Below are 56,500 nucleotides of genomic sequence, written 5' to 3'. Positions count from 1 at the left end.
CTTGTCCACCTTGAGCAAGGCGATTGGCAGGCTGTTGAGGTGCACGAACGACGAGAAGCCGGTGCCGAAGTCGTCCAGGGAAAAACGCACGCCCAGGCGCCCCAGGGCATCCATGGTCTGCTTGACCAGATCGCTGCGGCGCATCACCGCCGTCTCGGTGAGTTCGAATTCCAGCCACTGCGCCTCGACGCCCCGCTCGGCAATCAGCCGGCTCAGGGTCGACAGCAGTTGGCTGTCCTGGAACTGCCGGAACGACAGGTTGACCGCCATGTGCAATGGTCCCAGCCCGCGTCCGCGCAGATCCTGCATATCGCGCAGGGCACGGGAAATCACCCAGTAGCCCAGCGGCACGATCAGCCCGCTCTGCTCGGCCAGCGGCACGAACTCGCTCGGCGGCAGCAGCCCGCGCTCGCCGTGGCGCCAGCGCACCAGGGCTTCGAGACCGACGATCTGCCCGCTGCCCAGGTCCAGGCGCGGCTGGTAGTGCAGCTCCAGCTCGTCGCGACGCAACGCCCGGCGCAGTTCGCTTTCAAGGTCGGCGAGGCTGCGGGCATTGCGGTTGATGCGTTCGTTGAAGATATTGAAGGTGCAGCCCTGGGTGCTCTTGGCCTGCTGCATGGCAATGTGCGCATGCCACATCAGCGGGTCGGCGCCGGCATTGGCACGGGCGTGGGCGATGCCCAGGCTGCAGCCGATCAGGAGGCTTTCGCCATCGACCCAGTAGGGTTCGGCCATGACCTCGACGATCCGCTCGGCCATCCACTCGGCGCGCTGCGGCGCCCGGCGCGTGTCGATCAGCAGGGCGAACTCGTCGCTGCCCAGACGGGCCAACTGGTCGCCGGCCTCGAGCTGGCTCTTGAGCCGCGCCACCACCTGCAGGATCAGCCGGTCGCCGGCCTGGTGGCCAAGCGCATCGTTGGCATGACGAAAATTGTCCAGGTCGAGATGACCGAGGGCCAGGCCACGCCCCTCGTTCTCGGCCAGGCGCGCGGTGAGCAGGGTCTGGAAACCCTGGCGGTTGGCGATGCCGGTCAGTGGATCCTGCTCGGCCAGGCGTTGCAGGGTATTTTCCAGTACGCCGCGCTCGCGCACATGGCGCAGGCAGCGGCGCAGGGTCGCAGTGTCCAGGGTGTCGCGCACCAGCCAGTCGCTGGCGCCGAGCGGCGCGACATCGGGTTCGTCGTCGAGCAGCAACACGGTCGGCAGGCTGCAACGCCCCGGCGCCGGCTGCAATGACGGCACACTCAACAAGATCGCCGAGCGCTCATTATCGAAGAGGCCGCGGACCAACTCCCACGAAGTCGCACTGACCAGCATGGCCGTGCCTCCCAGCGGAGCGAGACACTCGCGCAACAACGCCGCCCAGGCTGGATCTTCGGCCAGCAGCAGCAAACGCAAGGGTTCGACAGGCGTAGACAAGCTAGCTCCCTAGACTCTGCAAAGAACATTGGCGAAAGGCATTATGACTCGCCATACAGCGATTACAATGCGAATGTTTCTCAAACGCTACCGTGCACCGCACAAGGTTCAACAATAGCCTGAAATCCGTCGCGCATCCTGCTGGAAAGTAACAAAACCGGCAAATTTAGATCGCATATTGCGTCACAATGTCGGAGAGTCGCGGCAGAATCCGTCCAGCCTGTTAAAATGCCCGCCCTTTTTTCGTAACAGACCTCTTACTTCGTCATGTCCCGACTCAATCCCCGGCAGCAAGAAGCCGTGAACTACGTCGGCGGCCCGCTTTTGGTGCTCGCCGGTGCAGGCTCCGGCAAGACCAGCGTGATCACCCGCAAGATCGCGCACCTGATCCAGAATTGCGGCATCCGCGCCCAGTACATCGTCGCCATGACCTTTACCAACAAGGCCGCGCGCGAGATGAAGGAGCGGGTCGGTACCCTGCTGCGCGCAGGTGAAGGTCGCGGCCTGACGGTGTCGACGTTCCACAACCTGGGCCTGAACATCATCCGCAAGGAACATGTGCGGCTGGGCTACAAGCCGGGCTTCTCGATCTTCGACGAGACCGACGTCAAGGCCCTGATGACCGACATCATGCAGAAGGAATACTCGGGCGACGACGGCGTCGACGAGATCAAGAACATGATCGGCAGCTGGAAGAATGATCTGATCCTGCCGGCCCAGGCCCTGGAAAACGCGCGCAATCCCAAGGAACAGACCGCGGCCATCGTCTACACCCACTACCAGCGCACGCTCAAGGCATTCAACGCGGTGGACTTCGACGACCTGATCCTGCTGCCGGTGAAGCTGTTCGAAGACAACGCCGACATCCTCGAAAAGTGGCAGAACCGCGTGCGCTACCTGCTGGTGGACGAGTATCAGGACACCAACGCCAGCCAGTACCTGCTGGTGAAGATGCTGATCGGCAAGCGCAACCAGTTCACCGTGGTCGGCGACGACGACCAGTCGATCTACGCCTGGCGCGGCGCGCGGCCGGAAAACCTGATGCTGCTCAAGGAAGACTACCCATCCCTGAAGGTGGTCATGCTGGAGCAGAACTACCGCTCCACCAGCCGTATCCTGCGCTGCGCCAACGTGCTGATCTCGAACAACCCCCACGAGTTCGAGAAGCAGTTGTGGAGTGAAATGGGCCACGGCGACGAGATCCGCGTGATCCGCTGCCGCAACGAGGACGCCGAGGCCGAGCGGGTGGCCATGGAAATCCTCACCCTGCACCTGCGCACCAATCGTCCCTACAGCGATTTCGCCATCCTCTACCGGGGCAACTACCAGGCCAAGCTGATCGAGCTGAAGCTGCAGCATCATCAGGTTCCCTATCGACTGTCGGGCGGCAACAGCTTTTTCGGGCGCCAGGAAGTGAAGGACCTGATGGCCTACTTCCGCCTGATCGTGAACCCCGATGACGACAACGCCTTCCTGCGGGTGATCAACGTGCCGCGTCGCGAGATCGGTTCGACCACCCTGGAAAAACTCGGCAACTACGCCACCGAGCGCAAGATATCGATGTACGCCGCCACCGACGAGATCGGCCTGGGCGAACACCTCGACAGCCGCTTCACCGATCGCCTGTCGCGCTTCAAGCGCTTCATGGACCGGGTTCGCGAACAGTGCGCCGGCGAAGACCCGATCTCGGCGCTGCGCAGCATGGTCATGGACATCGACTACGAGAACTGGCTGCGCACCAACAGTTCCAGCGACAAGGCCGCCGACTACCGGATGAGCAACGTCTGGTTCCTGATCGAGGCGCTGAAGAACACCCTGGAAAAAGACGAAGACGGCGACATGACCGTCGAGGACGCCATCGGCAAGCTGGTCCTGCGCGACATGCTCGAACGCCAGCAGGAAGAGGAAGACGGCGCCGAAGGTGTGCAGATGATGACCCTGCACGCGTCCAAGGGGCTGGAGTTCCCCTATGTGTTCATCATGGGCATGGAGGAGGAGATTCTCCCCCACCGTTCCAGCATCGAGGCCGACACCATCGAGGAAGAGCGGCGCCTGGCGTATGTCGGCATCACCCGCGCCCGCCAGACCCTGGCCTTCACCTTCGCGGCCAAGCGCAAGCAGTACGGTGAGGTCATCGACTGTGCACCGAGCCGCTTCCTTGACGAGCTGCCACCGGACGACCTGGCCTGGGAAGGCAACGATGACACGCCGACCGAGGTAAAGGCCGTGCGTGGCAACTCGGCGCTGGCGGATATACGAGCGATGCTAAAGCGCTAGAATTGCCTATTTTCAAACCCGCACCCCCTGTGGGAGCGGCGAGATATAAACACCATTATTTTTCAGCGCCAGAAAGCGCTATTCGAGGACGTTACGTGGAAGCACTGCACAAGAAAATTCGCGAAGAAGGCATCGTGCTTTCCGATCAGGTTCTGAAGGTCGACGCCTTCCTCAACCACCAGATCGACCCGCTGCTGATGAAGCAGATCGGTGACGAATTCGCCCGGCTGTTCGCCGACTCGGGCATCACCAAGATCGTCACCATCGAAGCCTCGGGCATCGCGCCGGCGGTCATGACCGGCCTGAACCTGGGCGTTCCGGTGATTTTCGCGCGCAAGCACCAGTCCCTGACCCTCACCGAAAACCTGCTGTCGGCGACCGTCTACTCGTTCACCAAGCAGGTCGAGAACACCGTGGCGATTTCCCCACGCCACCTGACCAGCAGCGACCGGGTACTGGTCATCGATGACTTCCTGGCCAACGGCAAGGCGTCCCAGGCGCTGATCTCGATCATCAAGCAGGCCGGCGCGACTGTCGCCGGGCTGGGTATCGTCATCGAGAAATCGTTCCAGGGCGGCCGCGCCGAACTGGACGCCCAGGGCTATCGCGTGGAATCGCTGGCCCGGGTCAAATCCCTCGCCGGTGGCGTGGTGACGTTCCTCTGATAACGACGACCGTGGGCCCTGCATCAGAAGCCCACGGCGTTCGGATCCCGTAGCGAACTGGACAACTTGAACAGTTCGCTGTCGGTCTTGATCCCCAGCTTGCGATAGGCCGACTGTTTCTGCGTGCTGATGGTGTTGGCGCTGCGCGAGAATTTTTCCGCAATGCCGTTCACCGACATGCCATCGAGGAAACAACGCAGCACTTCCCGCTCCCTCGGCGACAGAATGTCATGGGCACACGCATGTGTCGGCTCGTTGGCGCTCGCCGCCTCATACACTTCCGTTTCCGTCACCGCTGCCACCTCCCGGGCCATGATCGGGTGCAGGTAGATCTTGCCGCGTGCCACGGTGCGAATCGCGGCCGCCAGCCCGTCCAGGCGTTGGCTCTTGCCAAAGAAGCCCCAACTGCCAGCCCGTAGCGCCATCGACACGGTCGCCGGGGTGTAGTGGGCCGAGAGCACCAGCGGCCGGCAGTCGGGATAACGCACGCGCAGCGCGCGGATCAGGTTGATCCCGTCGATCTCCGTCGGGCCCAGCATGAAATCGATCACCAGGATATCCGGCTGCCTGATGGCCAGGGCGGCGAGCAGTTCCTTGCCCGTGGAAAAGGAGCCCACCACTTCGAGGTCGGGCTCCTTCGACAGCCACAGGGACGTGCCCACCCTTATCAGCTCATGGTCGTCCAGCAACATGACTGTGTAGGAACCAGGGATTGCACTAGTCATCTTTGTTTAGACCTCCCGAGAAAAGAGCCGAGCCAGCAGGTCAGAGGCGCGGCGAATACCTACAGAACTTTCAGGCTTATAGCACCCAGCGCCCAGAGCGCAAACGGAAAGCCTTTCGAGAAATCTCGAAACTGCCGTGTTTCGAGTTATCTCGATGTTCCAGTGACGCCCGCTGCGCGAGAGTAGCCCTTCATCCGACAGGCTAGCACCCTCCTCCCAGAGGGCTGTTGGAAGAGCAACCAACTGAAACCATTCAAGGTAATTCCATGAAAATCTCGCAAGTTTCTGCCGCAGTCTCCCTCGCCCTGGCCGCGTTTATCTCCCTGCCGGCTGCTGCCGCCAATGACGGGATCATCAACTTCAACGGCCTGGTGTCCGACGTGACCTGCACCATCGAAGGCGAAGCGCCGGGTGGCGGTACCGTGGTCAAGGACGTCGACCTGGGCGGCGTGCCCGCCTCGCTGCTGACCAACGCCGGTGATCGCCGCAACCTCACCGGTTTCTCGATTCGCGTCGGCGCGCCAGGTGAGTCGGCTTGCACCAACGGCCGTACCGCCATGGTCGCATTCGACCCGACCAGCCCGGCGATCGATGTCGCCACCGGCCGCCTGAACATCGACGACACCGCGGACGCCGCGACCAACGTCCAGATCGAAGTGACCAAGCGCGACGGCACGCCGATCCACGTCTACACCGAAAAATCCGAAGGCGTGGTCATCGCCGACAACCAGGCGATCATTCCCCTGGCTGCCCAGTACTACGCCACTGCGGCCGCTGGCGAAGGCATGGTCAAGACTCGTGTCGGCTTCATGGTCGAGTACGCCGACTAAGCGTCGCCCAGCGGACCCGCGCCGGGCGCGGGTCCAGCCTTCAACACGAGAGCTTCGCTAATGAACAACCTGGCTCGTTCGAGCATGGCCGCCTGCGTCCTCCTGGCGGCATCGCTGCACGCTACGTCCTCGTTTGCCGCCGTGGTCATCCATGGCGCCCGCGTCATCTATCCGGCCGACCAACAGGAGGTCGTGGTTCGGCTGGAGAACAAGGGCGAGCGACCCGCCCTGATCCAGCTCTGGCTCGACGACGGTGACAAACGGGCAACACCCGCGACCGCGCAGGCGCCCTTCACCGCAATCCCGCCGATCCTGCGCATCGAACCGAAAAAACAGCAGGCCCCACGCCTGCGCTACACCGGCGCACCGCTACCCACCGACCGTGAAAGCCTGTTCTGGCTGAACGTACTGGAAGTGCAGCCGACCCTGGCCGGCGCCACGGACAGGAACCTGCTGGAGCTGTCGTTTCGCTCCCGGCTGCGGGTGTTCTTCCGCCCGCAGGGGCTGCCCTACCCCAAAGGTGCGGCGGCCCCCAAGCTGAGCTGGAAACTGGTGCGCCACGAGGGCGGCCATGCATTGGAGGTGGTCAACCCGACGCCGTACCACGTCTCGCTGGGCTCGGTCGAACTGGTGGGCAAGGGGCGCGACGAGCGTTATCCGAAGGCTCCGAACAAGGAGGTCAACGACAGCCTGCTGCTGCCATCCGGCGATATCAAGCGCTTCCCGCTGCCGGCCCTGCGCACTCCGCCCGGTGGCGCCCTGAAAGTCGAGTTCACCGCCATCAGCGACTTTGGCGCGCGCGTGCGCCACAGCGCCGATATCCCCTCTTGAACCGGACCGATCATCGCTCATGAACACCCGCAAATTGCCATGTACCCTCACGTTCGCTCGTTTCATCGGCTTGTCCATGCTGGCGGCCGTGGCACTGGGCAGCAGCTTCATGACGCAGGCCAGCGTCATCATCACCGGTACCCGGGTGGTCTACCCGGCGAACCAGAAGGAAGTGACGATACGCTTCGAAAACAAGAACCAGAAACCGGCCCTGGTGCAGGTCTGGCTGGACACCGGCGACGAGGGTGTACTGCCGGAAAAAGCACATGTGCCCTTCCTTGCCACGCCGCCGATCTTCCGCATGGAACCGGGCCGGCAACAGGTGGTACGGCTGGCCTACACCGGCGAACCGCTGCCCAAGGACAAGGAAAGCCTGTTCTGGCTCAACATGCTGGAAGTCCCGCCCAAGGCCCAGGACGCCCCTGAGAGCAACCAGTTGCAGCTCGCCTTCCGTACGCGCATCAAGGTGTTCTTCCGCCCGGACGACTTGCCCTACCAGCCTTCGCAGGCGGCACAAAAGCTGCGCTGGAGCCTGGTACCCAGCGAGCACGGGCAAGCCCTGGAGGTCCATAACCCGACGCCCTACCACCTGAATTTCGACGCGGTGGAGCTGGTCGCGGCAGGCCAGCACCACGCCAAGCCCATCGGCCAGACCGGGGCACAGAACATGGTCAACCCCAAGACCGACAACCGCTTTCCCCTGCCCAGCCTGAAGGCGGCGCCCAAGGGTGACGCCTGGGTCGAATTCCAGACCATCGACGACTACGGCGCGCGGCACACGCACAAGACCCAGGTCAGCCCATGACCCGTTGAACCAACACCTGGCGCGCCTGGAACGCCAGCCCGCAAAGAGACTCCCGCCCTGTCCGCGTTCGCGTGACGGTCGGGCCCGGCTTGCCCGAATCCGGCAGCACACAAGGTTTGGAATGATTAGTGATGAGAGCGAAGACCCAGTCTGTACCCAGCAGCTTGCGTACCCCGCGCAGCCGGCTGGCCAGCGCCATCCATAGCCTCCTGTTGCTGGCGGCGGGCAACGCCCTGGCGGCGAACGAAGTCGAGCGGGTGGAGTTCAACCCGGCGTTCTTTCCCGGCGGCGGCGGCCAGATCGACATCTCGCGCTTCAACGAAGGCAACGTCGTGCTGCCGGGACAATACCGCGCGGACATCTCCGTCAACGGCAACTGGATCGGCCGGGAAGAATTGACCTTCGCCAGCGTCGAGGGCCTCAACAACGCCCAACTCTGCCTGGAGCGGTCGCTGCTGACCCGGCTCGGCGTCGATCTCGATGGCATTGCACAGAAGGCCACCGACGCCGGTGAACACGTGCCTCCAGCGTTGCCGCCCCTGGCAACCTGTGGCGACATCGGCACCTACATTCCCGGCGCCAGCGTCAGCTTCGATCCCGGCGAAGGGCAACTGGACCTGCAGGTGCCCCAGCTCTACCTGGCCCGCACCGCACGCGGCTACGTCAGTCCCGAGCATTGGGACAAGGGTGTGAATGCGGCGTTCGTGCGCTACAACGCCAACGCCTTCGTCAACAGCAACCGGGGCAGTTCCTCATACTCCAACTACCTGGGGCTGAACACCGGCGTCAATATCAATGGTTGGCACCTGCGGCACAACGGCGCCTACAGCAGCAGCCAGTCCAGCAGTACCTACCAGAGCAGCGCCACCTACGTGCAACGGGAGCTGCCCGGACTGCAATCGCAACTCATGGCCGGCCAGATCTACACCACCGGCGACCTGTTCGACAGCATCCGCCTGCGCGGCACCACCTTGTCCACCGATGATCGCATGCTGCCCGACTCGCTGACAGGCTACGCGCCGATTGTCCGCGGCGTGGCCGAGACCAATGCACGGGTCAGCGTGCGCCAGCGCGGCGTGCTGTTGGACGAGGTCACGGTGCCGCCCGGTCCGTTCGTGCTCAATGACCTGTTTCCCACCGGTTACGGCGGCGACCTGGAGGTCACCGTCACCGAAGCCGATGGCCGCCAACGGCAGTTCATCGTGCCGTTCGCCTCCAGCGTGAACCTGCTCAGACCAGGCTACAGCCGCTACTCGCTGAGCTTCGGTGAAATGGACGAACTCGGTGTCGACAGCCAGCCGTGGCTGGCCCAAGGCACCTTCCAGTACGGCCTCAACAACTTCGCCACCGGCTATGTCGGCGGCCTGGCCTCGCAAGGTTATTACTCGCAGTTGCTCGGCGCGGCCTTCAACACCCCGGTGGGGGCGATTTCCCTCGACCTTACCGCCTCCCAGGCCGAACTGCCGGGAACCGCCAAGCGCCGTGGGCACAGCCTGCAGGCCCGCTACAACAAGAACTTCGCCGACACCGGGACCAACTTCGCCCTCGGCGCCTTTCGCTACTCCACCGATGGTTTCCTCAGCGCCCGCGACACCGCACAACTGCGCGACATCGCCCGTCAAGGTGGCGATCTGGAAAACGTCAGCCGGGTACGCGAGCGCCTCGATATCAGCCTCAACCAGAGCCTGGACAAGGGCTCGGTGTTCCTCACCGGCTCGTCGCAGAACTACTGGAACCGCAAAAGCGGCAGCCTGAGTTTCACCGCCGGCTACAGCAGCTCCTGGGAGCGCATCAATTACACCATCAGCGCCCAACGCAGCCGCGACCTGCTGACCGAGCGCAGCACCAACCAGGTCGACCTGACCATCAGCATGCCGCTGGGCCACTCGAGCCGCGCTCCGAACCTGTCGAGTTCACTCTCCCATGGTGACCAGCAAAGCGCCGTCCGCGCCGGTCTCAGCGGCACCTGGGGCGAACGCAACGAACTCAACTACGGCGTCTCGGCCAGCCATTCCGACCGCGGCGTCGGCAGCAGCTTCAACGCCGACCTGCAATACCGCAGCCGCTATGCCGTGACCTCCACCAGTTTCAGCCAGGGCAACGGCTACAACTCGCAATCCCTCGGAGTGACGGGAGGCCTGGTCGCCCACGCCGACGGCCTGACCCTGACCCCGGAACTGGGCGACACCATCGGCCTGGTCCACGCACCCGACGCCAAGGGCGCCTGGGTCGGCAGCAACAACAATGCCCAGGTCGACGACAACGGCTACGCCGTGGTGCCGCACCTTACACCGTACCGCCAGAACGTCGTCGAGCTGGATCCCAGGGACATGTCCCACGACGTCGAACTCAAGTCCGCCTCGCAGAACGTCGCCCCCCGCGCCGGCTCCGTGGTGGTGATGAAGTACGAAACCAGCAGCGGCCGGGCCGTGATCATCAGTGCCAGCCGCGAAGACGGCAGCCCGTTGCCGTTCGGTGCCGATGTGTTCGATGAAAGCGAGGCCAACGTCGGCGTGGTCGGGCAGAACAGCAAGGCGTTCGTGCGGGTGCAGCAGGACAGCGGCCAGTTGCGGGTCAAGTGGGGGCCGGCAGCCGACGACACCTGCCGGATCGACTACGACCTGGGGGCGCAGGCCGAGGCCGAAGGGCTGCGGCAGATCGAGGCTCAGTGTCGAGCAGACGGGGAGCGACCGACACCCAACAACATGGGGACTGGAGATACGAGCCCAGGCCAGGCAATCCAGTGAAACGAAAACCCACCAAGGCAGTGGAGACAGACATGAAAACAATACTCTCTAAAGCACTCGCCCTGACCTCGCTGACACTCCTGTCGGCCGAACTCTGGGCCGCCTGCAGCGTGGTCGTTCCCCAGCGTTTTGTCCGCGACGTGCTACCCGGCCCTGTCATCCTCGATACCAACGTGCCAGTTGGAACGCCTCTTTCCAGTATCCGCAGCTCCGGGGCTGAACTGCTGATTCGGTGCAACACCGCCAACCCGGGCTACTTCGTCTCCTGGGGCGCTGGTGGTGCCGTGGGCACCTATCAGAACCCAAACGGACTGGTACAAAGCATCTATCCCACGGGGATCACCGGCGTGGGCGTGGTCATGAGCGTAGCCGACATCGTCGGGTCGACCTATACCGGGGTGGGCTTTCACCAAGGCAGCGAGTTTCGCTATACCAGCGGGCAGGACGCGCCACAGACCACCACACAGTTCCGCTTCCGGTTCATCAAGACGGGTGGAACAATTCCCGCCGGCACCCACACGATTGGCAATCGGCGAATCGGCTCCGTTTTACTCAAGCATGTAAGCACCAACGCCACCCTGGCCAGCAGTGAGATCTGGCTGGGTACCTTGCAGGTTCGCACGGCAGCTGTCCCCACCTGCGACCTCGCCGCCGGCGACACCAATCGCACCATCACCCTGGACCCGGTGCGGATCGCGAATTTCACCGGCATCTCGACCGGCCTCAAATACTTCGACCTGACCGCCACCTGCAGCAACGCCTCGAACGTCACCTTCAGGTTCACCGGCACACCGGCCAGCGCCAACCCCGCACTCTTTGCCAACACCGGCGGTACGGCGGGCGGCGTGGCGCTCTGGCTGCATACGCCGAACCAGACGATCAGCCACAACAGCACCCGCACCGTGGCGGTCTCCGGCAACCGCGCCGTGCTGCGCGTGGGCGCCGAGTACCACAAGACCAGCGGCGCCCTGACCAAGGGCACGCTAGTGAGCACCGTCACTGTCAACATTTCCTACAACTAAAAAGGCCTCTGACCAATGACGTCTTTCGCCAACCCCTATGAACTGACCGATGTTCCAACCCCAAGGACCCGATGATGAAAGCACCTCTTCTCGTACTCTCCCTATGGATCGGCGCCGCCACCGGCAGTGCCCACGCCGCCACCACCGGCAACCTGACCTTTCGCGGGACGATCGAGGGCGGCACCTGCAACCTGGCCACCGGCGACGTCAATCGCACGATCACCTTGCCCCCCGTCAAGGTCAGCGATTTCGACAGCGCCGGCTGGGCCGGTCTCCTGGAGTTCAACCTGACCGCCAACTGCGACACGGATGTGCAGAATGTCACGTTCACCTTTGCCGGAACCCCATCGACCGTCAACCCAATCTACTTCCACAACACCGGTAATGCAGCGGGGATTGCCACCGTGATTCAGTCACGTATTGGCGGCACCGCCTACAACTTCCCCGCCAACGGCAGCGCCACCGCCCGCTCGCGAACCATTGCCGCCACGTCCGGTCGCGCGGTGCTGCCCATGGGCGCCCACTACATAAGAGTCGGCACCGTCTCCAAGGGCGCACTGCTTACCACCGCCTCCGTGACCATTACCTACAACTGACGTGCCCAGGCCCTACTTCGCCGCCACCTTGAAGTCGGCCAGCCAGAACGGACAACACATCATGAAAACGTACCTGATACCCCTGGCCCTGACGGTGGCGTCCCTCACCCATGCCTCGGCCGGCGAGGTCCTGAACCCGGGCAACCTGCAGTTCGAAGGTACTGTCGAGGGAGGGACCTGCAACCTGGTCGCCGATGACCTCGAACGTCCCGTCACCCTGCCGGAGGTCAAGACCAGTGACTTCGCCCATGCCGATTCAGCGGGGCACAAGCCCTTCGAACTGAGCGCCCGCTGCGACTCGGATATCAACAGCGTCACCTTCACCTTCCACGGTACCCCGCTGCCCTCCGATGGCGCCCGCTTCGCCAATACCGGCGATGCGACCGGCCTGGGGTTGTGGCTGTACTCGCGAATCGGCGGCGTGCAACAGACCATCCGCGCCGACGGCAATGACAATGCCCGCACCCTGACGCCGAACGACGGCCTGGCCGTGTTGCCGCTGGGGGCGGCCTACTGGAAGTCCGGTGCGGTCGGCGAGGGAACGCTGCAAAGCCAGGCGACGGTGGACGTCACCTACAACTGAAACAGGGATCGGAAGGCGACGGATGCCGGCCCCGGGAACCCTGGAACGAGACAGGGTGGAGAAAAATGATCGGCCCTTACCAGATAGTATTCACCGCAACGCTGCTCCTGTTCACCTGCGGACAGGCCCATGCCGCGTGCTCGTCTTCCGTCTACCACCCCGGTGGCTACCACGGCGATATCGGCACGGTCACGATCACCGACATCAACGCGCCGGTGGGCAGTGCGCTGACCGGCTGGAGAGACTTTCCCAGCATCAGCCAGGGCACCAAGCGTGTCAGTTGGTACTGCGATAGCCGCACCGAGGTGAAATTCACCGCCCAGGGCACGGCCGGTGCGGTATCGAGCTACAACGATGGCGCGCGTACCTACAGCGTCTACCCGACCGGGATGCCGGGCATCGGCATCGTCGTCAGGACCAACGGCAACACGCAAGTGGGGGCCTACAACATTTTCACCGGGATCCAGAGCAACATCACCCAGCGCACCTACAGCCAGACCAACCCGGCGGCGAGCAACAAAACCTATGCCTATGAAGTCGACTACCGGCTGATCAAGACCGGGGCCATCGCCTCCGGCGCTGTCGTACCTCGTGTCCTCGCCAGGACCTGGTGGGAGCCGGTCCCCACGCACTTCGACCCGCGCGAGTACAACATCCTGCTCGGCCGCGGCACCATCATCGCCCCGGTACCGACCTGCGACCTGAACGTGGGCGACACCAACCGCACGATCACGCTGGATACCGTGCGGCTGTCGAACTTCACCGGCACCTGGCTGGCGAAGAAAACCTTCGAGATCAGCGCCAACTGTCGCAACGCCAGCAACGTGATCTTCCGATTCACCGGCACACCCGCCACCGGCAACGCGACGGTTTTCCACAATACCGGCGGCACCGCCGCAGGGGTCGGCCTGTGGCTCTACTCGCGGATCGGTGGTACCGAGGCAACCCTGAGTAACAACGGCACGCGGACCGTGACGGTATCGAACGACCGGGCCGTACTGCCACTGGGGGCGGCCTATCACAAGACTACCGGCACGCTCACCAAGGGCACACTGGTCAGCACCATCACCGTCAATATCAGCTACAACTGAAGCCAGCGGCCTTGCCTGAAAGCCCGGTTCCTAGCTTGCCGTAGCCTGCAGCCCGGCCAGCAGCAGGCGCTGATAGAGCTCCTCGCGCAAGCCTTGCGGTTGTGTCAGGCCCATGCGTTGCAAGTGCTGGGGGAATACCGACGGGTCGGGCGCGTCCAGGGTCGCCTTGCCCAGTTCGAAGATCTCACTGAGCTTGAACTTGCTCTTCAGCCAATTCAGTGCCCGCAGCAGGTCGCGCTCCTCGGAGCTGAAGTTGCTGCCCAGCGGATACTCGGCAAACAGCCGCGAATGCCGGGCCTGGATCGCCTGCAGGTGCTGCGGGCTGTTATTGGCGAAACGTGGGTCGAGGCGGAAGTCCCTTGGCAGCTTGCCGACCCGTTGCGCCTGCTCGATCAGCCCGGCCTGGAAGCGCGAGTCGCTGATATTGAGCAGGGCCTCTATCACTGCGGCATCGCGCTTGCCGCGCAGGTCGGCAATGCCGTACTCGGTGATGACGATATCGCGCAGGTGCCGGGGAATGGTGCAATGCCCGTACTCCCAGACGATGTTCGAGCTGACCTCGCCCGCCGATTCACGCCAACTGCGCAAAATCAGCACCGAACGCGCACCGTGCAGCGCATGTCCCTGGGTGACGAAGTTGTACTGCCCGCCCACGCCGCTGAGCACACGGCCGTCTTCCAGTTGGTCGGCGACACCGGCCCCGAGCAGCGTCATGGTGAAAGCGCTGTTGATGAAGCGCGCATCCCGTCGTTGCAGGCGCTTGAGTTCTTCCTGGCCATACAACTCGTTGATGTAGCTGATGGCGGTCATGTTGAACTCGGCGAGCCGTTCCTTGGGCAGTTCCCGCAGGCGCTGGTAAAAGCTGTCGGGCCCGAGAAAGAAGCCGCCATGCACGACGATGCCGCCCGCCGTGTTCTCGTCGAGTAGCCCGGCGTTGGCCTGGCGCTGCGTTTCGATGTCGGCATAGACCTTGCGCCGCACGATCCCCGCGTCGGCCAGCACCAGCAGGCCGTTGACGAACATCTCGCTGCAGCCGTAGAGGCCCGTGGCAAAGGGTTCGATACCACCTTCACGGTCGATCAGCGTTTGCCACGGCCGTATGTCGAGATCGGCCAGCAGGGCGCGATAGCCGTCACTGTCGGCATGGCGGGACAGCAGCGCGGCGGTCAAGGCGTCGCCCATGGAACCGATGCCGATCTGCAGGGTGCCGCCATCACGCACCAGGGTGCTGGCATACAGGCCGATGAAGTGATCCTGGTAGCCAACCGGCATGTTCGGGGTGGAAAACAGCGTGCGCTGTTCCGGCTCGTCGAGCAGCAGGTCGAAGGTCTCGCGGTCGACCTCCGCATCGCCGGGCATGTACGGCAGGTCGGCGTGGACCTGGCCCAGCATGAGGATGGTTTCACCGGCAGCTCGGCGCTCGGCGATCATCGGCAACAGGTCGAGGGTGATATCCGGATTGCAGCACAGGCTCAGCCGGTCGGGCTGCAGCGGATCGCCTGCGACCAGCTGGGCCACCAGGTTCAGGCCGGCGGCGTTGATATCGCGGGCGGCATGGCTGTAGTTGCTGCTGACGTAGTCCTGCTGCGCCGTGGCGCTGTGGAGCAGGCTGCCGGGCTGCATGAAGAACTGCTCGATGCGGATATTGGCCGGCAGGCTGTCGCGCCGCAGGTCGGCGAGAAAATCCAGCTCGGGATAATCGCCGAATACGCGCTCGATGAACGGTTCGAGAAAGCGCCGCTGCAAGCCATCGCCAAGGGGCGGCCGGCCCAGGCTCAGCGCCGTGTAGACAGTCAACCGCCGCTGCGGCAACTGGCTGATCCGCTGATACAGCGCATTGACGAAACGGTTGGGCTTGCCCAGGCCCAGCGGCAGTCCCATGTGGATATGCGCCGGCAACCGCGCCAGCACTTCGTCGACCGCCTGGTCGATGGAACAGCTCAGTGTCATCCGCCCGTCCTCACTGGTTCGTGAATGGAGGTTGGACCGAGCCTGCCGGCGGTTTGCTGCACATGACCTGCGAAAAATCTGCAAAACAGACACGAAAAAGCCGCTCGAAAGCGGCTTTTCCTGTAAAGACTCGTGTACTTACAAGCCAGACATCTTCTTGATCGCACCCTTGAGCTCGTCGTCCGAGCAATCGGCACAAGTACCTTTTGGCGGCATCGAGTTGATACCGGTGATGGCCTTGGCAAGGATGCCATCGAGACCGCCCTGGTGATCGGCACGTTCCTTCCAGGCCGCGGTGTCGCCGATTTTCGGCGCACCCAGCAGACCGGAGCCGTGGCAAGCGTTGCAATGCTTGGCGATCACTTCGTCCGGAGTCTTGGCGCCGCCGCCGCCACCTGCCGATGCCGCGACTTCCATCCCCTTGCACTCCTGCCCCTGGACACACACCTGGCCGACCGGCTCCAGGCGCTTGGCGATGTCGTCGTTGGTCGCCGCTTGAGCGCTGACAGCCCATAGGGCCAATACGGTTGCTGGTGCAGCCAGCATTTTCATAATTAGGTTCACGCGTACACCCTCAATGGTGGCTAAATCAGGCCTACAACCACGGTTTCGCAGGCCGGCGTGAGTATAGCGGCAAGACCGTCACTACGAAACAACCCCTGTAGTTACAGGGATATTACTCGGGTTATAGCGCATACCGCCGCATGCGCGCGCTCCCTGGCCTGGAGCCTGCGAACGTCAGAAGTTCGCCGGTGTCGCTGCGCTGATTAGTCGCGCCGGGGTGTCGAAGGGATTACGGAAACGATGCGGCTTGGTGCTCTCGAAATAGTAGCTGTCACCGGCTTCGAGGACGAAGGTTTCCAGGCCGACCACCAGTTCCAACCGGCCTTCGAGCAGGATGCCGGTCTCTTCGCCTTCGTGGGTCAGCATCTCGTCGCCAGTGTCGGCGCCTGGTGGATAGATTTCGTTGAGAAAGGCGATGGCCCGGCTCGGATGGGCGCGGCCGACCAGCTTCATGGTCACGGCGCCGTCGGAGATGTCGATCAGCTCATGGGCCTTGTAGACGATCTGCGTCGGCGTCTCCTGGAGGATCTCTTCGGAAAAGAACTCGACCATCGACATGGGAATGCCGCCAAGCACCTTGCGCAGCGAACTGATCGAGGGGCTGACGCTGTTCTTCTCGATCATCGAAATGGTGCTATTGGTGACGCCCGCACGCTTGGCGAGTTCACGCTGAGACAAACCTTTCATTTTGCGGATGGATTGCAGTCGTTCACCGACGTCCAATGCGGCAGCCCCCCAGGGATTCAGGCGATGTTGTAATTGAGCGATATCATGGCATAGCGTTCAGTATTTACAACACTTGGACCCGAATCCGCCGGGGCAAGCGCCCCAACGGTAGTGCCTGCCGCTCGCTATTCCCCGGTGTAGAGCCTTGGGACTCGGCGCAGGTTGCAGAATATCTGGTACGGGATGGTCTCGGCCCTGGCCGCCACGTCGCTGGCGAGGATATTGCGCCCCCACAACTCGACGGTCGAACCCAGTCCGGCGTGGGGAAGGTCGGTAAGGTCGACGCAGAGCATGTCCATCGACACCCGCCCAAGCAATTGGCTGCGCTGGCCGCCCACCAGCACCGGCGTGCCGGTGGGGGCGTGGCGTGGATAACCGTCGGCATAGCCCATGGCGACCACGCCGAGACGCATCGGCTTGGGCGTGACGAACTTGGCGCCATACCCCACCGGCTCACCGGCCGGCAGCTCGCGCACGCTGATGATCTTCGATTCGAGGGTCATGACCGGTTGCATGCGCGACGCGACCGGGTGTTCGGCATCGAACGGGCTGGCACCGTACAGCAGGATCCCCGGACGTACCCAGTCGCTGGGAATCTTCGGCCAGCCGAGTACCGCCGGCGAATTGCGCAGGCTGACCTCGGCCGCCAGGCCCTGGCGTGCCGCCTCGAACACCGCGACCTGCTCCTCGCTGCGCTTGCAGTCCAGCTCGTCGGCGCGGGCGAAGTGGCTCATCAGGACGATCTTCGCCACCTTGCCGCTGGCCAGCAGGCGCCGATAGGCCGCCTGGTAGTCGTCCGGATGCAGGCCGACGCGATGCATGCCGGTGTCCAGCTTCAGCCAGACGGTGATCGGCGCCGTGATGGCCGCACGCTCGATCGCTTCCAACTGCCATGGCGAGTGCACCACGCACCAGAGATCGTGTTCGACGATCAGCGGCAGCTCATCGGCCTCGAAAAAGCCTTCGAGCAACAGGATCGACCCGCGAATGCCCGCCGCCCGCAGCTCCAGCGCTTCCTCGATGCAGGCCACGGCAAAGCCGTCGGCCTCGGCTTCCAGCGCCTGGGCGCAACGCACCGCGCCATGGCCATAGGCATCGGCCTTGATCACCGCAAGGGCCTTGGCCCCCGCTACTTCGCGGGCCAGCCGATAATTGTGGCGCAGGGCTTGGAGGTCGATCAGGGCACGGGCAGGACGCATGGTGGCTAACTTCTAGACAGTCGGTTGGCAATAAAAAACCGGCAGGGCTAGCGGTAGTACCGCAGGCCATGCCGGGAGAGGGATCTTGCGTTAAGGCAGGGCTGCGACGACAGACAGCTCCACCAGGATTTCCGGCTCGCAGAGCTTGGCCTCGACCGTGGCGCGGGCCGGGGCGACGCCCTTGGGCAGCCACTTGTCCCAGACCGCGTTCATGCCGGCGAAGTCGGCATCGATGTCCTTCAGGTAGATCGTCACCGACAGCAGCCGGGTCTTGTCGGTGCCAGCCAGGTCGAGCAGGCGTTCGATATTGGCGAGGGTCTCGCGGGTCTGCTTCTCGATCCCGCCGCTCAGGTCGTCACCGACTTGCCCGGCCAGATATACCGTACCGCCGTGAACGACGATCTGGCTCATGCGCTCATTGGTGAGCTGGCGCTGGATTGCCATGTCTTGCAGTCTCCTGGTGATTGCCATAACGGGAAATATCGAGGCCTTCGGCGCTGATCTGCGGCGTCTTCCTGGCCATCAGGTCGGCCAGCAGGCGACCGGAACCACAGGCCATGGTCCAGCCGAGCGTACCGTGACCGGTGTTCAGGAACAGGTTGCGCAGCCGCGTGGCGCCCACGATCGGGGTACCGTCGGGGGTGGTCGGACGCAGGCCGGTCCAGAAGCTTGCGGCCTCGAGGTCGCCGCCCTGAGGATAAAGATCGTTGACGATCATCTCCAGTGTTTCGCGTCGACGCGGGTTCAGCGACAGGTCAAAACCGGCAATCTCCGCCATGCCGCCGACGCGGATGCGGTTGTCGAAACGGGTGATCGCGACCTTGTAGGTCTCGTCGAGAATGGTCGAGGTCGGCGCCATCGCCGGGTTGGTGATCGGCACGGTCAGCGAGTAGCCCTTGAGCGGGTAGACCGGTGCCTTGATCCCCAGCGGCTTGAGCAATTGTGGCGAATAGCTGCCCAAGGCCAGCACGTAGCGGTCGGCGGTTTCCAGCTTGCCGTCGATCCAGACGCCGTTGATGCGGTCGCCGGCGTGGTCCAGGCGCTGGATGTCCTGGCCGAAGCGGAACTCCACCCCCAGCTTGATCGCCATTTCGGCCAGGCGGGTGGTGAACATCTGGCAGTCGCCGGTCTGGTCGTTCGGCAGGCGCAGGGCACCGGCGAGAATGTCGGTGACATTGGCCAGGGCCGGTTCGACCCGGGCAATGCCGGCACGATCGAGCAGCTCGAACGGCACGCCGGACTCCTTGAGCACGGCGATGTCCTTCGCCGCGCCATCGAGCTGTGCCTGGGTGCGGAACAGTTGGGTGGTCCCCAGGCTGCGGCCTTCATAGGCAATGCCGGTTTCGGCGCGCAACTCGTCGAGGCAGTCACGGCTGTACTCGGACAGACGCACCATGCGCTCCTTGTTCACCGCATAACGGCTGGCGGTGCAGTTGCGCAGCATCTGTGCCATCCACAGGTACTGGTCGACATCGGCGGTGGCCTTGATCGCCAGCGGCGCATGGCGCTGCAGCAACCACTTGATGGCCTTGAGCGGCACGCCCGGGGCGGCCCACGGCGAGGCATAACCCGGCGAAACCTGGCCGGCATTGGCGAAACTGGTTTCCATCGCGACGGCCGGCTGGCGGTCGACCACCACCACTTCAAAGCCGGCCCGGGCCAGATAATAAGCGCTGGCGGTTCCGATGACGCCACTACCCAAGACCAGAACTCGCATGTTTATGCCCTCAATCGCGGCCAGCCGCCGATGTTTATTGTTCAAAGCGAAGATGCGCGCAGTGTAAGAGACAATAGCCAGTGCTTTTCACTATATAAGCACCTATATTTGGCGAGAATTCTTGGCAAAATGGCTTTTTACGGAGGCGCATCCCCTATGCGGACCAACCACCAGAGCAAGCGCGAACTGGACAAGATCGACCGCAACATCCTGCGGATTCTCCAGGCAGACGCACGCATTTCGTTCACCGAACTGGGCGAGAAAGTCGGCCTGTCCACCACGCCCTGCACGGAGCGGGTGCGCCGCCTGGAGCGCGAAGGGATCATCATGGGCTACAACGCCCGGCTCAACCCGCAACACCTGAAGGGCAGCCTGCTGGTGTTCGTCGAGATCAGCCTCGACTACAAGTCCGGCGACACCTTCGAGGAATTCCGTCGCGCGGTGCTCAAGCTGCCCCATGTGCTGGAGTGCCACTTGGTATCGGGCGACTTCGACTACCTGGTCAAGGCACGGATTTCCGAGATGGCGTCCTATCGCAAGCTGCTGGGCGACATCCTGCTCAAGCTGCCCCATGTGCGCGAGTCGAAGAGCTATATCGTGATGGAAGAAGTGAAGGAGAGCCTGAATCTGCCGATTCCCGACTGATCGTACAGCCCCCTTGTGGGAGATCGCGTGGTTCTGCGCAAGACTTGAAGGCCTATTCGCTGGCAAGCCAGGCTCCTACAGATTTGGGACAAACTCCGGTTTTGCGTTCGACGCGCTCATTGTAGGAGCCGGCTTGCTGGCGATTGCGCCTGGGCAGTCGACATCCTTGTTGAATGACACACCGCTATCGCCAGCAAGCCGGCTCCTACAAGAGCGAGGCGTGCACTCGGGAAGGCCCTAGACCAGCACCTGCCGGGTGCTGGCGATGTACTCGTGCACCTGCTTCTCGATCCGCGGGTGGATCATCTCCACCGGTCGCCGACCATTCGGGCACGGCAGGCTTGGCGTAGTGCCGAACAGCCGGCAGATCAGCGGACGCTCGTCATACACCGTGCAACCGTTGGGCCCCAGGTGCACGCAATTGAGTTCATTCAGGGCCGCTTCCTGCTCGGCGGCAGTCTTGCGCGGCAGGCGGGCCATTTCTTCCGATGACGTGGTCACCGGCCCGCAGCAGTCATGGCAGCCCGGCACGCATTCGAACGACGGGATCTGCTGCCGCAGAAAGCGGATTTTCTGGCTGTTGCAGCTCATCGAAGCGGTTACCAAAGACCTGGAAAGGTTCGAATTCTGCCTGAAAAGCCTCCTGCCAGACAGCACCCGCCGTAGCGCGGTTGCCCGTGCGGTGGGCTGCGGCTTATCCTCCCCCGTCCAGTTTTCCAAACACCACCCTCAGGACCACGCCCATGAACGCCCCTGCCCGGCATACCGCTTCCTACTACGCCGCCAGCAGCCACCCGCAGCCGGAGTATCCGCCACTGCTGGGCGAGGTGCAGGCCGATGTATGCGTGGTGGGCGGCGGTTTCTCCGGGCTGAACACCGCCATCGAACTGGCCGAGCGCGGCCTGAGCGTGGTCCTGCTGGAGGCACGCAAGATCGGCTGGGGCGCCAGCGGGCGCAATGGTGGGCAGTTGATCCGCGGCGTCGGCCACGGCCTGGAGCAGTTCACCGACATCCTCGGCCAGGACGGCGTGCACCAGTTGAAACTGCTGGGACTGGAAGCGGTGGAGATCGTCCGCCGCCGTATCGAGCAGTTCCAGATCGATTGCGACCTGACCTGGGGCTACTGCGACCTGGCGAACAAACCCCGTGACCTGGCAGCTTTCGCCGAGGATGCCGAAGAACTCCAGCAGTTGGGCTATCGCCATGAAACCCGCCTGCTGCAGGCCGATGACATGCACAGCGTGGTCGGTTCCGACCGCTACGTCGGCGGCCTGGTCGACATGGGCTCGGGGCACCTGCATCCGCTGAACCTGGCGCTCGGCGAAGCGGCCGCCGCCGGCCAACTGGGGGTGAAGCTGTTCGAGCAGTCCGCCGTCACCCGCATCGACTACGGCCCGCAGGTGCAGGTCCACACGGCCCGTGGCACGGTCCGGGCCAAGGCCCTGGTGCTGGCCTGCAACGCCTACATCAATGGACTCAACGACGAACTGAGCGGCAAGGTGCTGCCGGCCGGCAGCTACATCATTGCCACCGAGCCGTTGAGCGAGGAACAGGCCCGTTCGGTATTGCCGCAGAACATGGCGGTCTGCGACCAGCGGGTCGCGCTGGACTACTACCGGCTATCGGCCGATCGCCGCCTGCTGTTCGGCGGAGCCTGCCATTATTCCGGTCGCGACCCACAGGACATCGCCGCCTACATGCGCCCGAAGATGCTCCAGGTGTTTCCACAATTGGCCGGGGTGAAGATCGACTACCACTGGGGCGGGATGATCGGCATCGGTGCCAACCGCCTGCCGCAGATCGGCCGCCTGCCAGACCAGCCCAACGTCTATTACGCCCAGGCCTACGCCGGGCACGGTCTCAATGCCACCCACCTGGCGGGCAGGCTGCTGGCCGAAGCGATCAGCGGCCAGCACAGCGGCGACTTCGACCTGTTCGCCCGAGTGCCGCACATCACCTTCCCCGGCGGCAGGTACCTGCGCTCGCCACTGCTGGCACTGGGCATGCTCTGGCATCGGCTCAAGGAGCTGCGTTAATCACGCCAGAAGGGTTTCAACCCTTCGTTCAAGGCCTCGCTGCGGGTCAGGCCGACATCGCGCAACGCCTCGGGAGTGAGTTCGAGCAGCGCCTTGCGGGTACGCAGGCGGTGCCAGAACAGGCCCATCCGACTCAACTCGGGAGCACGCGGCACCGCGGAGGAAACCGCCCCCGCCTGCTCCTGTCCAGTCATCAGTTCCTGGGCACGCAAAACCAGATGTACATCGCTAAAGCCGTTCATTGCCACTGCTCCTTCGTTACTCGGTTGCCATGAGTGACAAGGATGTTCTTTCCGGCAAAACCATTACAGATTCAAACAACCTGTATTATTTCCATACAGATTTAGCGAAATCGTCACTGAATCCTGTATTTTCTGGCAATCTGTACCGGTATCCCGTTCGCTTACTGATCGAGCAACCGCCATGAGCCTCTACGTAAACCTCGCCGAATTGCTGGGAACCCGCATAGAACAAGGCTTCTATCGCCCAGGCGACCGCCTGCCTTCTGTACGGGCGTTGAGCGTGGAGCATGGCGTCAGCCTGAGCACGGTGCAGCAGGCCTATCGGCTGCTGGAAGACAACGGGCTGGCCCTGCCCAAGCCCAAGTCCGGCTATTTCGTCCCGGCCAGCCGGGAATTGCCCGCGCTGCCGGCCGCGGGCCGTCCGGCCCAACGACCAGTGGAGATTTCCCAGTGGGACCAGGTGCTGGAGCTGATTCGTGCGGTACCGCGCAAGGACACCGTACAGCTGGGCCGTGGCATCCCCGACATCGGCAGCCCGACCATGAAGCCGCTGCTGCGCAGCCTGGCGCAGATCAGCCGCCGCCAGGACCTGCCAGGTCTGGCCTACGACAACATCTACGGCAACCTCGGCCTGCGTGAGCAGATTGCCCGGCTGATGCTCGATTCCGGCTGTCACCTCGGTCCCCAGGACCTGGTCGTCACCACCGGCTGCCACGAAGCGCTGTCGGCCAGTATCCGCGCGACCTGCGACCACGGCGACATCGTCGCGGTGGATTCACCCAGCTTCCATGGCGCCATGCAGACCCTCAAGGGCCTGGGCATGAAAGCCCTGGAGATCCCCACCGACCCGCTCACCGGCATCAGCCTCGACGCTCTCGAACTGGCCCTGGAACAGTGGCCGATCAAGGCCATACAGTTGACCCCCAACTGCAACAACCCGCTGGGCTACATCATGCCGGAGTCGCGCAAGCGCGCGCTGCTGCAACTGGCGCAGCGCTTCGACGTGGCGATCATCGAAGATGATGTGTATGGCGAACTGTCCTACACCTACCCCCGGCCACGCACCATCAAGTCCTTCGACGATGATGGCCGCGTGCTGCTCTGCAGTTCGTTCTCCAAGACCATCGCTCCCGGCCTGCGGGTCGGCTGGGTGGCCCCCGGACGCTATCTGGAGCGGGTGCTGCACATGAAGTACATCAGCACCGGGGCCAGCGCCCCGCAGCCACAACTGGCGGTGGCCGACTTCCTGCGCAACGGTCATTTCGAACCCCATCTGCGACGGATGCGCACCCAGTACCAGCGCAATCGCGACCTGATGCTCGACTGGGTCAGCCGCTACTTCCCCGCCGGCACCCGGGCCAGCCGGCCCCAGGGCAGCTTCATGCTCTGGGTCGAGTTGCCGGATGGTTTCGACACCCTGCGGCTCAATCGCGCGCTGGTCGACCAGGGCGTGCAGGTGGCGGTGGGCAGTATCTTCTCGGCCTCGGGCAAGTACCGCAATTGCCTGCGAATGAACTACTCTGCCAAGCCAACGGCGCAGATCGAGGAAGCGGTTCGCAAGGTCGGAGAAACAGCCATCCGCCTGCTGAACGAAGATTCGTGCAGCGACGATTGACCTTTATCCGCCGGCCAGCGTCCATATCCCGACACTGACCAGACTCGACTTGGGGCGACCGCGCTTGAAATCCTGTTTCCTGTTGCTCGCCCTGCTTCTGGGTGGATGCGCCTCACTGGACATCCCGCGGATCCCCAGCCAGGCCCTGCCGGCAGCGGACTCGGCCTTCGGGCGTGACCTGAAGGCCCAGGCGATGGCCTACCAGGGACGCTCGGGCTTCCGCCTGCTGCCCAATGGTGGCGAGGCGTTCCGGGCCCGTGCCGAACTGATCCGCAATGCCCAGGGCAGCCTCGACTTGCAGTACTACATCGTCCATGACGGCCTGAGCACCCGGCTGCTGGTGGATGAATTGCTCAAGGCCGCCGACCGCGGCGTGCGGGTGCGCATCCTGCTGGACGACACCACCAGCGACGGCCTCGACGACATCATCGCCACCCTGGCCGCCCACCCGCATATCCAGATCCGCCTGTTCAACCCGCTGGACCTGGGCCGCAGTACCCTGCCCACGCGCACCCTGGGCCGGCTGTTCAACCTCAACCAGCAACACCGGCGCATGCACAACAAGCTGTGGCTGGCCGACAACAGCGCAGCCATTGTCGGCGGGCGCAACCTCGGCGACGAGTACTTCGGTGCGCAACAGGACTTGAACTTCACCGATATCGACATGCTCGGCGTGGGACCGGTGGCCGAGCAGCTCGGTCACAGCTTCGACCAGTACTGGAACAGCGCCCTGAGCAAACCCATCGGCGAATTCCTCTCGCGCCAGCCGACCGCCGACGACCTGGCCAAGACCCGCGAGCGCCTGGAACGCTCCCTCGCCGACTGGCGCCAGCGCAACCCCGCGCTGTACCAGCGTCTGGCCGACTACCAGCATCACCCCAGGCTGGACACCTGGCGCCGGGAGCTGATCTGGGCCTGGAACCAGGCGCTGTGGGATGCGCCGAGCAAGGTGTTGGCCCGCGGCGAACCCGACCCACGCCTGCTGCTGACCACCCAGCTGTCGCCGGTACTGGCCAGCGTGCACAGTGAACTGATGATGATTTCCGCCTACTTCGTCCCCGGCCAGCCAGGGCTGGTGTACTTGACCGGACGGGCCGACGCCGGGGTCTCGGTGAGCCTGCTGACCAACTCCCTGGAGGCCACCGACGTGCCGGCCGTGCACGGAGGTTATGCGCCCTATCGCAAGGCCTTGCTGGAACACGGGGTGAAACTGTTCGAACTGCGCCGCCAGCCAGGCGACCCTGGCGGCAGCGGCCCGCACCTGTTCCACCCCGGCACCTCCAAGGGGTCGGACTCCAGTTTGCACAGCAAGGCGATGATCTTCGACCGGCAGAAGGCCTTTATCGGCTCGTTCAATTTCGACCCGCGCTCGGTGCTGTGGAACACCGAGGTCGGGGTCCTGGTGGACAGCCCGGAACTGGCCGAGCACGTGCGTATCCTGGCCCTGCAGGGCATGGCTCCGGCGCTGAGCTACGAGCCGCGCCTGGAGGCCGGGCAGCTGGTGTGGGTCACCGAAGACAATGGCCAGATCCATGTCCTGCATCGCGAGCCCGGCAGTTGGTGGCGTCGACTCAATGCCTGGCTGACCAAGCGCGTCGGCCTGGAGCGCATGCTTTAGGCCGAAACGGACACCGGCTCAGCCCGGCCGAACGCGCCCTGGCGGAACACCAGGATCACCAGGCCCAGGGCCCCCACCGCCATGAACAACGGCAAGGCATGCCCGCTGATCCACTGGCTACCCGCCCCCGCCGCCAGCGGCCCGACCAGGCAGCCAATGCCCCACAACTGGGCCACATGAGCGTTTGCCCGGACCAGGGCATCGTCGCGATACCGTTCGCCGATGAGAATCAGCGACAGCGTGAACAAGCCGCCCGCGCTGGCACCGAACAGCACCCACAGCGGCCAGATCAGCAGGGTGTCGATCAGCATCGGCACCGCCAGGCTCGACAGCATCAACGCCACCGCACAGCCGATGAACATCGACCGCCGCGATAGGCGGTCGGCCAGTGCGCCAATCGGCAACTGCAGCAAGGCATCGCCCACCACCACGGTACTGACCATCGCCAGGGCGATATCCGCAGAGAAGCCCTGGCGCAGGCAATACACCGGCAACAGGGTCAGGATCATCGCCTCGAAGGCGGCGAACAACGAAATGGCCCAGGCGATCGCCGGCAGGCCGCGGCAGAACCCCATCAGGTCCGCCAGGGTCACCCGCCCCGACTCGGCCGTCGGCGCCCCGCTACGCCCCAGCAACAGGAACGGCGAGGTCACCAGCAGCACCACACCGACCCAGAAGCCATAGTCGCCATCGGTGCCCACCGCCGCCAGCAGCAATGGCCCGGCCAGCTGGCTCAAGGCGTAGCTGCTGCCGTAGAGTGCCACCAGACGCCCACGCCATTGCTCGACCACCAGTTGGTTGATCCAGCTTTCGCCGAGGATGAACACGATGGTCAGGATCACCCCGATCATCAGGCGCAACACCAACCACACCGGGTAACTGGGCAACAGCGCCAACAGACCGATGGAAAAGGCCCCGGCCCACAAGCACGAGGCCATCAGCCGGGCGGTGCCCAGGCGCGCAGCCAGCCGACTGGACAGACTGGCCCCGACCAGCACGCCAATCGCCGGCATCGCTGCCATGACGCCGATGGCGAACGAGCCATAGCCCCAGCCTTCCAGCCGCAGCGACACCAGCGGCATGCTCACGCCCAGCGCCAGGCCGACACTGAGTACCGCAGCCAGGACGGCGAAATAAGTCGCCCAACGCATTTCCACGCTCCTGTGGATAACTCTGCTAGAGACAACACAACCGGACCTCCTTGCGGAGAGTCCGGCTGTGTCTTCTGATATACCGATGCCCAGTGTGGCAAACAGCTTGTGGTGGCGAGCGGGCTTGCCCGCGCTCGACTGCGAAGCAGTCACTCAACAGGTCAGCCCGATCTGTCTCACACACCGCGAACACTGGTTTTAGGGCCGCTATGCGGCCCAGCACAGGCAAGCCCGCTCGCCACAGGGCCGTTTGCGGCTTAAAGCTTGATCCAGGTCGCCTTCAGTTCGGTGTACTTGTCGAACGCATGCAGCGACTTGTCACGGCCGTTGCCCGACTGCTTGAAGCCACCGAACGGTGCAGTCATGTCGCCGCCATCGTACTGGTTCACCCACACGCTGCCGGCCCGCAGGGCCTTGGCGGTCAGGTGCGCCTTGGAGATGTTCGAGGTCCAGACGGCGGCAGCCAGGCCATACGGCGTGTCGTTGGCGATCTGGATGGCCTGCTCGGCGGTATCGAAGGTGAGTACCGACAGGACCGGGCCGAAGATTTCCTCCTGGGCGATCTTCATCGCGTTGGTCACGCCATCGAAAATCGTCGGCTCGACGTAGGTCCCGCCGGTTTCCTGCAGGGTACGCTTGCCACCGGCCACCAGCTTGGCGCCATCGGCATGCCCGGCATCGATATAGGACAGCACGGTGTTCATCTGCTGGGTATCCACCAGTGCGCCGACGTTGGTCTCCGGGTCCAGCGGGTTGCCCGGTTTCCAGGCCTTGAGGGCCTCGATCACCAGCGGCAGGAAGGTGTCCTTGATCGAACGCTCGACCAGCAGGCGCGAACCGGCGGTGCACACCTCGCCCTGGTTGAAGGCGATGGCACTGGCCGCAGCCTCGGCGGCGGCCTGCAGGTCCGGAGCATCGGCGAACACGATGTTCGGGCTCTTGCCGCCGGCTTCGAGCCAGACGCGCTTCATGTTCGACTCACCGGAGTAGACCAGCAATTGCTTGGCGATCTTGGTCGAACCGGTGAACACCAGGGTATCGACATCCATGTGCAGGGCCAGGGCCTTGCCGACGGTATGGCCATAGCCAGGCAAGACGTTCAGCACGCCAGCCGGGATACCGGCCTCGACCGCCAGGGCGGCGATACGGATGGCGGTCAGTGGGGATTTTTCCGACGGCTTGAGGATGACCGAGTTACCGGTGGACAACGCCGGGCCGAGCTTCCAGCAGGCCATCATCAACGGGAAGTTCCACGGTACGATGGCGCCGACCACACCCACTGGCTCGCGGGTCACCAGGCCCAACTGGTCACTTGGCGTCGCAGCGACCTCGTCGTAGATCTTGTCGATGGCCTCGCCGCTCCAGCTCAGTGCCTGGGCTGCGCCCGGCACGTCGATGAACAGCGAGTCGGTGATGGGTTTGCCCATGTCGAGGGTTTCGAGCAGGGCCAGCTCTTCGGCATTGGTTTTCAACAACGCGGCGAAACGGATCATCGTCGCCTTGCGCTTGGCCGGAGCCAGGCGCGACCAGACGCCGGAGTCGAAGGTGGCACGGGCATTTTCCACGGCGCGCTGGGCATCGGCACTGTCACAGCTGGCGACCTTGGCCAGCAGCCGGCCATCGACCGGGCTGATGCACTCGAATGTTTCGTTCGAAACAGCGGCGGTGTATTCGCCGTTGATGTAGGCGCGGCCTTCGATCTTCAGCTCACGGGCGCGTTGTTCCCAGTCGGCACGAGTCAGGGTGGTCATGCGAGTGTCCTCCTCTTATTGAAATAGAAGCGCCACGCGCTCTCGCGCCAGCACCGTCGAAAATGGCCCATTCTTTGGGCCCATAACACCCACCACCCTAAACCAGCGGCCCCTGAACTTTCAATATATTTGACAGCAGCGCGGAAAACGCCGTTGCCATGTTCGTTTTAATAAACATAGACTCGGAGCTTCCGAGTACCAGCCTTGTCACTGCCGAGGGAAAGCAGCATGAACATCCAGGATGTCGTCGACTTCAGCGAAGCCAGCACCGCGCCCGAACGCTTTCGTCCAGCGCCGGAGAAGGTGCTCAAGGGCGATCCGGAACAGACCGTCTTCAACCACTACGACAGCCCCTGCGGGCAGATGAATGCCGGTGTCTGGGAAGGGGCGGTCGGGCAATGGACGGTGAACTACACCGAGCACGAGTACTGCGAAATCGTCCAGGGCGTCTCGGTGCTGCGCGACACCGACGGCAACGCCAAGACCTTGCGCGCTGGCGACCGATTCGTGATCCCGGCCGGCTTCAAGGGCACCTGGGAGGTGCTGGAACACTGCCGCAAGATCTATGTGGTGTTCGAACAGAAAGCCTGATCAGGCGGCAACGCACCAGCTCCCCGGCTCGTCGACGGAGCGTTGCGGATATGGGATGTCGAGGGTGAGGTCGGCACGCTCGACGCGCAGTCGGCCATCGGCGGTTTTCTCAAGCTCAGCCGGGGCCAACGCCACAATCCAGTAGAAGTCCTCGCGACCACAGGCCGACTTCAGTTGGGTGGCAACCGTGGCCGCACGCAGATCGATCCGGCCATCCGCCAGGACGAAACCGGCGTGCACCCCGACTTCGACCTTCTCCGGCTGCGTGGCCAGCTGGTAGGAATTGCCCAGTTCGAAACTGCCCGACATCGCCCGGTTTGAAACCAGCAAGCGCCCGCCCGCCGGGTCGTTAAAACGCTGCAGGAATGGCTCCAGGGCTTCTGCCGCCTGGAGATTGGCCGCCGCGACGGCCTTGCGGATACGTTGCTCCATGGCCTCGTCGGCAGGCTCGGGGAGCGGTTGCACCGGATCCAGCAGAATCGCCAACGGCGTTTCTCCCAAGGCCGCGCGCGACAACCAGTCCACACCCTCGCGCTCAAGCAGATAACCCGCCAGGTCGCCCAGTACATAACTTTCCAGGTCAGCGGCCAGATAGTCTTGCTGCGCCTGGCGGGCCAGCATCGCGAGCATCCGTCCCGGCCACTCGGCGGAATCCGGGCGCGCGCCCTGGGCCAACAGGCTGGCTATCGACTCGACGCGGCGCGCACTGCCCTCGGAGCGATCCACCTGGCGAAGGCGCCTTGCCTCGTCGGGATGTTCGTCCAGCCAGCGGCGATACCAGTAGCTGGCCCGCGCCAGCGCCTCGGGCTGCCCCTGGGCGGCGGCCAACAACTGGCGAATGATCCGGTTACGATACATCCGCGGCTCGGCGCTGGCGGGATAGACAATGCCGCGCTCCGCACCCGGCGAGCGCAACCAGCCGTCCTCGACATAAAAATGAAAGGCCTCATGGGTCGCCAGGTCGAACAGTTCGGGCACTGCCTGCGGATTCTCCAAGCGCCGCCGTTCCGCCTCCGGCAACGCCTTTCCCAAGCCGACAAAAATGGCCGGACGCCCCTGCCAGTGGACCTTGCGGTAGCGTTGGTATTCGTGACTGGCGCCCAGCTGGCTGACCTTCGCCATGTCCACTTCGCGCCCACCCTGTGCATCCATCACCCAGGCCCGCCGCCCGTCGCTGACCAGCAGCTGGACCTCGGCAAACGCCCGGATACCCGGATGGTGCCCGGCCAATGCTGGCCAGGCCGTGCGCGTCGCCTGGATCAACCGGTGCACATGGGCCTCGGTAGTGATGTCAACGCCAGCCGCCGAAACCGCAACACTCGCTGCCGCCAGGAACACCAGCAGCAACAATGCAAACATCCTTGCAATGACCATGAGCGAACGTCCTCCGTGACTGCGTTTTCTGGCTGTCCAGTCAGTCTAGGAAGCGCATAACGGAAGGAACGCAGGAAATATCGCCACGCCCCATAGGAAATGGCCGGAAAAAAGGCGAAAAAAAACCCCGAGCAAGTCGGGGTTTTTCTCGAAAAACAAAATCAATTACTTGATTTTGCCTTCCTTGTAGATCACGTGCTTACGAACAACCGGATCATATTTCTTGATCTCGATCTTGTCCGGAGTAGTGCGCTTGTTCTTGTCAGTCGTGTAGAAGTGACCAGTACCGGCGCTCGAGATCAAACGAATCAATTCACGCATGATATAGCTCCTTAAACCTTGCCATCGCGGCGCAGTTCGGCCAGCACGACATCAATGCCGCGCTTGTCGATGATACGCATGCCCTTGGCGGAAACGCGCAGACGCACGAAACGCTTCTCCGACTCGACCCAGAAGCGGTGATGCTGCAGGTTCGGCAGGAAACGACGACGGGTTTTGTTGTTTGCGTGGGAAATGTTATTCCCAGTCACCGGACCCTTACCGGTAACTTGACAGACTCTAGACATGCCTCAGCCCTCTAAAACCACATGCCCAACCCGGCATGGGTTGGCCGCTTAATCTCTCAGTCATTTGGCGCCAGGCGCCGCGTTTCTTTAAGGGTCTTACCGGCTACACCTACAAGCGAAGGAACCGGGCCCCTAGAAAAGAGCGCTGCTTTATACCAGAAAGACTCCAGCGCAACAACATTAAGTGTGATTTAAACCGTGCCGGATGCCAGAAAACCTGGGTGCGGGACGCCAATGCCGGGGTCTTGCCGGATAAATGCCGCTCGTCGCCCAGACTCCGTGCTACGCCGTGAAAGCCCGGAAATCTCGTATGGAAAAGAGCGCTCCATTGTACGACACCACCGGCCAGCCAAGTAAAAATGGGATAGTCAATTGCCGCCTGGGGCACTAGGGTAGAGGTTTTTCCAGACTGCACTCGCAGATGGGACAACGACCTGCAAAGGAAACTGAACATGCGCTTCGCTGCCCTACCGCTATTGCTCGTCCCGTTTTTCGCGCCGCAGGCCCATGCCGCGACCTCGCTGAGCGTCTGCACCGAGGCCAGCCCCGAAGGCTTCGACGTCGTGCAGTACAACTCGCTGACCACCACCAACGCCTCTGCGGACGTGCTGATGAACCGCCTGGTGGACTTCGACGCCGCCACAGGCAAGCTGGTACCGAGCCTGGCCGAAAGCTGGACCGTCTCCGATGACGGCCTGACCTACGATTTCAAGCTGCGTCCAGGGGTGAAATTCCACCGTACCGACTACTTCAAGCCGACCCGCGAGCTGAGCGCGGCCGATGTACGCTTCAGTTTCGAGCGCATGCTCGACCCGGCCAACCCCTGGCACAAGATTGCCCAGAGCGGCTTCCCACACGCCCAATCGCTGCAGTTGCCATCGCTGATCAAGCGCATCGAGGTCACCGACCCGCTGACCGTACGCTTCACCCTGGATCACCCGGACTCAACCTTCCTCGCGGCGCTGAGCATGGGCTTCGCTTCCATCTACTCGGCGGAATACGCAGACAAGCTGATGGCCGCCAATACCCCGGAAAAACTCAACAGCCAGCCAATCGGCACCGGCCCGTTCGTGTTCGGCCGGTTCCAGAAGGACGCCGTGATCCGCTACAGCGCCAACCCGGATTACTTCGCCGGCAAGCCGGCGGTGGACACCCTGGTGTTCGCAATCACCCCGGACGCCAATGTGCGCCTGCAGAAACTCAAGCGCAACGAATGCCAGATCGCCCTGTCGCCCAAGCCCCTGGACGTCGGCACGGCGAGCAAGGACCCGGCGCTCAAGGTGGAAAAGACCGCCGCGTTCATGACCGCCTTCCTCGCCATCAACAGCCAGCATCCGCCGCTGGACAAGCCTGAAGTACGCCAGGCGATCAACCTGGCCTTCGACAAGACCAGCTACCTCAAGGCCGTCTTCGAAGACACCGCCGAAGCCGCCAACGGCCCCTACCCGCCGAACACCTGGAGCTACGCCAAGGACCTGCCGGGCTACAGCCACGATCCGCAAAAGGCCAAGGCGCTGCTGGCCAAGGCCGGTCTCAAGGACGGTTTCCAGACCACCATCTGGACTCGCCCGTCCGGCAGCCTGCTCAACCCCAACCCGAGCCTCGGCGCGCAGCTGCTGCAGGCCGATCTCGCCGAAGTGGGCATCCAGGCGGAAATCCGCGTCATCGAGTGGGGCGAGCTGATCCGCCGCGCCAAGGCCGGCGAGCATGACCTGCTGTTCATGGGCTGGGCCGGCGACAACGGTGATCCGGACAACTTCCTGACGCCGCAATTCTCCTGCGCCGCCGTGAAGTCCGGGACCAACTTCGCCCGCTACTGCGACGCCAACCTGGACAAACTGATCAGCGCCGGGAAAACCACCAGCGAACAGGGCGTGCGTAGCAAGCTCTACCAGCAGGCCCAGACGCAGATCCAGCAGCAGGCGCTCTGGCTGCCACTGGCCCACCCGACCGCCTTCGCTCTGGTGCGCAAGGACATCCAGGGTTACCAGGTGAGCCCGTTCGGCCGCCAGGACTTCTCCAAGGTCAGCGTCAAGCCCTGACCGGCAAAGCAGCCCCGGAAACGGGGCTGCATCACCTACATCATCCCGTGCTCCATCATCGAGAACGGCTCGCCATCGCCGATCACGAAATGATCGAGCACCCGTATATCCACCAGTTCCAGTGCATCGCGCAGTCGCCCGGTCAGCAGCCGATCGGACTGACTGGGCTCGGCCACCCCCGAGGGATGGTTGTGGCACAGGATCAGCGCCGCCGCGTTGTGCGCCAGCGCGCGCTTGACCACCTGCCGCGGGTAAACGCTGGCACTGTCGATGGTGCCGCGAAACAACGCCTCGAAGGCCAGCACCCTGTGCTTGGCGTCGAGGAACAGGCAGCCGAACACCTCATGGGGCTCATGGCGCAACATCGCCTTCAGGTAGTCGCGCACCGCCCCTGGACTCTCCAGCACCGAATCGCGCCGCAGGCGCTCAGCCAGATGGCGACGGGCCATTTCCAGCACGGCCTGCAACTGGGCGAACTTCGCCGGCCCCAGGCCCAGCTCGCGACTGAATTCCCGCTGACCAGCCTCCAGCAGACTACGCAAACTACCGAACTGCCCTAGCAGATGCCGCGCCAAATCCACCGCGCTCCTGCCACAGACACCCGTGCGCAGAAAGATCGCCAGCAGCTCGGCATCGGACAAACTGGCCGCTCCCGACTCCAGCAACTTCTCCCGCGGCCGCTCCGCCGCGGGCCAATCCCGAATACTCATGACACCTCCCTGTCCTTTGGGGCCCGCTGTTCCGTGGCGGACGCTGTGTTATCGTAGTCCATCTTTTTTACCCCCGACCCGGCCTGGGGAGGCGTCCTCGGGGGTAGCAATCACTGGACTAAAAGGCAGGCCTATGCAGCGGCTGTATCGGAAACGCATCGTTCTCGGCGTCGGCGGCGGCATCGCCGCCTACAAAAGCGCCGAGCTGGTTCGCCGACTTCTCGATCAGGGCGCCGAAGTACGCGTGGTCATGACCCGCGGCGGTAGCGAGTTCATAACCCCGCTGACCATGCAGGCGCTATCCGGGCACCCGGTACACCTGGATCTGCTCGATCCCGCGGCCGAAGCCGCCATGGGCCATATCGAACTGGCGAAATGGGCCGACCTGGTACTGATCGCGCCAGCTACCGCCGACCTGATCGCCCGCCTGGCCCAGGGCATTGCCGATGACCTGCTGACCACCCTGGTACTCGCCACCGATGCCACCGTCGCCATCGCCCCGGCAATGAACCAGGCCATGTGGCGTGACCCTGCCACCCAGGCCAACACCCAGTTGCTGCAGAGCCGCGGCCTCAAGGTCTTCGGCCCGGCCTCCGGTAGCCAGGCCTGCGGCGATGTCGGCCTGGGCCGCATGCTCGAGGCTACCGACCTGGCCCAACGCGCCGCCGACTGTTTCCAGCACCTGGCCCTGACCGGCAAGCATGTGCTGATCACCGCCGGGCCCACCCAGGAAAACATCGATCCGGTGCGCTATATCACCAACCACAGCTCCGGAAAAATGGGTTTTGCCCTGGCCGAGGCCGCCGTCGAAGCCGGTGCCCGCGTGACCCTGATCACCGGCCCGGTGCACCTGCCGACGCCGGACCGGGTGACCCGCATCGATGTCGTCAGCGCCCGCGACATGCTCGCCGCCTGCGAGGCTGCCATCCCCTGCGACCTGTTCATCGCCTCGGCCGCAGTAGCGGACTACCGCCCTGAAGTCGTTGCCCCGCAAAAACTCAAGAAAGACCCTACCACCGGCGACGGCCTGCTGCTGCAGATGGTGCGCAACCCGGACATCCTCGCTACCATCGCCGGCCGTCCCGACCGCCCCTTTAGCGTCGGCTTCGCTGCGGAGACCGAGCACCTGCTCGACTATGCAGCGCGCAAGCTCAAGGACAAGAACCTCGACCTGATCGTCGCCAATGACGTGGCCAACCCCAGCATCGGCTTCAACAGCGAGGAAAATGCCTGCAGCGTCATCGACCGCGACCTGCAGGCCAGCGTTTTCACCCAGACCAGCAAGGGCAAGATCGCCCGCCAGCTGATCTCTTTCATCGCTTCACGACTGAACCAGGTTTAATTTCCATGCACGCTTTGCAAGCCAAGATCCTCGACCCACGCATCGGCAGCGAATTCCCCCTGCCGCAGTACGCCACCCCCGGCTCCGCCGGCCTCGACCTGCGCGCCATGCTCCAGCAGGACACCGTACTGGAGCCGGGCCAGACCGTGCTCATCCCGACCGGCCTGTCGATCTACATAGGCGATCCCGGCCTGGCCGCGCTGATCCTGCCGCGTTCGGGCCTGGGCCACAAACACGGCATCGTCCTCGGCAACCTGGTGGGCCTGATCGACTCGGACTACCAGGGCGAACTGATGGTCTCCTGCTGGAACCGTGGCCAGAGCGCCTTCACCATCGCCGTCGGCGAGCGCATCGCCCAGTTGGTGCTGGTGCCGGTGGTCCAGGCGCATTTCGAACTGGTACAGGAGTTCGACGAGAGCCAACGTGGTACCGGCGGTTTCGGGCATTCGGGCAGCCATTGACCTACGCTGATCCTGACCGCCCCCATCGGAGCCGGTCAGGACAATTCGCGCTGCATTTAAGGATGAGTTTCGCGGAGGCGGTATTTGAAAGGCATCAAGCGCAGTGCAAAGACCGGCAACGGCGCCGAACACCATGAGCAGCCGTCATCGGGCGAAGCCACCCACCCGCTGCTGCCGGGCCTGAAAATTGCCCTCGGCGGCCTGTTCCTCGCAGCCTTACTGCTCTGGTTCGGGGTGCTTGGCCCCTCGCATCAGTTCTTTCGCTCGCAACTGGGGCAGGCCGCTGGCGCCACAATTTCGGCCAAGCTGGCCCAGGCGAGTGCCGACCTGATCGCCGAGACCGACGCCGCCGCACTCAACCCAGCCCTGCTCAAGGCCCTGCAGAATCCGGACGGCAACGCGGTGAAGAGTGCAGAAAACAGCCTGCGCTACCTGCCCGGCCTGGTGGATGCGCAACTGAACCTGCGCGACACCGCCCAGCCGCTCACCGATCGGGCGGCACCGCTCAACTTCTCGGCCCTGGACCTGATTCGCCGTGCAGAACGCGGCACCAAACCCGCACCGGAAGCCTACAAGGTCGGTCAGCGCTGGCTGGTCTACAGCGTCGCTGCGCTGCACGAGAGCACCGACGCCCCGGCCGCCGGCACCCTGTTGCTGGTCTTCGACCTGCAGCGGCTGCTCCAACCCCTGGACTACGTGCACCCAAGCGTCGGCTCGCTGCAATTGAGCCAGAGCATACTCGGCAGCCCGGAACAGGTACTCGACCAACGCGGTGACGCCGCATCGGCCGAAAGCTACCCATACGATGCTGGCAACAGCAACTGGAAGCTGAAATTCGCGCCGGGGCCGGCCTACCAGTTCGGCTATCCGCTCAGCACCTATGGTTTCCTGCTGCTGGCCATCGCATTGATCCTCGGCAGCGCTGCGCTGGCGATCCGCTTGACACACCAGCGCCTGCAACGCCGCCTCGACGGCGATGCCCGACAGCTGGAACAACTGTTTCAAGAACTCTCCGGTGGAAAAGCCGTCAAAGCCTTCAGTTTGAGCCTGCCGGCCCTGAATGGACTGGCGCAGGAGCTGGCGCGCTTCTCCCAGCGCAACGGCCAGCCTGCCGCCGCCACGCATCACCCCGGCATAGATCCAGGCCCGACGCCCAGCAGTGCCCCGGAGCCGATCCAGCCCGCCACCCACGGTGCCGACTTGATCGATCCGCTATTCCAAGGTGTCGACATCCTTGATGTCGACATTCTCGACGAAAACCAGGACTTCCTGAGAACGGAGCACCCTCAAGCCATGAACAGCACCGTACCGACATTCCCAGACAGCATCTTCCGCGCCTATGACATCCGCGGCACCGTGCCGGAAACCCTGAATGGCGAAACCGCCTACTGGATCGGCCGCGCCATCGGTTCGCAGAGCCTGGCCCAGGGCGAACCCCACGTCTCGGTCGGACGCGACGGCCGCCTGTCCGGCCCGGAACTGGTCCAGCAACTGATCCAGGGCCTGCATGACAGCGGCTGCCATGTCAGCGACGTCGGCCTGGTGCCGACCCCGGCCCTGTACTACGCAGCCAACGTGCTGACGGGCAAGTCCGGCGTCATGCTGACCGGCAGCCACAACCCGTCGAACTACAACGGCTTCAAGATCATCATTGCTGGCGATACCCTGGCCAACGAGCAGATCCAGGCCCTCCACACCCGCCTGAAGACCAACGACCTGAGCAGCGGCAAGGGCAGTATCGAAAAAGTCGAAATCCTCGACCGCTACTTCCAGCAGATCCGCGAGGACATCGTCCTGGCGAAGAAACTCAAGGTGGTGGTCGACTGCGGCAACGGCGCCGCCGGCGTGATCGCACCGCAACTGATCGAAGCATTGGGCTGTGAAGTGATCCCGCTGTTCTGCGAGGTCGACGGCAACTTCCCGAACCACCACCCGGACCCGGGCAAGCCGGAAAACCTCGAGGACCTGATCGCCAAGGTCAAGGAAACCAACGCCGACCTGGGCCTGGCCTTCGACGGCGACGGCGACCGCGTCGGCGTGGTGACCAATACCGGCAGCATCGTGTTCCCCGATCGCCTGCTGATGCTGTTCGCCAAGGACGTGGTATCGCGCAACCCTGGCGCGGATATCATCTTCGACGTCAAGTGCACCCGCCGCCTGACCCCGCTGATCCAGGAATATGGCGGTCGTCCGGTAATGTGGAAGACCGGCCACTCGTTGATCAAGAAGAAAATGAAGCTGAGCGGCGCGCTGCTCGCCGGCGAAATGAGCGGCCATATCTTCTTCAAGGAACGCTGGTTCGGCTTCGACGACGGCATCTACAGCGCGGCACGCCTGCTGGAGATCCTCAGCCAGGAGAAATCCACCGCCGAGGAGCTGTTCGCGACCTTCCCGAACGATATTTCCACGCCGGAAATCAACATTAATGTGACCGACGAGGGCAAATTCAGCATCATTGAAGCCCTGCACGACGCACAATGGGGCGATGCCAACCTGACCACCATCGATGGTGTCCGGGTCGACTACCCCAAAGGCTGGGGCCTGGTTCGCGCGTCCAACACCACGCCGGTGCTGGTACTGCGCTTCGAGGCCGATACCGAGGAAGAGCTGCAGCGTATCAAGGACGTGTTCCACGCCCAGCTCAAACGTGTTGCACCTGATCTCCAACTACCGTTCTGACATCCGGGCGGTGCAGAACACCGCCCGACCACCTGTTTCACCGGAGCCCTGAATGACCCTCGAACGCGAAGCCGCTGCCAACACCGCCAAGGTTCTTTCCGAAGCGTTGCCCTACATCCGCCGATACGTCGGCAAGACGCTGGTGATCAAGTACGGCGGCAACGCTATGGAAAGCGAGGAGCTCAAGACCGGCTTCGCCCGCGACATCGTGCTGATGAAGGCCGTGGGCATCAACCCGGTGGTCGTACACGGCGGCGGCCCGCAGATCGGTGACCTGCTCAAGCGTCTGTCCATCGAGAGCCATTTCGTCGACGGCATGCGCGTCACCGATGCGCAGACCATGGACGTGGTGGAAATGGTCCTCGGCGGCCAGGTGAACAAGAGCATCGTCAACCTGATCAACCGCCACGGCGGCAGTGCCATCGGCCTGACCGGCAAGGATGCGGAGCTGATCCGGGCGAAGAAGCTCACCGTCACCCGCCAGACCCCTGGAATGACCGCGCCGGAAATCATCGACTATGGCCAGGTTGGTGAAGTGGTCGGGATCAACACCGACCTGCTGAACCTGCTGGTCAAGGGCGATTTCATTCCGGTGATCGCGCCGATCGGCGTCGGCGCCAATGGCGAGTCCTACAACATCAACGCCGACCTGGTGGCCGGCAAGATCGCCGAAGCGCTGAAGGCCGAGAAGCTGATGCTGCTGACCAACATCGCCGGCCTGCTGGACAAGGAAGGCAAGGTCCTGACCGGACTGAGCACCGACCAGGTCAACGCACTGATCGCCGACGGCACCATCTACGGCGGCATGCTGCCGAAGATCCAATGCGCGCTGGAAGCGGTCCAGGGCGGCGTGGGCAGCTCGCTCATCATCGATGGCCGGGTACCGAATGCGGTCCTGCTGGAGATCTTCACCGACACCGGCATGGGCACCCTGATCAGCAACCGCAAGCGTCACTGATCCGCCCACGGATTGTAGGAGCAGGGCTTGCCCGCGAAGGCGTCCTGAAAAGCGCCATAAGCTTGGCGGGCAAGCCCTGCGCCTACAGCAGCCAGTTCGCAACGATGTGAGCGCATAAAGACAAGCCCCGCTCCGGGAAACCGGGCGGGGCTTTTTTCTGTCCGTTACGTCAACGCAACAACTGCTCGACCCGCGCCCGGTCCGCAGCGAAATCCTGCTGGGCCTGGGCCCGCGCCGCCTGATACCGGGCAATATCGGCCTTCATCCGCACCTGCTCGTCGCGCAGGCCACCAAGTTGCGCCAGTAGCTCCGGCGCAACCTCCTTGCCGGCGCGCTCCTGCTCCGCCGCCTGGCCTTGCAGGCCGGCCTGCTGGGCCAGCAAGGCCTGCAGGTTGGTCTGCACACTGGCGATCAGCGCGTCCAGCTCGGCCAGCCTGCGCACCTGGGCCTTGTCGACCTCGTCAACACTGGAATAGCGCTGCAGCAGTTGGGCATTGGCATCGGCACGAGCCTTCTCGGCCTGCTTGCGCTGCTGCTCCTCGGGCGTCAGCGCCGGGGCCACGGTCTGCACCACCCGGCCCTGCTGGTTCAGCACCTGGTAGCCCTTGCCGACGTACTCCGGCGGCACGCCCTGGCGGTCCAGCACGGTGATGCCCTTGTTATCGATATAGCGATAGAACAGCACCTCGTCCGCCTGTACGGCGAACGAGGCCCCGAGCGCCAGGGCCAGAAACAGGCAGACCGGGCGCAAGGGCCGTCAGATCCCGTACTGGGCGCGGTACGCTTCGACCGCGGGCAGGTGCTGCTTGAGCTGCTCGTCGCCGGCGAGGAATTCCAGCACCTGGTTCAGCGAGACGATGCTCACCACCGGGATGCCGAAGTCGCGCTCGACTTCCTGGATCGCTGACAACTCACCGTTGCCACGCTCCTGGCGGTTCAGCGCGATCAGTACGCCCGCGGCCTTGGCACCGTCCTGGGACTCGATGATCTGCATCACCTCGCGAATCGCGGTACCGGCAGTGATCACGTCGTCGATAATCAGCACATCGCCGGTCAGCGGCGCGCCGACCAGGCTACCGCCTTCGCCGTGGGCCTTGGCTTCCTTGCGATTGAAGCACCAGGGCAGGTCGCGCTGGTGATGCTCGGCCAGGGCCACGGCGGTAGCAGCCGCCAGCGGAATGCCCTTGTAGGCGGGGCCGAACAGGACGTCGAAGGGAATGCCGCTCTCGACGATCGCCGCGGCATAGAAACGCCCCAACTGGGCCAGCGCGGAACCTGAGTTGAACAGGCCGGCATTGAAGAAATACGGGCTGGTGCGACCCGACTTCAGGGTGAACTCACCGAAGCGCAAAACCCCGCGATCGATGGCAAAACGGATGAAATCGCGCTGATACGCCTGCATGAAAAAACCCCAAATACCACGAATTTAGCTAATTAGGTAGACCTCGGGTATCATACACGCACGTGATTTTTGGGGCCATTTATGCGGATCATCAGTGTGAACGTCAATGGTATTCAGGCTGCAGTCGAGCGTGGTTTGCTCAGTTGGCTGCAAGCCCAGAATGCCGACGTCATCTGCCTGCAGGACACCCGCGCCTCCGCCTTTGAACTGGATGACCCAGCCTTCCAACTGGATGGCTACTTCCTTTATGCCTGCGATGCCGAAGTCCCCGCCCAGGGTGGCGTGGCTCTGTACTCGCGGTTGCAACCGAAGGCTGTCATCAGCGGTCTCGGTTTCGAGACGGCGGACCGCTACGGGCGCTACCTGCAAGCCGATTTCGACAAGGTCAGCATCGCGACCTTGCTGCTTCCCTCCGGGCAGAACGGCGATGAAGACTTGAACCAGAAGTTCAAGCTTATGGACGACTTCGCCCGCTATCTGGACAAGCAGCGGCGCAAGCGTCGCGAGTACATCTACTGCGGCTCGCTCTACGTGGCGCAGCAGAAGCTCGACATCAAGAACTGGCGCGACAGCCAGCAGTCTCCGGGCTTCCTGGCTCCGGAACGGGCCTGGATGGACGAGATTCTCGGCAACATGGGTTATGTCGACGCGCTGCGTGAAGTCAGCCGGGAAGGTGACCAGTACAGCTGGTGGCCCGATAACGAACAGGCGGAGATGCTCAACCTGGGCTGGCGTTTCGACTACCAGATCCTGACGCCAGGCCTGCGCCGCTTCGTGCGCAGCGCCCGCCTGCCACGCCAGCCGCGCTTCTCGCAGCACGCGCCGCTGATCGTGGACTACGACTGGACGCTGACCATCTGAGCCAGCAACAGCCACAAAAAAGCCGACATCATGTCGGCTTTTTTGCATCTGTCGATTGATCAGTCAGCCAGGGCGGCGTTCTGCAGGTCGAAAATCTCGCCCATGCCTTTCTTCGCCAGCTCGAGCATCGCGTTCAACTCTTCAGGCTGGAACGGCGCGCCTTCGGCAGTGCCCTGGACTTCAATGAAGCCGCCGGTGCTGGTCATCACCACGTTGAGGTCGGTTTCGGCAGCGGAGTCTTCCAGGTAGTCGAGGTCCAGTACCGGCTCGCCCTGGTACATGCCCACCGACACCGCGGCGATCATCTGCTTGAGCGGGTTGCCAGCCTTGAGGCCGCCACGCTTCTTGATCACCTTCAGCGCATCGGCCAGTGCCACCATGGAGCCGGTGATCGAGGCGGTACGGGTACCGCCGTCAGCCTGGATCACGTCGCAGTCGACATACAGGGTGATGTCGCCAAGCTTGGACATGTCCAGCGCGGCGCGCAGCGAACGGCCGATCAGGCGCTGGATCTCCAGGGTCCGGCCGCCCTGCTTGCCACGGCTGGCTTCACGCTGGGTACGCTCGCCGGTCGCCCGTGGCAGCATGCCGTATTCGGCGGTCAGCCAACCCTGGCCCTGGCCCTTGAGGAAACGCGGCACGCCATTCTCGACACTGACCGTGCAGATCACTTTGGTGTCACCAAACTCGACCAGTACAGACCCCTCGGCGTGTTTGGTGTAGTTGCGGGTGATGCGGATCGAGCGGAGCTGATCGGCGGCGCGACCACTTGGACGTTTCATCTGGGAATACCTGTACAGGGACGGAAATCTACCCGGCATTATAGAGGTCATGGCCGGTGCTGGGCAGTTCTAAAAATCCCGACTGTGTATCAGCGACCTTCTGCCCACCGGCATTGGGGCATTCGCCGCACTGCGCTACAATCCTGCGCCTTTGCTGCCAGTCGGCTTCAATCCATCCACAAGGCCCGCCCCGGCAACACTGGCAGGCCCGAACAGCGAGGTACTTCCATGGTCCACAGCATGACCGCCTTCGCCCGTGTCGAAAGTGCCGGAGCCCGGGGCACCCTGAGCTGGGAACTGCGCTCGGTCAACAGCCGCTACCTGGAACCGCACCTGCGCCTGCCGGAGTCGTTCCGCGACCTCGAGGGCGCGGTGCGCGAAGCCCTGCGCCAGGGCCTGTCGCGGGGCAAGCTGGAATGCACCCTGCGATACACCGAGGAAACCAGTGGCCAACCGCTGCAGGTCGACCGCGAGCGCGCCACGCAGTTGATTGCCGCCGCCGAAACCGTCGCCAGCCTGATCAAGCAGCCGGCCGCCCTGAACCCGCTGGAAGTGCTGGCCTGGCCCGGCGTGCTGGTGGCCGACGCGAGCGACCCGCAAGCCCTGAACAACCAGGCCCTGGCCTTGTTTGCCGACGGCTTGAAGGAACTCAAGAAAGGCCGCGAGCGTGAAGGCGCGGAACTGGCACGGCTGATCAACGACCGCCTGGCCTCGATCGAGGAAGATGTCGCGACCCTGCGCGAGCAGGTACCGCAGATGCTCGCCACCCAGCGCCAGAAGATCCTGGACCGCTTCGCCGACATGCAGGCCGAGCTCGACCCGCTGCGCCTGGAGCAGGAAATGGTCCTGCTGGCGCAGAAAAGCGACGTGGCCGAAGAGCTCGACCGCCTGAGTACCCATATCATCGAAGTGCGCCGGGTACTCAAGTCCGCTGGGGCCGCCGGCCGGCGCCTGGATTTCCTGATGCAGGAACTCAATCGCGAAGCCAACACCCTGGGCTCCAAGGCCTTCGACCCACGCAGCACCGCCGCTGCGGTCAACCTCAAGGTGTTGATCGAACAGATGCGCGAACAAGTACAGAATATCGAGTAAGGCTACCCCGACATGACCCAAACCACTGGCACCCTCTACATCATTTCCGCACCGTCGGGCGCAGGCAAGACCAGCCTGGTCAAAGCCCTGATCGATGCCCAGCCGCAAATCCGCGTCTCGGTCTCGCACACCACCCGCGCCATGCGCCCGGGCGAGACCAACGGCGTGAACTACCACTTCGTCGATCGCCCCGAGTTCGTGCGCCTGATCGAACAGGGCGACTTCCTCGAGCAGGCCGAAGTCTTCGGTAATCTCTATGGCACCTCCCAGAGCAGCCTGCAGCAGACCCTGGACGCCGGCCACGACCTGATCCTGGAAATCGACTGGCAAGGCGCCGAGCAGGTCCGCCGGCAGATGCCCCATGCCCGCTCGATCTTCATCCTGCCGCCGAGCCAGCAGGCCCTGCGCCAGCGCCTGACCAACCGCGGCCAGGACAGCGACGAGATCATCGAGGGACGGATGCGCGAAGCCGTCAGCGAAATGAGCCACTACGTCGAGTACGATTTCGTGATCATCAACGACGATTTCGCCCATGCCCTGGACGATCTCAAGGCGATCTTCCGTGCCAATCGCCTGCAGCAGCAGCCACAACAGCAGCAACATGCCGCGCTGCTGGGCGAACTGCTGGCCTGAAACAAAGACTTTCCAAAAGCGCCGCAAGGGCTTTACATTGCACCTTGTAGCGCCCTGGAGAGACTGCTGGAAAAATCAGCGCTTCCCTAATCGCTGGTGATTTTTTAAACTGTCGAGTCCGCTCGCCCATCCGGGCAGCTCGCCTACCGCATTTGCTACGAGGAACACCATGGCCCGCGTAACCGTTGAAGACTGCCTAGAACACGTGGATAACCGTTTCGAGCTGGTCATGCTCTCCACCAAGCGTGCTCGTCAACTGGCGACCGGCGGCAAAGAGCCGAAAGTGGCATGGGAAAACGACAAGCCTACCGTCGTTGCCCTGCGTGAAATCGCCGAAGGCCTGGTGAACGACGAAATGATCGCCAACGAGGAAATCGTCGAAGACGAACCTCTGTTCGCGGCTTTCGAGGACGAGTCCAACGAGGCCGTCTAAGCCTATGCCTGGTCGACGTAGCACGGCGCAGGGTACAAGGCTTCGGTCGGGGGAAACCTCATGCCGAGCATAGACGCCCTCGCCGATCGCTTATCGACCTACCTCGGCGCCGACCAGGTCAATCTGGTCCGCCGGGCGTACTTCTACGCCGAACAAGCCCACGACGGCCAGCGCCGCCGCAGCGGCGAAGCCTACGTCACGCACCCGCTGGCGGTGGCCAATATTCTTGCCGACATGCACATGGACCATCAGAGCCTGATGGCCGCGATGCTGCATGACGTGATCGAAGACACCGGAATCGCCAAGGAAGCGCTGCAGGCGCAGTTCGGCGAGACCGTGGCCGAACTGGTCGACGGGGTCAGCAAGCTGACCCAGATGAACTTCGAGACCAAGGCCGAGGCCCAGGCGGAAAACTTCCAGAAAATGGCCATGGCCATGGCCCGCGATATCCGCGTGATCCTGGTCAAGCTCGCCGACCGCCTGCACAACATGCGCACCCTGGAAGTACTCTCCGGGGAAAAACGCCGGCGCATTGCCAAGGAAACCCTCGAGATCTACGCGCCCATCGCCAACCGGCTGGGCATGCACGCGGTACGCATCGAGTTCGAGGACCTCGGTTTCAAGGCCATGCACCCGATGCGCTCGGCGCGCATCTACCAGGCGGTCAAGCGCGCCCGGGGCAACCGCAAGGAAATCGTCAACAAGATCGAGGAATCCCTCAGCCACTGCCTGGCGGTGGATGGCATCCAGGGCGAAGTCAGCGGTCGGCAGAAACACCTGTACGGCATCTACAAGAAGATGCGCGGCAAGCGCCGGGCCTTCAACGAGATCATGGACGTCTACGCGTTCCGGGTCATCGTCGACAAGGTCGACACCTGCTATCGCGTGCTGGGCGCCGTGCACAACCTGTACAAGCCGCTGCCCGGCCGGTTCAAGGACTACATCGCGATCCCCAAGGCCAACGGCTACCAGTCGCTGCATACCACGCTGTTCGGCATGCACGGCGTACCCATCGAAATCCAGATTCGCACACGCGAGATGGAAGAGATGGCCAACAACGGCATCGCCGCCCACTGGCTGTACAAGTCCAGCGGCGACGAGCAGCCCAAGGGTACCCATGCCCGCGCCCGCCAGTGGGTCAAGGGCGTGCTGGAGATGCAGCAGCGCGCGGGCAACTCCCTGGAGTTCATCGAGAGCGTGAAGATCGACCTGTTCCCGGACGAGGTCTACGTGTTCACGCCCAAGGGCCGGATCATGGAGCTGCCCAAGGGTTCCACGGCGGTTGACTTCGCCTACGCGGTACATACCGACGTGGGCAATAGCTGTATTGCCTGTCGGATCAATCGTCGCCTCGCACCGCTGTCCGAACCGCTGCAAAGCGGCTCCACGGTCGAGATCGTCAGCGCGCCCGGCGCCCGGCCAAACCCGGCCTGGCTCAATTTCGTGGTGACCGGCAAGGCCCGTACCCATATCCGTCACGCCCTGAAACTGCAACGCCGCTCCGAGTCCATCAGCCTCGGCGAACGCCTGCTGAACAAGGTACTCAACGGTTTCGACAGCGCTTTGGACAAGATTCCGGTCGAGCGCGTGCAGTCGATTCTCCATGAATACCGCCTGGAACTGATCGAGGACCTGCTCGAGGATATCGGCCTGGGCAACCGCATGGCCTACGTGGTCGCCCGACGCATGATGGGCGAAGGCGAGCAGTTGCCCAGCCCGGAAGGTCCGCTGGCGATCCGCGGCACCGAGGGCCTGGTGCTCAGCTACGCCAAGTGCTGCACGCCGATTCCGGGCGATCCGATCGTCGGCCACCTGTCGGCGGGCAAGGGCATGGTCGTGCACCTGGAAAACTGCCGCAATATCAGCGAAATCCGCCACAACCCGGAAAAATGCATCCAGCTCTCCTGGGCCAAGGATGTCACCGGCGAATTCAATGTCGAACTGCGCGTCGAACTGGAACACCAGCGCGGCCTGATCGCCCTGCTGGCCAGCAGCGTCAACGCGGCCGACGGCAATATCGAGAAAATCAGCATGGACGAGCGCGATGGTCGCATCAGCGTGGTCCAGTTGGTGGTCAGCGTGCACGACCGCGTGCACCTGGCCCGCGTGATCAAGAAACTGCGCGCCCTGACCGGGGTGATCCGCATCACCCGCATGCGTGCGTAAACGCCCACCGCCCGGACATTACAAGGAGTCACTCATGACCAAGAGCGTTATCAACAGCGACAAGGCCCCAGCCGCCATCGGTACCTACTCCCAGGCAATCAAGGCCGGCAACACCGTCTACATGTCCGGCCAGATCCCCCTGGACCCCAAGACCATGGAGCTGGTGGAAGGCTTCGAAGCCCAGACCGTACAGGTCTTCGAGAACCTCAAGGCCGTGGCTGAAGCCGCCGGTGGTTCGTTCAAGGACATCGTCAAGCTGAACATCTTCCTCACCGACCTGAGCCACTTCGCCAAGGTCAACGAGATCATGGGCAAGTACTTCGAACAACCGTACCCGGCTCGCGCCGCCATCGGTGTCGCCGCACTGCCACGTGGCGCCCAAGTCGAAATGGACGCGATCCTGGTCATCGAGTAAGCCGTTCCAGAACCACCCGCTCCGCCTGGCGCGATCGACACCGCGCCAGCCTCGCCTGCAAGGATTCCCCCATGCGCAAAGCGCTCGCCCTTCCGCTGTTCGCCCTCCTGCTTGGCGGTTGCGCCAGCGACCCCGCCAAATATGACATCAGCGGCACCTGGATCAACCAGGCCGCCATCGATGCGGCCGTGAAAAAGGGCAGCCTGCGCGAAGCCTTGGAAACCTACGGGCCGAACCTGGAGTGGAACATCGACACGCGCAACGGCCAGGCCAAGTACAGCAACGGCTTCGAACGCCCCGAAGGGCACGTGCGGGCGGACGGAAAGCAGAAGTGGCACGTGGACTTCTACGGCAGTACCGGCACTCCACTGGCACGCGATGGCAAGGAACTGATCCAGGGAGCCAGCGATTCCGAACCCGAGCAGACCTTCGCGCGCGCCCAGGGCGAACTGCCGGCTGGCGCGCCAGTCGGCGCCAGCTTCGAGCAGGCCCTGTATACGGACTACATGGGTGGCGACTGGAAGATCATCAGCGGCCCCGGCGAAGGTGCGCAGGTGAAATTCCTGCCGGACGGACGCCTGGAGGGCCTGCCAGGCAGCGACCGCTACGCCCTCTGCCTCGCGGGCGACTGCGCGAACATGAGTGGCAGCAACGATAGCATCTGGCTGCAGCAGGGCAACAAGGGCAATGCCTGGCTCTTCGTGCGCAAGGGCAAGCAACTGGAGATTTTCCAGGCACTGAACTCGGCGCAAGCCGATGAGCAGCCGCAGTTTTATCCCGGCAATCGCCAGTGGCTGCTGGAAAAGTAAAACCCTGAATCGCCCCAGGAGCCTGCCGGGACAGGCTCCCGCGCGACCCAGTGGTCAGCGCCCTTCGAGAATCGCCGCATACCCCTCACGGTAGCTCGGATAACGTGGCGCCCAGCCCAGTGTCCGCGCCCGGGCATTACTGCAACGCTTGCTGCCGGTACGGCGAACACTCGCGTCGGCATCCCACTCGGTCACCCCCAGGTACTCGCGCAACCAGGCCACCACCTCGGCCAACGGCGCCGGCGCATCATCGACGCCGATATAACAATCCTCCAGCACCTTGCCTGCCCGATCAGCTTCCAACAGGAATGCCAGCAACCCGGCGGCATCATCGGCGTGGATGCGATTGCCATACAGCGGCGGCTCGACAGCCACCCGATAACCACGGCGTACCTGGGTCAGCAGCCACTCGCGGCCCGGCCCGTAGATTCCGGTCAGGCGCACCCGGCTCGCCGGGATACCGCTGTCGAGCGCCAGTTGCTCGGCCTCGAGCATCAAGCGCCCGGAGTAACCTTCAGCCTCGGTCGCCGAGGTCTCATCCACCCATTCGCCGCGCTGCTGCACATAGACGCTGCTGCTGGAAACGAACAACAGCCGCCGCGGCCGCTGCCCGGACTCCCCGAGCCACCCCAGGACATGCCGCAACCCATCGACATAGGCGGCACGATAGCCAGCCTCATCGTGATCGGTGGCCGCCGCGCAGTAGACCAGGTAATCCAGTGGGCCAACCGGCCAACTGGCGGGGCGTTGCTTGCTGAACAGGTCACCCGCAACGCCCTGCACACCTTCCGGCAACCGGGAAATCGAACGGCGCAGGCCATGGACCTGCCAGCCCTGACCGAGCAACTGGCTCGCCAGGCGACTACCGACATCGCCGCAACCGGCAATCAGAACAGAAGGAGTGGACATCATGAATCTCCATATAAATAGGCGCAGCCTAGCGCCAGGAATGGACGAGCGGCTAGCGATCGAAGAAAAAAACAGACGCTATTACTTCTGTTAACAAGAATTACTTGCAATAATGACAGACCATTTGTTCTCGGCCCACGAGGCCTGGAAGGACAAGACTCTCTTTTACTTCGCTCAGGTCCGGCCAGCATGACACGCAATCTCTCTTCCGCCTCGCCAACCCAGTCCCCTAGCCCATCGCGCGCCTGGCGTTCTGTGGCTGCGGTGCTGTTCAGCCTGTTGCTGGCACCGACCGCCGCTTTCGCCGACGAGCCGACCAATCACGCCGCACCTGCCGCCACCGCAGCGGCACCAGCAGCCAGCGCGCCGACCGTGACCCCGGTTGCCGCCGACCAGGCGCCAGCGGAAAACGCCGCACCGACCGACGGCTCCGAAGCCGACGCCCTGCCGGCCGAAGCCAACAGCCTGGGCATGTCCCACGACCTGTCCCCATGGGGCATGTACCAGAACGCGGACATCATCGTGAAACTGGTGATGATCGGCCTGGCCATCGCCTCGATCATCACCTGGACCATCTGGATCGCGAAGGGCTTCGAACTGCTGGGCGCCAAGCGTCGCCTGCGTGGTGAAATCGCCAACCTGAAGAAAGCCGTCACCCTCAAGGACGCCAGCGCCACCGCCGCCAAGGAAGGTACCCTGGCCAACCTGCTGGTGCACGATGCCCTCGAGGAAATGCGTCTGTCGGCCAACAGCCGCGAGAAGGAAGGCATCAAGGAACGCGTCAGCTTCCGCCTGGAGCGCCTGGTTGCCGCCTGTGGCCGCAACATGAGCAACGGTACCGGCGTACTGGCCACCATCGGTTCCACCGCGCCGTTCGTCGGCCTGTTCGGCACCGTGTGGGGCATCATGAACAGCTTCATCGGCATCGCCAAGACCCAGACCACCAACCTCGCCGTAGTGGCTCCGGGTATTGCCGAAGCGCTGCTGGCGACGGCCCTCGGCCTGGTCGCAGCCATTCCGGCAGTCGTGATCTACAACGTCTTCGCCCGCTCCATCGCCGGCTACAAGGCCCAGGTGTCCGACGCGTCGGCCCAGGTGCTGCTGCTGGTCAGCCGTGACCTCGACCACCTGCCGTCCGAGCGCGCCGGCCAGCCACACATGGTCAAGGTAGGTTAATCCGCCATGGGCCTGCATTTGAAAGAAGGCGCGGACGACGAACTGTCCGAAAACCACGAAATCAACGTCACGCCGTTCATCGACGTGATGCTGGTACTGCTGATCATCTTCATGGTTGCGGCGCCCCTGGCCACCGTGGACATCAAGGTCGACCTGCCGGCCTCGACGGCCAAGCCATCGCCGCGGCCGGAGAAGCCGGTGTTCCTCAGCGTCAAGGCCGACCAGAAGCTGTTCCTCGGCGAAGAAGAGGTCAAGACCGAGTCCCTCGGCCCGGCCCTGGACGCCAAGACCCACGGCAAGAAGGACACCACCATCTTCTTCCAGGCCGACAAGGGCGTGGACTACGGCGACCTGATGCACGTCATGGATGCGCTGCGTGCAGCCGGTTACCTGAAAGTCGGCCTGGTCGGACTTGAGACGGCAGCCAAGAAATGATCACGACGCGCCACAAACTGACGCGTTACGGCGGTAGCCTGGCCCTGGTGCTGGGCGTTCACGCGGTGGCGATCCTCGCCGCCCTGAACTGGTCGGTGTCCAAGCCGATCGAGCTGCCGCCGCAGGCGATGATGATCGAGATGGCCCCGCTGCCGCCCGCGCCGCCGCCACCGGCACCGCCCAAGGTGGTAACGCCGCCTACGCCGCCGGCGCCGGAGGAAGAACTGCCGCTGCCGAAGCTGGCCGAAGCGCCCAAGCCGACCATTTCGGTACCCAAGCCGGTCAAGCCCAAGCCCAAGCCGCAGCCACCCAAGCCGGAAGTGAAGAAAGAGCCGGAGAAGGAAAAGCCCAAGGAAGAGGAAAAACCTTCCGAGGAACCGCCGACCACCCGTCCGCCGGAGAAATCCGCAGCACCGGCGCCAGGCCCTTCGCCTCAACAGATCGCGGCCAAGGCCAGTTGGGAAGGCACCTTGCTGGCACACCTGGGCAAGTACAAGAAGTACCCGCCTGCCGCGCAATCACGTAACAAGGAAGGCCTGAACCGCCTGCGCTTTGTCGTCGACGCCGAAGGCAAGGTGCTCTCGTATGAGCTGGTGGGCCGTTCCGGCAACGCCGATCTGGACCGGGCCACCCTGGAAATGATCCGCCGCGCCCAGCCGCTGCCCAAGCCGCCGCCAGAGATGCTGACCAACGGCAGCATCGAGATCGTCGCGCCCTTCGTCTACTCCATCGACAAGCGCCGCTAGCTCCTCACGAATCCCACGCAAGCCGTGGGATTCGTCTCTTTCATCTGTGGAAACCCATGCCAACTCTCCCCGGAACTGGCCATCCACAGCGACATTGACAATAATCTTCATTAATCCCTCGCCTGATAACGTGCGTCTATCGATTGCAGCCGTTATGCTTGGTCGGCAACCTCATGGACGCCCGCTATGACCCTGACAGAATTACGCTACATCGTTACCCTTGCCCAAGAGCAACACTTCGGCCACGCCGCCGAACGCTGCCATGTCAGCCAGCCGACCCTGTCAGTGGGCGTGAAAAAACTGGAAGACGAACTCGGCGTGCTGATTTTCGAGCGCAGCAAGAGCGCCGTGCGCCTGACGCCGGTGGGTGAAAGCATCGTCGCCCAGGCCCAGAAGGTCCTCGAACAGGCCCAGGGTATCCGTGAGCTGGCCCAAGCCGGGAAGAACCAGTTGACCGCACCGCTGAAGGTCGGCGCGATCTACACGGTCGGCCCGTACCTGTTCCCGCACCTGATTCCGCAACTGCACCGGGTCGCCCCGCAGATGCCGTTGTACATCGAGGAAAACTTCACCCACGTCCTGCGCGACAAACTGCGCAACGGCGAGCTGGACGCGGTGATCATCGCCCTGCCGTTCAACGAAGCCGACGTGCTGACCCTGCCGCTGTACGATGAGCCGTTCTACGTGCTGATGCCGGCCTCGCACCCCTGGACCGGCAAGGAAACCATCGACAGCGCCCTGCTCAACGACAAGAGCCTGCTGCTGCTCGGTGAAGGCCACTGCTTCCGCGACCAGGTACTCGAAGCCTGCCCGACGCTGACCAAGGGCAGCGATGCCTCCAAGCACACCACGGTCGAGTCCAGCTCGCTGGAAACCATCCGCCATATGGTCGCCTCGGGCCTGGGTGTGTCGGTACTGCCGCTGTCGGCGGTGGACAGCCACCACTATGCACCTGGTGTCATCGAGGTCCGTCCACTCACGCCACCGACGCCATTCCGCACCGTGGCCATCGCCTGGCGCGCCAGCTTCCCGCGGCCCAAGGCGATTGAAATCCTCGCCGACTCGATCCGCCTGTGCTCGGTGGCCAAGCCGCCCGTTGCGAGCTGAATGCCGTGACCGAGCTGTCGCAGGTATCAGTCACGGCACTCAAGGGTGTCGGCGAAGCCATGGCTGAGAAACTGGCCAAGGTCGGCCTGGAAACCATCCAGGATGTACTGTTTCACCTGCCCCTGCGCTACCAGGACCGGACGCGCGTCGTGCCCATTGGCGCGTTGCGGCCCGGCCAGGACGCGGTGATCGAGGGCGTGGTCAGTGGCGCCGACGTGGTCATGGGCAAGCGTCGTAGCCTGCTGGTACGGCTCAACGATGGCACCGGCGGCCTGAGCCTGCGCTTCTATCACTTCAGCAACGCCCAGAAGGAAGGCCTCAAGCGCGGTACCCATGTGCGCTGCTACGGCGAGGCTCGACCCGGCGCCTCGGGGCTGGAAATCTATCACCCGGAATACCGTGCCCTGACCGGTGACGAGCCACCGCCTGTCGACCAGACGCTGACGCCGATCTATCCACTGACCGAAGGCCTGACCCAGCAGCGTCTGCGCCTGCTGAGCCAGCAGAGCCTGGCGATGCTCGGCCCCCGCAGCCTGCCGGACTGGCTGCCACGTGAGCTGGCCAACGACTATCAGCTGGCACCGCTGGAAGACGCGATCCGCTACCTGCACCAGCCACCGGCGGATGCCGACGTCGAGGAACTCGCCCTCGGCCATCACTGGGCCCAGCATCGCCTGGCATTCGAAGAGCTGCTCACCCACCAGTTGTCCCAGCAACGCCTGCGTGAAAGCCTGCGGGCCCTGCGCGCGCCGGCCCTGCCGAAAGCGCGCAAGCTGCCGGCGCAGTTTCTCGCCAACCTCGGCTTCCCACCCACCGGCGCCCAGCAGCGAGTCGGCAACGAAGTCGCCTATGACTTGAGCCAACCCGAGCCGATGCTGCGGCTGATCCAGGGCGACGTAGGCGCAGGCAAGACGGTGGTCGCCGCCCTGGCCGCCCTGCAGGCACTGGAGGCCGGCTACCAGGTGGCGCTGATGGCGCCGACCGAGATCCTCGCCGAACAGCACTTCATCAACTTCCAGCGCTGGCTCACCCCGCTCGGCATCGAAACCGCCTGGCTGGCCGGCAAGCTCAAGGGCAAGGCCCGCGCCAGCGCCCTGGAACAGATCGCCAGCGGCACGCCGATGGTGGTGGGCACCCACGCGTTGTTCCAGGACGAGGTCCGCTTCAAGAACCTGGCCCTGGTGATTATCGACGAACAGCACCGCTTCGGCGTCCAACAGCGTCTGGCACTGCGCCAGAAAGGCGTTGGCGGGCAGATGTGCCCACACCAGCTGATCATGACCGCGACACCGATCCCGCGTACCCTGGCGATGAGCGCCTACGCCGACCTCGACACCTCGATTCTCGACGAACTGCCACCCGGCCGTACGCCAGTGAACACCGTGCTGGTTGCCGACAGCCGGCGTTTCGAGGTGGTGGAGCGGGTCCGCGCCGCCTGTGCCGAAGGGCGCCAGGCCTATTGGGTGTGCACGCTGATCGAAGAGTCCGAGGAGTTGACCTGCCAGGCCGCCGAAACCACGTTCGAAGAGTTGACCGCCGCCCTTGGCGAACTGCGGGTCGGATTGATTCACGGACGCATGAAGCCGGCGGAAAAAGCGGCGGTGATGGCCGAGTTCAAGGTCGGCAACCTGCAACTGCTGGTCGCCACCACGGTGATCGAAGTCGGCGTCGACGTCCCCAACGCCAGCCTGATGATCATCGAGAACCCCGAACGCCTGGGCCTGGCACAACTGCACCAGTTGCGTGGACGAGTCGGCCGCGGCAGTGCCGTCAGCCACTGCGTGATGCTCTACCACCCGCCGCTGTCGCAGATCGGTCGCCAGCGCCTGGGAATCATGCGCGAAACCAACGACGGTTTCGTCATCGCCGAAAAGGACCTCGAACTGCGTGGCCCCGGTGAAATGCTCGGCACCCGCCAGACCGGCCTGCTGCAATTCAAGGTCGCCGACCTGATGCGCGATGCCGACCTGCTCCCTGCCGTGCGCGACGCGGCCCAGGCCCTGCTGGCGCGCTGGCCGCAACATGTCAGCCCACTGCTGGAACGCTGGCTGCGCCACGGCCAACAATACGGCCAAGTGTGATGGACCTCACAATTCTCGGACCATCCCGTGGGACAAGCTGGTTATACTGCTGAGATTGTAGGAAGCCGGATACAGACCATGACTGAAGTTGCCCTCATCGATGCAACCCCGCACACCCCGTCTGTGGTTCGAATGCTGCTCGACAAGCTCGCCATCAACTACCGCGAAGTCACGGACTCCCCGAGCCTGCCGGCTGAGCGCAAGGTTCAGGCCGTGCTGCTCGATGACGCAGTCGGTGCACTCATGGTCCTGTTCGCGCAGAATCAATTGCTCGACCTCAACCGCCTGGCCGAACTCACCGGCCGGCGCCTGACGGCCGTTTCCACCGAACGCCTGGAGCGCATGCTCGGCAAGCACAGCCTGCACCTGTTGCCAGGCCTGCCGGCGCTGACCAGTTCGCCGTGCCTGTACGAAGAACAACTGCTGCGCGAGCCGAACCTGCTGATCAACTCCGGGGAGACCGGCCTGCTGCTGGAAATCTCCAGCGACGACTTCAAGAGCATGCTGACCAAGGCCAGCGCCGCCAATTTCGGCGAGGCCCTGGGCAATATCCGCCCGAACCTCGATCGCCCGGATGACGACCGCAAGGAAATCACCCAGGCGGTGCAGGTCTTCACCGCACGGCGCATCCAGCAGCGCCTGGAAGCGACCATCGAGATTCCGCCCCTGGCGGAAACCGCGCAGAAGATCATCAAGCTGCGGGTCGATCCGGATGCGACCATCGATGACATCACCGGCGTGGTCGAGACCGACCCGGCCCTGGCCGCGCAAGTGGTAAGCTGGGCAGCATCGCCCTACTACGCCTCGCCGGGCAAGATCCGCTCGGTGGAAGATGCCATCGTGCGCGTGCTGGGTTTCGACCTGGTGATCAACCTGGCACTCGGCCTGGCCCTGGGCAAGACCCTGAGCCTGCCCAAGGACCAGCCGCAGCACAGCACGCCGTACTGGCAGCAATCGATCTACACCGCCGCGGTAATCGAAGGCCTGACCCGCGCCATGCCGCGCGCGCAGCGCCCGGAAGCCGGCCTGACCTACCTGGCCGGCCTGCTGCACAACTTCGGCTACCTGTTGCTGGCCCACGTGTTCCCGCCGCATTTCTCGCTGATCTGCCGGCACCTGGAGGTCAACCCGCACCTTTGCCACAGCTATGTCGAACAACACCTGCTGGGCATCAGCCGCGAGCAGATCGGCGCCTGGCTGATGCGCTACTGGGACATGCCGGACGAACTGGCCACCGCCCTGCGCTTCCAGCACGACCCGCACTACGACGGTGAATATGCGGCGTACCCGAACCTGGTGTGCCTGGCGGTGCGCCTGTTGCGCAGCCGCAACATCGGTTCCGGGCCGGACGAGGAAATCCCCGACGCCCTGCTCGACCGCCTGGGCCTGAGCCGCGACAAGGCCGAGGATGTGGTGAGCAAGGTGCTGGAAGCCGAAGTGCTGTTGCGCGAGCTGGCTTCGCAGTTCAGCCAACACTGAGTCACCCCCCGGAGACGGTGGGAGTGATCGAACGCTGAACCTGTAGGAGCCGGGCTTGCCCTCGAAGCTTTTGGCGGTCTTGAGGGCCTATTCGCGGGCAAGCCCGGCACCTACAAGGGGATGATCCTCAGGCCTTCTTTTTCTTCGGCTTGAGGTACTTGGTCAGCCCCTGGAACCAGATCACCAGCGCCGGGTTGCCCTTGATCTGGATCGACTTGTCCTGAATCCCCGTCATGAACGCCAGTTGCTTGTTCTTCGCCTGCAGCGTGGCGAAGCCGTACGCGGCATCCTTGAAGCCAATGGCGAACGCCGGCTCCGGATAGGTTCCGGACTTGCTGCTGATGCGCTGGTCCTTGACGATGAAGTGACGGGCAATCTTGCCGTCCAGGGTCTGTAGCTGGAACACCAGCGCCTTGTCGGCCAGTTGCTGCTGGAACGCGGGGTTA

54 protein-coding genes (2 of these 54 cut by a window edge) are annotated in these 56,500 nt (G+C 63.7%); 33 read left to right on the top strand and 21 right to left on the bottom strand.

All coding sequences use genetic code 11. The features are described from left to right. A protein-coding gene (locus AC6I6U_RS04510; RefSeq protein ID WP_497880850.1) for a putative bifunctional diguanylate cyclase/phosphodiesterase crosses the window boundary here: on the bottom strand, positions 1-1,419 show its 5' portion. 252 nt of this gene lie to the left of the window's left edge; only the first 1,419 of its 1,671 coding nucleotides appear in the window; its start codon is at positions 1,417-1,419; the stop codon falls past the left edge of the window. A 267-nt stretch (positions 1,420-1,686) separates the two neighbouring features. Here AC6I6U_RS04510 and rep point away from each other — a divergent pair, with 267 nt between their 5' ends. Then, on the top strand, positions 1,687-3,696 hold the full coding sequence (gene rep / locus AC6I6U_RS04505; RefSeq protein ID WP_497880849.1) for a DNA helicase Rep: 2,010 nt from the start codon (positions 1,687-1,689) through the stop codon (positions 3,694-3,696). Between the two features lie 95 nt (positions 3,697-3,791). Then, positions 3,792-4,361 (top strand): xanthine phosphoribosyltransferase, encoded by a 570-nt coding sequence (locus AC6I6U_RS04500; protein WP_497880848.1) that lies wholly within the window; start codon positions 3,792-3,794, stop codon positions 4,359-4,361. A gap of 23 nt (positions 4,362-4,384) precedes the next feature. Here AC6I6U_RS04500 and AC6I6U_RS04495 read toward each other — a convergent pair whose 3' ends face one another. After that, positions 4,385-5,053, bottom strand: a complete 669-nt coding sequence (locus AC6I6U_RS04495) for a response regulator (protein ID WP_497882982.1) — start codon at positions 5,051-5,053, stop codon at positions 4,385-4,387. 299 nt (positions 5,054-5,352) lie between these two features. Between AC6I6U_RS04495 and AC6I6U_RS04490 the strand changes: the two genes are divergently transcribed. From AC6I6U_RS04490 to AC6I6U_RS04455, 8 genes are all read left to right on the top strand, one after another. Beyond that, positions 5,353-5,916: a fimbrial protein gene (locus AC6I6U_RS04490; RefSeq protein ID WP_497880847.1), complete on the top strand. Its 564-nt coding sequence runs from the start codon at positions 5,353-5,355 to the stop codon at positions 5,914-5,916. Positions 5,917-5,976: 60 nt separating this feature from the next. Next, positions 5,977-6,747: a fimbria/pilus periplasmic chaperone gene (locus AC6I6U_RS04485; RefSeq protein WP_497880846.1), complete on the top strand. Its 771-nt coding sequence runs from the start codon at positions 5,977-5,979 to the stop codon at positions 6,745-6,747. A gap of 19 nt (positions 6,748-6,766) precedes the next feature. After that, the gene (locus AC6I6U_RS04480) at positions 6,767-7,552 is read left to right on the top strand and encodes a fimbrial biogenesis chaperone (protein WP_497880845.1); all 786 of its coding nucleotides are present in this window, start codon (positions 6,767-6,769) and stop codon (positions 7,550-7,552) included. Positions 7,553-7,683: 131 nt separating this feature from the next. Next, positions 7,684-10,299 carry a fimbria/pilus outer membrane usher protein gene (locus tag AC6I6U_RS04475; protein WP_497880844.1) on the top strand — a complete coding sequence of 872 codons (2,616 nt, stop codon included), beginning with the start codon at positions 7,684-7,686 and terminating at the stop codon, positions 10,297-10,299. 32 nt (positions 10,300-10,331) lie between these two features. Further along, a complete protein-coding gene (locus tag AC6I6U_RS04470; protein ID WP_497880843.1) occupies positions 10,332-11,321 on the top strand; it encodes a fimbrial protein in 990 nt (329 codons plus the stop codon). A gap of 74 nt (positions 11,322-11,395) precedes the next feature. Next, positions 11,396-11,917, top strand: coding sequence for a fimbrial protein (locus AC6I6U_RS04465; RefSeq protein ID WP_497880842.1), 522 nt, complete (start codon positions 11,396-11,398; stop codon positions 11,915-11,917). Between the two features lie 61 nt (positions 11,918-11,978). Next, positions 11,979-12,500, top strand: coding sequence for a fimbrial protein (locus AC6I6U_RS04460; RefSeq protein WP_497880841.1), 522 nt, complete (start codon positions 11,979-11,981; stop codon positions 12,498-12,500). 65 nt (positions 12,501-12,565) lie between these two features. After that, positions 12,566-13,591 (top strand): fimbrial protein, encoded by a 1,026-nt coding sequence (locus tag AC6I6U_RS04455; RefSeq protein ID WP_497880840.1) that lies wholly within the window; start codon positions 12,566-12,568, stop codon positions 13,589-13,591. A 30-nt stretch (positions 13,592-13,621) separates the two neighbouring features. On the opposite strand, the gene AC6I6U_RS04450 is transcribed toward AC6I6U_RS04455, so the two are convergent. From AC6I6U_RS04450 to dadA, 6 genes are all read right to left on the bottom strand, one after another. Beyond that, positions 13,622-15,541 carry an acetyl-CoA hydrolase/transferase C-terminal domain-containing protein gene (locus AC6I6U_RS04450; protein WP_497880839.1) on the bottom strand — a complete coding sequence of 640 codons (1,920 nt, stop codon included), beginning with the start codon at positions 15,539-15,541 and terminating at the stop codon, positions 13,622-13,624. 138 nt (positions 15,542-15,679) lie between these two features. Then, positions 15,680-16,093, bottom strand: coding sequence for a c-type cytochrome (locus tag AC6I6U_RS04445; protein ID WP_497880838.1), 414 nt, complete (start codon positions 16,091-16,093; stop codon positions 15,680-15,682). Between the two features lie 186 nt (positions 16,094-16,279). Continuing rightward, entirely contained in the window at positions 16,280-16,828 is a 549-nt protein-coding gene (locus AC6I6U_RS04440; protein WP_497880837.1) for a cupin domain-containing protein, read from the bottom strand. A gap of 128 nt (positions 16,829-16,956) precedes the next feature. After that, on the bottom strand, positions 16,957-18,030 hold the full coding sequence (alr, locus tag AC6I6U_RS04435) for an alanine racemase (protein ID WP_497880836.1): 1,074 nt from the start codon (positions 18,028-18,030) through the stop codon (positions 16,957-16,959). Between the two features lie 90 nt (positions 18,031-18,120). Continuing rightward, on the bottom strand, positions 18,121-18,474 hold the full coding sequence (locus AC6I6U_RS04430) for a RidA family protein (protein WP_186687647.1): 354 nt from the start codon (positions 18,472-18,474) through the stop codon (positions 18,121-18,123). Beyond that, a complete protein-coding gene (gene dadA, locus AC6I6U_RS04425; protein WP_497880835.1) occupies positions 18,446-19,747 on the bottom strand; it encodes a D-amino acid dehydrogenase in 1,302 nt (433 codons plus the stop codon). Before dadA ends, AC6I6U_RS04430 begins: the two co-directional genes overlap by 29 nt. A gap of 156 nt (positions 19,748-19,903) precedes the next feature. Here dadA and AC6I6U_RS04420 point away from each other — a divergent pair, with 156 nt between their 5' ends. After that, positions 19,904-20,392, top strand: a complete 489-nt coding sequence (locus AC6I6U_RS04420; RefSeq protein WP_497880834.1) for an Lrp/AsnC ligand binding domain-containing protein — start codon at positions 19,904-19,906, stop codon at positions 20,390-20,392. Positions 20,393-20,629: 237 nt separating this feature from the next. On the opposite strand, the gene AC6I6U_RS04415 is transcribed toward AC6I6U_RS04420, so the two are convergent. Next, on the bottom strand, positions 20,630-20,983 hold the full coding sequence (locus AC6I6U_RS04415; protein ID WP_054056376.1) for a YkgJ family cysteine cluster protein: 354 nt from the start codon (positions 20,981-20,983) through the stop codon (positions 20,630-20,632). Between the two features lie 152 nt (positions 20,984-21,135). On the opposite strand from AC6I6U_RS04415, the gene AC6I6U_RS04410 reads away from it, so the two are divergent. After that, on the top strand, positions 21,136-22,428 hold the full coding sequence (locus AC6I6U_RS04410) for an NAD(P)/FAD-dependent oxidoreductase (RefSeq protein WP_497880833.1): 1,293 nt from the start codon (positions 21,136-21,138) through the stop codon (positions 22,426-22,428). On the opposite strand, the gene AC6I6U_RS04405 is transcribed toward AC6I6U_RS04410, so the two are convergent. Next, positions 22,425-22,670, bottom strand: coding sequence for a DUF1127 domain-containing protein (locus tag AC6I6U_RS04405; protein WP_497880832.1), 246 nt, complete (start codon positions 22,668-22,670; stop codon positions 22,425-22,427). The genes AC6I6U_RS04410 and AC6I6U_RS04405 overlap by 4 nt on opposite strands. Before the next feature lie 181 nt (positions 22,671-22,851). Between AC6I6U_RS04405 and AC6I6U_RS04400 the strand changes: the two genes are divergently transcribed. Together AC6I6U_RS04400 and AC6I6U_RS04395 are read left to right on the top strand one after the other, a co-directional pair. Further along, positions 22,852-24,285 (top strand): aminotransferase-like domain-containing protein, encoded by a 1,434-nt coding sequence (locus AC6I6U_RS04400; RefSeq protein WP_497880831.1) that lies wholly within the window; start codon positions 22,852-22,854, stop codon positions 24,283-24,285. Positions 24,286-24,349: 64 nt separating this feature from the next. Continuing rightward, positions 24,350-25,903, top strand: coding sequence for a phospholipase D family protein (locus AC6I6U_RS04395; protein WP_497880830.1), 1,554 nt, complete (start codon positions 24,350-24,352; stop codon positions 25,901-25,903). Here the strand turns inward: AC6I6U_RS04395 and AC6I6U_RS04390 are convergent. Together AC6I6U_RS04390 and AC6I6U_RS04385 are read right to left on the bottom strand one after the other, a co-directional pair. Beyond that, complete coding sequence (locus AC6I6U_RS04390) at positions 25,900-27,054, bottom strand: MFS transporter (protein WP_497880829.1); 1,155 nt, start codon at positions 27,052-27,054, stop codon at positions 25,900-25,902. The genes AC6I6U_RS04395 and AC6I6U_RS04390 overlap by 4 nt on opposite strands. A 257-nt stretch (positions 27,055-27,311) precedes the next feature. Continuing rightward, positions 27,312-28,805: an aldehyde dehydrogenase gene (locus AC6I6U_RS04385; RefSeq protein ID WP_497880828.1), complete on the bottom strand. Its 1,494-nt coding sequence runs from the start codon at positions 28,803-28,805 to the stop codon at positions 27,312-27,314. 228 nt (positions 28,806-29,033) lie between these two features. Between AC6I6U_RS04385 and AC6I6U_RS04380 the strand changes: the two genes are divergently transcribed. Then, positions 29,034-29,396 (top strand): cupin domain-containing protein, encoded by a 363-nt coding sequence (locus tag AC6I6U_RS04380; RefSeq protein ID WP_497880827.1) that lies wholly within the window; start codon positions 29,034-29,036, stop codon positions 29,394-29,396. Here AC6I6U_RS04380 and AC6I6U_RS04375 read toward each other — a convergent pair whose 3' ends face one another. The 3 genes from AC6I6U_RS04375 to rpmB form a co-directional block, all read right to left on the bottom strand. Next, complete coding sequence (locus tag AC6I6U_RS04375) at positions 29,397-30,770, bottom strand: hypothetical protein (RefSeq protein WP_497880826.1); 1,374 nt, start codon at positions 30,768-30,770, stop codon at positions 29,397-29,399. A gap of 165 nt (positions 30,771-30,935) precedes the next feature. Further along, positions 30,936-31,091 (bottom strand): 50S ribosomal protein L33, encoded by a 156-nt coding sequence (gene rpmG / locus AC6I6U_RS04370; protein WP_003177274.1) that lies wholly within the window; start codon positions 31,089-31,091, stop codon positions 30,936-30,938. A gap of 11 nt (positions 31,092-31,102) precedes the next feature. Continuing rightward, positions 31,103-31,336 carry a 50S ribosomal protein L28 gene (gene rpmB, locus AC6I6U_RS04365; RefSeq protein WP_007921114.1) on the bottom strand — a complete coding sequence of 78 codons (234 nt, stop codon included), beginning with the start codon at positions 31,334-31,336 and terminating at the stop codon, positions 31,103-31,105. A gap of 452 nt (positions 31,337-31,788) precedes the next feature. On the opposite strand from rpmB, the gene AC6I6U_RS04360 reads away from it, so the two are divergent. Next, positions 31,789-33,378 (top strand): ABC transporter substrate-binding protein, encoded by a 1,590-nt coding sequence (locus tag AC6I6U_RS04360; protein WP_497880825.1) that lies wholly within the window; start codon positions 31,789-31,791, stop codon positions 33,376-33,378. A 35-nt stretch (positions 33,379-33,413) separates the two neighbouring features. On the opposite strand, the gene radC is transcribed toward AC6I6U_RS04360, so the two are convergent. Continuing rightward, the gene (radC, locus tag AC6I6U_RS04355; protein WP_497880824.1) at positions 33,414-34,088 is read right to left on the bottom strand and encodes a RadC family protein; all 675 of its coding nucleotides are present in this window, start codon (positions 34,086-34,088) and stop codon (positions 33,414-33,416) included. 133 nt (positions 34,089-34,221) lie between these two features. On the opposite strand from radC, the gene coaBC reads away from it, so the two are divergent. The 4 genes from coaBC (at position 34,222) to argB (ending at position 39,528) form a co-directional block, all read left to right on the top strand. Continuing rightward, positions 34,222-35,430, top strand: a complete 1,209-nt coding sequence (gene coaBC / locus AC6I6U_RS04350; RefSeq protein ID WP_497880823.1) for a bifunctional phosphopantothenoylcysteine decarboxylase/phosphopantothenate--cysteine ligase CoaBC — start codon at positions 34,222-34,224, stop codon at positions 35,428-35,430. A 5-nt stretch (positions 35,431-35,435) separates the two neighbouring features. After that, positions 35,436-35,891: a dUTP diphosphatase gene (gene dut / locus AC6I6U_RS04345; protein WP_497880822.1), complete on the top strand. Its 456-nt coding sequence runs from the start codon at positions 35,436-35,438 to the stop codon at positions 35,889-35,891. 1,293 nt (positions 35,892-37,184) lie between these two features. Beyond that, positions 37,185-38,570 carry a phosphomannomutase/phosphoglucomutase gene (gene algC / locus AC6I6U_RS04340; protein ID WP_497882981.1) on the top strand — a complete coding sequence of 462 codons (1,386 nt, stop codon included), beginning with the start codon at positions 37,185-37,187 and terminating at the stop codon, positions 38,568-38,570. Positions 38,571-38,622: 52 nt separating this feature from the next. Next, positions 38,623-39,528 carry an acetylglutamate kinase gene (gene argB / locus AC6I6U_RS04335; RefSeq protein WP_497880821.1) on the top strand — a complete coding sequence of 302 codons (906 nt, stop codon included), beginning with the start codon at positions 38,623-38,625 and terminating at the stop codon, positions 39,526-39,528. A gap of 169 nt (positions 39,529-39,697) precedes the next feature. Here the strand turns inward: argB and AC6I6U_RS04330 are convergent, their stop codons facing one another. Together AC6I6U_RS04330 and pyrE are read right to left on the bottom strand one after the other, a co-directional pair. Next, the gene (locus AC6I6U_RS04330) at positions 39,698-40,279 is read right to left on the bottom strand and encodes a DUF4124 domain-containing protein (protein WP_497880820.1); all 582 of its coding nucleotides are present in this window, start codon (positions 40,277-40,279) and stop codon (positions 39,698-39,700) included. Between the two features lie 6 nt (positions 40,280-40,285). Next, positions 40,286-40,930 carry an orotate phosphoribosyltransferase gene (pyrE, locus tag AC6I6U_RS04325; RefSeq protein ID WP_497880819.1) on the bottom strand — a complete coding sequence of 215 codons (645 nt, stop codon included), beginning with the start codon at positions 40,928-40,930 and terminating at the stop codon, positions 40,286-40,288. Positions 40,931-41,011: 81 nt separating this feature from the next. Here pyrE and crc point away from each other — a divergent pair, with 81 nt between their 5' ends. Further along, positions 41,012-41,791, top strand: coding sequence for a catabolite repression control protein Crc (crc, locus tag AC6I6U_RS04320; RefSeq protein WP_497880818.1), 780 nt, complete (start codon positions 41,012-41,014; stop codon positions 41,789-41,791). 59 nt (positions 41,792-41,850) lie between these two features. On the opposite strand, the gene rph is transcribed toward crc, so the two are convergent. Further along, complete coding sequence (gene rph / locus AC6I6U_RS04315; protein ID WP_010447894.1) at positions 41,851-42,573, bottom strand: ribonuclease PH; 723 nt, start codon at positions 42,571-42,573, stop codon at positions 41,851-41,853. Between the two features lie 228 nt (positions 42,574-42,801). Between rph and AC6I6U_RS04310 the strand changes: the two genes are divergently transcribed. The 6 genes from AC6I6U_RS04310 (at position 42,802) to AC6I6U_RS04285 (ending at position 48,121) form a co-directional block, all read left to right on the top strand. Beyond that, positions 42,802-43,665, top strand: coding sequence for a YicC/YloC family endoribonuclease (locus tag AC6I6U_RS04310; RefSeq protein WP_497880817.1), 864 nt, complete (start codon positions 42,802-42,804; stop codon positions 43,663-43,665). Between the two features lie 12 nt (positions 43,666-43,677). After that, positions 43,678-44,298, top strand: coding sequence for a guanylate kinase (gene gmk, locus AC6I6U_RS04305; RefSeq protein WP_497880816.1), 621 nt, complete (start codon positions 43,678-43,680; stop codon positions 44,296-44,298). A gap of 169 nt (positions 44,299-44,467) precedes the next feature. Beyond that, on the top strand, positions 44,468-44,731 hold the full coding sequence (gene rpoZ, locus AC6I6U_RS04300; protein WP_497880815.1) for a DNA-directed RNA polymerase subunit omega: 264 nt from the start codon (positions 44,468-44,470) through the stop codon (positions 44,729-44,731). A gap of 60 nt (positions 44,732-44,791) precedes the next feature. Then, positions 44,792-46,897, top strand: coding sequence for a bifunctional GTP diphosphokinase/guanosine-3',5'-bis pyrophosphate 3'-pyrophosphohydrolase (gene spoT / locus AC6I6U_RS04295; protein WP_497880814.1), 2,106 nt, complete (start codon positions 44,792-44,794; stop codon positions 46,895-46,897). Between the two features lie 34 nt (positions 46,898-46,931). Then, positions 46,932-47,312 (top strand): RidA family protein, encoded by a 381-nt coding sequence (locus AC6I6U_RS04290; RefSeq protein WP_497880813.1) that lies wholly within the window; start codon positions 46,932-46,934, stop codon positions 47,310-47,312. Between the two features lie 71 nt (positions 47,313-47,383). Beyond that, positions 47,384-48,121, top strand: a complete 738-nt coding sequence (locus AC6I6U_RS04285; protein ID WP_497880812.1) for a hypothetical protein — start codon at positions 47,384-47,386, stop codon at positions 48,119-48,121. A gap of 54 nt (positions 48,122-48,175) precedes the next feature. Here the strand turns inward: AC6I6U_RS04285 and AC6I6U_RS04280 are convergent, their stop codons facing one another. Next, positions 48,176-49,030 (bottom strand): SDR family oxidoreductase, encoded by an 855-nt coding sequence (locus AC6I6U_RS04280; RefSeq protein WP_497880811.1) that lies wholly within the window; start codon positions 49,028-49,030, stop codon positions 48,176-48,178. Between the two features lie 189 nt (positions 49,031-49,219). Here AC6I6U_RS04280 and exbB point away from each other — a divergent pair, with 189 nt between their 5' ends. The 6 genes from exbB (at position 49,220) to AC6I6U_RS04250 (ending at position 56,054) form a co-directional block, all read left to right on the top strand. Continuing rightward, positions 49,220-50,206: a tonB-system energizer ExbB gene (exbB, locus tag AC6I6U_RS04275; protein ID WP_497880810.1), complete on the top strand. Its 987-nt coding sequence runs from the start codon at positions 49,220-49,222 to the stop codon at positions 50,204-50,206. A gap of 6 nt (positions 50,207-50,212) precedes the next feature. Next, positions 50,213-50,641, top strand: a complete 429-nt coding sequence (exbD, locus tag AC6I6U_RS04270; protein ID WP_497880809.1) for a TonB system transport protein ExbD — start codon at positions 50,213-50,215, stop codon at positions 50,639-50,641. After that, positions 50,638-51,387 (top strand): energy transducer TonB family protein, encoded by a 750-nt coding sequence (locus tag AC6I6U_RS04265; RefSeq protein ID WP_497880808.1) that lies wholly within the window; start codon positions 50,638-50,640, stop codon positions 51,385-51,387. Before exbD ends, AC6I6U_RS04265 begins: the two co-directional genes overlap by 4 nt. A 186-nt stretch (positions 51,388-51,573) precedes the next feature. Continuing rightward, positions 51,574-52,494, top strand: a complete 921-nt coding sequence (locus AC6I6U_RS04260; RefSeq protein WP_497880807.1) for a hydrogen peroxide-inducible genes activator — start codon at positions 51,574-51,576, stop codon at positions 52,492-52,494. 5 nt (positions 52,495-52,499) lie between these two features. Then, positions 52,500-54,575, top strand: coding sequence for an ATP-dependent DNA helicase RecG (recG, locus tag AC6I6U_RS04255; RefSeq protein WP_497882980.1), 2,076 nt, complete (start codon positions 52,500-52,502; stop codon positions 54,573-54,575). 78 nt (positions 54,576-54,653) lie between these two features. Next, positions 54,654-56,054: an aminoacyl-tRNA deacylase and HDOD domain-containing protein gene (locus AC6I6U_RS04250; protein WP_497880806.1), complete on the top strand. Its 1,401-nt coding sequence runs from the start codon at positions 54,654-54,656 to the stop codon at positions 56,052-56,054. 127 nt (positions 56,055-56,181) lie between these two features. On the opposite strand, the gene AC6I6U_RS04245 is transcribed toward AC6I6U_RS04250, so the two are convergent. After that, positions 56,182-56,500, bottom strand: partial view of a helicase gene (locus AC6I6U_RS04245; RefSeq protein WP_497880805.1) — the 3' portion only. 59 nt of this gene lie beyond the right edge of the window; the window shows 319 of its 378 coding nt (coding positions 60-378); its start codon lies beyond the right edge, outside the window — the gene reads right to left on this strand; the stop codon is at positions 56,182-56,184.

The sequence above is a fragment of the Pseudomonas sp. UTLPPB19802 genome, assembly GCF_059730225.1.
Note: the sequence above shows the minus strand (reverse complement) of the source record. Positions and strands in the feature narration are given on the sequence as shown.

Coding starts and splice junctions, on each gene's coding strand:
- rep (WP_497880849.1), top strand. CDS start 1,687: ATGTCCCGACTCAATCCCCGGCAGCAAGAAGCCGTGAACTACGTCGGC.
- AC6I6U_RS04495 (WP_497882982.1), bottom strand. CDS start 5,053: ATGTTGCTGGACGACCATGAGCTGATAAGGGTGGGCACGTCCCTGTGG.
- AC6I6U_RS04490 (WP_497880847.1), top strand. CDS start 5,353: ATGAAAATCTCGCAAGTTTCTGCCGCAGTCTCCCTCGCCCTGGCCGCG.
- AC6I6U_RS04485 (WP_497880846.1), top strand. CDS start 5,977: ATGAACAACCTGGCTCGTTCGAGCATGGCCGCCTGCGTCCTCCTGGCG.
- AC6I6U_RS04480 (WP_497880845.1), top strand. CDS start 6,767: ATGAACACCCGCAAATTGCCATGTACCCTCACGTTCGCTCGTTTCATC.
- AC6I6U_RS04475 (WP_497880844.1), top strand. CDS start 7,684: ATGAGAGCGAAGACCCAGTCTGTACCCAGCAGCTTGCGTACCCCGCGC.
- AC6I6U_RS04470 (WP_497880843.1), top strand. CDS start 10,332: ATGAAAACAATACTCTCTAAAGCACTCGCCCTGACCTCGCTGACACTC.
- AC6I6U_RS04465 (WP_497880842.1), top strand. CDS start 11,396: ATGAAAGCACCTCTTCTCGTACTCTCCCTATGGATCGGCGCCGCCACC.
- AC6I6U_RS04460 (WP_497880841.1), top strand. CDS start 11,979: ATGAAAACGTACCTGATACCCCTGGCCCTGACGGTGGCGTCCCTCACC.
- AC6I6U_RS04455 (WP_497880840.1), top strand. CDS start 12,566: ATGATCGGCCCTTACCAGATAGTATTCACCGCAACGCTGCTCCTGTTC.
- AC6I6U_RS04450 (WP_497880839.1), bottom strand. CDS start 15,541: ATGACACTGAGCTGTTCCATCGACCAGGCGGTCGACGAAGTGCTGGCG.
- AC6I6U_RS04445 (WP_497880838.1), bottom strand. CDS start 16,093: ATGAAAATGCTGGCTGCACCAGCAACCGTATTGGCCCTATGGGCTGTC.
- alr (WP_497880836.1), bottom strand. CDS start 18,030: ATGCGTCCTGCCCGTGCCCTGATCGACCTCCAAGCCCTGCGCCACAAT.
- AC6I6U_RS04430 (WP_186687647.1), bottom strand. CDS start 18,474: ATGGCAATCCAGCGCCAGCTCACCAATGAGCGCATGAGCCAGATCGTC.
- dadA (WP_497880835.1), bottom strand. CDS start 19,747: ATGCGAGTTCTGGTCTTGGGTAGTGGCGTCATCGGAACCGCCAGCGCT.
- AC6I6U_RS04420 (WP_497880834.1), top strand. CDS start 19,904: ATGCGGACCAACCACCAGAGCAAGCGCGAACTGGACAAGATCGACCGC.
- AC6I6U_RS04415 (WP_054056376.1), bottom strand. CDS start 20,983: ATGAGCTGCAACAGCCAGAAAATCCGCTTTCTGCGGCAGCAGATCCCG.
- AC6I6U_RS04410 (WP_497880833.1), top strand. CDS start 21,136: ATGAACGCCCCTGCCCGGCATACCGCTTCCTACTACGCCGCCAGCAGC.
- AC6I6U_RS04405 (WP_497880832.1), bottom strand. CDS start 22,670: ATGAACGGCTTTAGCGATGTACATCTGGTTTTGCGTGCCCAGGAACTG.
- AC6I6U_RS04400 (WP_497880831.1), top strand. CDS start 22,852: ATGAGCCTCTACGTAAACCTCGCCGAATTGCTGGGAACCCGCATAGAA.
- AC6I6U_RS04390 (WP_497880829.1), bottom strand. CDS start 27,054: ATGCGTTGGGCGACTTATTTCGCCGTCCTGGCTGCGGTACTCAGTGTC.
- AC6I6U_RS04385 (WP_497880828.1), bottom strand. CDS start 28,805: ATGACCACCCTGACTCGTGCCGACTGGGAACAACGCGCCCGTGAGCTG.
- AC6I6U_RS04380 (WP_497880827.1), top strand. CDS start 29,034: ATGAACATCCAGGATGTCGTCGACTTCAGCGAAGCCAGCACCGCGCCC.
- AC6I6U_RS04375 (WP_497880826.1), bottom strand. CDS start 30,770: ATGGTCATTGCAAGGATGTTTGCATTGTTGCTGCTGGTGTTCCTGGCG.
- rpmG (WP_003177274.1), bottom strand. CDS start 31,091: ATGCGTGAATTGATTCGTTTGATCTCGAGCGCCGGTACTGGTCACTTC.
- rpmB (WP_007921114.1), bottom strand. CDS start 31,336: ATGTCTAGAGTCTGTCAAGTTACCGGTAAGGGTCCGGTGACTGGGAAT.
- AC6I6U_RS04360 (WP_497880825.1), top strand. CDS start 31,789: ATGCGCTTCGCTGCCCTACCGCTATTGCTCGTCCCGTTTTTCGCGCCG.
- radC (WP_497880824.1), bottom strand. CDS start 34,088: ATGAGTATTCGGGATTGGCCCGCGGCGGAGCGGCCGCGGGAGAAGTTG.
- coaBC (WP_497880823.1), top strand. CDS start 34,222: ATGCAGCGGCTGTATCGGAAACGCATCGTTCTCGGCGTCGGCGGCGGC.
- dut (WP_497880822.1), top strand. CDS start 35,436: ATGCACGCTTTGCAAGCCAAGATCCTCGACCCACGCATCGGCAGCGAA.
- algC (WP_497882981.1), top strand. CDS start 37,185: ATGAACAGCACCGTACCGACATTCCCAGACAGCATCTTCCGCGCCTAT.
- argB (WP_497880821.1), top strand. CDS start 38,623: ATGACCCTCGAACGCGAAGCCGCTGCCAACACCGCCAAGGTTCTTTCC.
- pyrE (WP_497880819.1), bottom strand. CDS start 40,930: ATGCAGGCGTATCAGCGCGATTTCATCCGTTTTGCCATCGATCGCGGG.
- crc (WP_497880818.1), top strand. CDS start 41,012: ATGCGGATCATCAGTGTGAACGTCAATGGTATTCAGGCTGCAGTCGAG.
- rph (WP_010447894.1), bottom strand. CDS start 42,573: ATGAAACGTCCAAGTGGTCGCGCCGCCGATCAGCTCCGCTCGATCCGC.
- AC6I6U_RS04310 (WP_497880817.1), top strand. CDS start 42,802: ATGGTCCACAGCATGACCGCCTTCGCCCGTGTCGAAAGTGCCGGAGCC.
- gmk (WP_497880816.1), top strand. CDS start 43,678: ATGACCCAAACCACTGGCACCCTCTACATCATTTCCGCACCGTCGGGC.
- rpoZ (WP_497880815.1), top strand. CDS start 44,468: ATGGCCCGCGTAACCGTTGAAGACTGCCTAGAACACGTGGATAACCGT.
- spoT (WP_497880814.1), top strand. CDS start 44,792: ATGCCGAGCATAGACGCCCTCGCCGATCGCTTATCGACCTACCTCGGC.
- AC6I6U_RS04290 (WP_497880813.1), top strand. CDS start 46,932: ATGACCAAGAGCGTTATCAACAGCGACAAGGCCCCAGCCGCCATCGGT.
- AC6I6U_RS04285 (WP_497880812.1), top strand. CDS start 47,384: ATGCGCAAAGCGCTCGCCCTTCCGCTGTTCGCCCTCCTGCTTGGCGGT.
- AC6I6U_RS04280 (WP_497880811.1), bottom strand. CDS start 49,030: ATGTCCACTCCTTCTGTTCTGATTGCCGGTTGCGGCGATGTCGGTAGT.
- exbB (WP_497880810.1), top strand. CDS start 49,220: ATGACACGCAATCTCTCTTCCGCCTCGCCAACCCAGTCCCCTAGCCCA.
- exbD (WP_497880809.1), top strand. CDS start 50,213: ATGGGCCTGCATTTGAAAGAAGGCGCGGACGACGAACTGTCCGAAAAC.
- AC6I6U_RS04265 (WP_497880808.1), top strand. CDS start 50,638: ATGATCACGACGCGCCACAAACTGACGCGTTACGGCGGTAGCCTGGCC.
- AC6I6U_RS04260 (WP_497880807.1), top strand. CDS start 51,574: ATGACCCTGACAGAATTACGCTACATCGTTACCCTTGCCCAAGAGCAA.
- AC6I6U_RS04250 (WP_497880806.1), top strand. CDS start 54,654: ATGACTGAAGTTGCCCTCATCGATGCAACCCCGCACACCCCGTCTGTG.